The organism is Sphingobium sp. CCH11-B1 (assembly GCF_001556865.1).
In the GTDB taxonomy this organism is placed as follows: Bacteria; Pseudomonadota; Alphaproteobacteria; order Sphingomonadales; family Sphingomonadaceae; genus Sphingobium.
The window spans coordinates 1-57,671 of record NZ_LSJY01000070.1 but is presented as its reverse complement, the minus strand read 5'-3'; the positions used below and the strand labels follow the sequence as shown (position 1 = coordinate 57,671).

The 57,671-nt window shown below is 64.0% G+C and carries 43 protein-coding genes, 1 tRNA gene and 1 pseudogene (1 of these 45 running past the window's edge); 15 read left to right on the top strand and 30 right to left on the bottom strand.

Annotated elements, in window-relative coordinates:
- The 5 genes from ntrC to hflX form a co-directional block, all read left to right on the top strand.
- Positions 1-1,437: the 3' portion of a nitrogen regulation protein NR(I) gene (ntrC, locus tag AX724_RS07490; RefSeq protein WP_066764963.1), read on the top strand. Its footprint begins 15 nt before the window's first position; the window shows 1,437 of its 1,452 coding nt (coding positions 16-1,452); its start codon lies off the left edge, out of view; it ends in the stop codon at positions 1,435-1,437.
- 105 nt (positions 1,438-1,542) lie between these two features.
- Positions 1,543-3,798, top strand: a complete 2,256-nt coding sequence (locus AX724_RS07485) for a sensor histidine kinase (RefSeq protein WP_066764962.1) — start codon at positions 1,543-1,545, stop codon at positions 3,796-3,798.
- On the top strand, positions 3,788-5,158 hold the full coding sequence (gene ntrX / locus AX724_RS07480; protein ID WP_066764961.1) for a nitrogen assimilation response regulator NtrX: 1,371 nt from the start codon (positions 3,788-3,790) through the stop codon (positions 5,156-5,158). Before AX724_RS07485 ends, ntrX begins: the two co-directional genes overlap by 11 nt.
- Positions 5,159-5,291: 133 nt before the next feature.
- The gene (gene hfq, locus AX724_RS07475; protein WP_331711433.1) at positions 5,292-5,786 is read left to right on the top strand and encodes an RNA chaperone Hfq; all 495 of its coding nucleotides are present in this window, start codon (positions 5,292-5,294) and stop codon (positions 5,784-5,786) included.
- A 63-nt stretch (positions 5,787-5,849) separates the two neighbouring features.
- Positions 5,850-7,217 carry a GTPase HflX gene (gene hflX / locus AX724_RS07470; protein ID WP_066764955.1) on the top strand — a complete coding sequence of 456 codons (1,368 nt, stop codon included), beginning with the start codon at positions 5,850-5,852 and terminating at the stop codon, positions 7,215-7,217.
- Positions 7,218-7,284: 67 nt separating this feature from the next.
- Here hflX and AX724_RS07465 read toward each other — a convergent pair whose 3' ends face one another.
- The 12 genes from AX724_RS07465 to AX724_RS07410 form a co-directional block, all read right to left on the bottom strand.
- Positions 7,285-7,827 (bottom strand): tetratricopeptide repeat protein, encoded by a 543-nt coding sequence (locus tag AX724_RS07465; RefSeq protein ID WP_066764953.1) that lies wholly within the window; start codon positions 7,825-7,827, stop codon positions 7,285-7,287.
- A gap of 110 nt (positions 7,828-7,937) precedes the next feature.
- Positions 7,938-8,717 carry a nucleoside triphosphate pyrophosphohydrolase gene (gene mazG, locus AX724_RS07460; RefSeq protein ID WP_066764951.1) on the bottom strand — a complete coding sequence of 260 codons (780 nt, stop codon included), beginning with the start codon at positions 8,715-8,717 and terminating at the stop codon, positions 7,938-7,940.
- A 142-nt stretch (positions 8,718-8,859) separates the two neighbouring features.
- Positions 8,860-10,176: an MFS transporter gene (locus AX724_RS07455; protein ID WP_066764949.1), complete on the bottom strand. Its 1,317-nt coding sequence runs from the start codon at positions 10,174-10,176 to the stop codon at positions 8,860-8,862.
- A complete protein-coding gene (locus tag AX724_RS07450) occupies positions 10,173-10,790 on the bottom strand; it encodes a retropepsin-like aspartic protease family protein (RefSeq protein ID WP_066764946.1) in 618 nt (205 codons plus the stop codon). The genes AX724_RS07455 and AX724_RS07450 overlap by 4 nt, the downstream gene beginning before the upstream one ends.
- A gap of 8 nt (positions 10,791-10,798) precedes the next feature.
- Positions 10,799-11,590 carry an MBL fold metallo-hydrolase gene (locus AX724_RS07445; RefSeq protein WP_066764942.1) on the bottom strand — a complete coding sequence of 264 codons (792 nt, stop codon included), beginning with the start codon at positions 11,588-11,590 and terminating at the stop codon, positions 10,799-10,801.
- A complete protein-coding gene (locus tag AX724_RS07440; RefSeq protein WP_231736556.1) occupies positions 11,587-12,387 on the bottom strand; it encodes a TatD family hydrolase in 801 nt (266 codons plus the stop codon). Before AX724_RS07440 ends, AX724_RS07445 begins: the two co-directional genes overlap by 4 nt.
- Positions 12,380-13,948 (bottom strand): methionine--tRNA ligase, encoded by a 1,569-nt coding sequence (metG, locus tag AX724_RS07435; RefSeq protein ID WP_066764941.1) that lies wholly within the window; start codon positions 13,946-13,948, stop codon positions 12,380-12,382. The genes AX724_RS07440 and metG overlap by 8 nt, the downstream gene beginning before the upstream one ends.
- A 94-nt stretch (positions 13,949-14,042) precedes the next feature.
- Positions 14,043-15,011, bottom strand: coding sequence for an AAA family ATPase (locus AX724_RS07430; protein ID WP_066764940.1), 969 nt, complete (start codon positions 15,009-15,011; stop codon positions 14,043-14,045).
- Positions 15,008-15,634, bottom strand: coding sequence for a dTMP kinase (tmk, locus tag AX724_RS07425; RefSeq protein ID WP_066764939.1), 627 nt, complete (start codon positions 15,632-15,634; stop codon positions 15,008-15,010). Before tmk ends, AX724_RS07430 begins: the two co-directional genes overlap by 4 nt.
- The gene (locus AX724_RS07420; protein ID WP_066765022.1) at positions 15,631-16,794 is read right to left on the bottom strand and encodes a D-alanyl-D-alanine carboxypeptidase family protein; all 1,164 of its coding nucleotides are present in this window, start codon (positions 16,792-16,794) and stop codon (positions 15,631-15,633) included. The genes tmk and AX724_RS07420 overlap by 4 nt, the downstream gene beginning before the upstream one ends.
- 47 nt (positions 16,795-16,841) lie before the next feature.
- Positions 16,842-17,834, bottom strand: a complete 993-nt coding sequence (locus tag AX724_RS07415) for an RlpA-like double-psi beta-barrel domain-containing protein (protein WP_066764938.1) — start codon at positions 17,832-17,834, stop codon at positions 16,842-16,844.
- The gene (locus AX724_RS07410) at positions 17,818-18,867 is read right to left on the bottom strand and encodes a lytic murein transglycosylase (protein ID WP_066764936.1); all 1,050 of its coding nucleotides are present in this window, start codon (positions 18,865-18,867) and stop codon (positions 17,818-17,820) included. Before AX724_RS07410 ends, AX724_RS07415 begins: the two co-directional genes overlap by 17 nt.
- A gap of 146 nt (positions 18,868-19,013) precedes the next feature.
- Between AX724_RS07410 and AX724_RS07405 the strand changes: the two genes are divergently transcribed.
- The 4 genes and pseudogenes from AX724_RS07405 to AX724_RS24395 all read left to right on the top strand — a co-directional run bounded on the left by AX724_RS07405 (position 19,014) and on the right by AX724_RS24395 (position 23,254).
- Positions 19,014-19,103: transfer RNA gene (locus tag AX724_RS07405), tRNA-Ser, on the top strand.
- A gap of 394 nt (positions 19,104-19,497) precedes the next feature.
- A complete protein-coding gene (locus tag AX724_RS07400) occupies positions 19,498-21,786 on the top strand; it encodes a TonB-dependent receptor plug domain-containing protein (RefSeq protein WP_082733431.1) in 2,289 nt (762 codons plus the stop codon).
- Positions 21,786-22,409: pseudogene (locus AX724_RS24915) on the top strand (alkaline phosphatase D family protein); the annotation flags it as partial. The gene AX724_RS07400 and the pseudogene AX724_RS24915, both read left to right, overlap by 1 nt.
- A gap of 62 nt (positions 22,410-22,471) precedes the next feature.
- A complete protein-coding gene (locus tag AX724_RS24395; protein WP_269454126.1) occupies positions 22,472-23,254 on the top strand; it encodes an alkaline phosphatase D family protein in 783 nt (260 codons plus the stop codon).
- Here AX724_RS24395 and AX724_RS07385 read toward each other — a convergent pair.
- Positions 23,218-24,468: an MFS transporter gene (locus AX724_RS07385; protein ID WP_269454125.1), complete on the bottom strand. Its 1,251-nt coding sequence runs from the start codon at positions 24,466-24,468 to the stop codon at positions 23,218-23,220. The genes AX724_RS24395 and AX724_RS07385 overlap by 37 nt on opposite strands.
- A 22-nt stretch (positions 24,469-24,490) precedes the next feature.
- Between AX724_RS07385 and AX724_RS07380 the strand changes: the two genes are divergently transcribed.
- Positions 24,491-25,477 (top strand): LysR family transcriptional regulator, encoded by a 987-nt coding sequence (locus tag AX724_RS07380; RefSeq protein WP_066764925.1) that lies wholly within the window; start codon positions 24,491-24,493, stop codon positions 25,475-25,477.
- Positions 25,478-25,672: 195 nt separating this feature from the next.
- Complete coding sequence (locus tag AX724_RS07375) at positions 25,673-26,971, top strand: MFS transporter (protein ID WP_197421504.1); 1,299 nt, start codon at positions 25,673-25,675, stop codon at positions 26,969-26,971.
- Between the two features lie 20 nt (positions 26,972-26,991).
- Here AX724_RS07375 and AX724_RS07370 read toward each other — a convergent pair whose 3' ends face one another.
- The 5 genes from AX724_RS07370 to secA all read right to left on the bottom strand — a co-directional run bounded on the left by AX724_RS07370 (position 26,992) and on the right by secA (position 35,847).
- Complete coding sequence (locus AX724_RS07370) at positions 26,992-28,698, bottom strand: alkaline phosphatase D family protein (protein WP_066764921.1); 1,707 nt, start codon at positions 28,696-28,698, stop codon at positions 26,992-26,994.
- Complete coding sequence (locus AX724_RS07365; RefSeq protein ID WP_066764919.1) at positions 28,698-30,917, bottom strand: TonB-dependent receptor; 2,220 nt, start codon at positions 30,915-30,917, stop codon at positions 28,698-28,700. Before AX724_RS07365 ends, AX724_RS07370 begins: the two co-directional genes overlap by 1 nt.
- Before the next feature lie 223 nt (positions 30,918-31,140).
- Entirely contained in the window at positions 31,141-32,376 is a 1,236-nt protein-coding gene (locus tag AX724_RS07360; protein WP_066764916.1) for a hypothetical protein, read from the bottom strand.
- A gap of 241 nt (positions 32,377-32,617) precedes the next feature.
- Complete coding sequence (locus AX724_RS23970; RefSeq protein WP_066764915.1) at positions 32,618-32,974, bottom strand: PilZ domain-containing protein; 357 nt, start codon at positions 32,972-32,974, stop codon at positions 32,618-32,620.
- 137 nt (positions 32,975-33,111) lie between these two features.
- Positions 33,112-35,847, bottom strand: a complete 2,736-nt coding sequence (secA, locus tag AX724_RS07350; protein WP_066764912.1) for a preprotein translocase subunit SecA — start codon at positions 35,845-35,847, stop codon at positions 33,112-33,114.
- 199 nt (positions 35,848-36,046) lie between these two features.
- Between secA and argJ the strand changes: the two genes are divergently transcribed.
- Together argJ and AX724_RS07340 are read left to right on the top strand one after the other, a co-directional pair.
- The gene (gene argJ / locus AX724_RS07345; protein WP_066765017.1) at positions 36,047-37,273 is read left to right on the top strand and encodes a bifunctional glutamate N-acetyltransferase/amino-acid acetyltransferase ArgJ; all 1,227 of its coding nucleotides are present in this window, start codon (positions 36,047-36,049) and stop codon (positions 37,271-37,273) included.
- Between the two features lie 35 nt (positions 37,274-37,308).
- Positions 37,309-38,070 (top strand): inositol monophosphatase family protein, encoded by a 762-nt coding sequence (locus AX724_RS07340; RefSeq protein ID WP_066765019.1) that lies wholly within the window; start codon positions 37,309-37,311, stop codon positions 38,068-38,070.
- Positions 38,071-38,168: 98 nt separating this feature from the next.
- Here the strand turns inward: AX724_RS07340 and trxA are convergent, their stop codons facing one another.
- The 9 genes from trxA to AX724_RS07295 form a co-directional block, all read right to left on the bottom strand.
- Positions 38,169-38,489: a thioredoxin gene (gene trxA, locus AX724_RS07335; RefSeq protein ID WP_066764910.1), complete on the bottom strand. Its 321-nt coding sequence runs from the start codon at positions 38,487-38,489 to the stop codon at positions 38,169-38,171.
- A 28-nt stretch (positions 38,490-38,517) separates the two neighbouring features.
- Positions 38,518-41,958, bottom strand: coding sequence for a double-strand break repair helicase AddA (gene addA / locus AX724_RS07330; protein WP_066764908.1), 3,441 nt, complete (start codon positions 41,956-41,958; stop codon positions 38,518-38,520).
- A complete protein-coding gene (gene addB, locus AX724_RS07325; protein WP_066764906.1) occupies positions 41,939-44,911 on the bottom strand; it encodes a double-strand break repair protein AddB in 2,973 nt (990 codons plus the stop codon). The genes addA and addB overlap by 20 nt, the downstream gene beginning before the upstream one ends.
- Positions 44,904-45,614, bottom strand: coding sequence for a nucleotidyltransferase family protein (locus tag AX724_RS07320; protein WP_066764904.1), 711 nt, complete (start codon positions 45,612-45,614; stop codon positions 44,904-44,906). Before AX724_RS07320 ends, addB begins: the two co-directional genes overlap by 8 nt.
- A complete protein-coding gene (locus tag AX724_RS07315) occupies positions 45,611-46,597 on the bottom strand; it encodes an aminoglycoside phosphotransferase family protein (protein WP_066764901.1) in 987 nt (328 codons plus the stop codon). The genes AX724_RS07320 and AX724_RS07315 overlap by 4 nt, the downstream gene beginning before the upstream one ends.
- The gene (gene tsaE, locus AX724_RS07310) at positions 46,594-47,037 is read right to left on the bottom strand and encodes a tRNA (adenosine(37)-N6)-threonylcarbamoyltransferase complex ATPase subunit type 1 TsaE (RefSeq protein ID WP_443018669.1); all 444 of its coding nucleotides are present in this window, start codon (positions 47,035-47,037) and stop codon (positions 46,594-46,596) included. Before tsaE ends, AX724_RS07315 begins: the two co-directional genes overlap by 4 nt.
- A 7-nt stretch (positions 47,038-47,044) precedes the next feature.
- Entirely contained in the window at positions 47,045-49,393 is a 2,349-nt protein-coding gene (locus AX724_RS07305) for a PAS domain-containing sensor histidine kinase (protein WP_066764890.1), read from the bottom strand.
- Between the two features lie 148 nt (positions 49,394-49,541).
- Complete coding sequence (ahcY, locus tag AX724_RS07300; RefSeq protein WP_066764887.1) at positions 49,542-50,960, bottom strand: adenosylhomocysteinase; 1,419 nt, start codon at positions 50,958-50,960, stop codon at positions 49,542-49,544.
- A gap of 131 nt (positions 50,961-51,091) precedes the next feature.
- Positions 51,092-51,652, bottom strand: coding sequence for a YqgE/AlgH family protein (locus tag AX724_RS07295; RefSeq protein ID WP_066764884.1), 561 nt, complete (start codon positions 51,650-51,652; stop codon positions 51,092-51,094).
- 145 nt (positions 51,653-51,797) lie between these two features.
- Between AX724_RS07295 and AX724_RS07290 the strand changes: the two genes are divergently transcribed.
- Positions 51,798-52,280 carry a peroxiredoxin gene (locus AX724_RS07290; protein WP_066764881.1) on the top strand — a complete coding sequence of 161 codons (483 nt, stop codon included), beginning with the start codon at positions 51,798-51,800 and terminating at the stop codon, positions 52,278-52,280.
- A gap of 91 nt (positions 52,281-52,371) precedes the next feature.
- The gene (locus AX724_RS07285) at positions 52,372-53,826 is read left to right on the top strand and encodes an AMP nucleosidase (RefSeq protein ID WP_066764871.1); all 1,455 of its coding nucleotides are present in this window, start codon (positions 52,372-52,374) and stop codon (positions 53,824-53,826) included.
- A 12-nt stretch (positions 53,827-53,838) separates the two neighbouring features.
- Here the strand turns inward: AX724_RS07285 and AX724_RS07280 are convergent, their stop codons facing one another.
- Genes AX724_RS07280 through AX724_RS07270 form a run of 3 tightly spaced genes read right to left on the bottom strand, consistent with a single transcriptional unit; the run spans position 53,839 to position 57,647 of the window.
- Positions 53,839-54,987, bottom strand: coding sequence for a GGDEF domain-containing protein (locus AX724_RS07280; protein WP_066764869.1), 1,149 nt, complete (start codon positions 54,985-54,987; stop codon positions 53,839-53,841).
- Between the two features lie 30 nt (positions 54,988-55,017).
- The gene (locus tag AX724_RS07275; RefSeq protein ID WP_066764866.1) at positions 55,018-56,832 is read right to left on the bottom strand and encodes a M2 family metallopeptidase; all 1,815 of its coding nucleotides are present in this window, start codon (positions 56,830-56,832) and stop codon (positions 55,018-55,020) included.
- 53 nt (positions 56,833-56,885) lie between these two features.
- On the bottom strand, positions 56,886-57,647 hold the full coding sequence (locus tag AX724_RS07270) for an alpha/beta fold hydrolase (protein ID WP_066765015.1): 762 nt from the start codon (positions 57,645-57,647) through the stop codon (positions 56,886-56,888).
- Positions 57,648-57,671: the final 24 nt, after the last annotated feature.

The following is a 57,671-nucleotide window of genomic DNA, read 5'->3' as shown; positions in this document are numbered from 1 at the left end:
TCCGTCTTGGTCGTCGATGACGATCCGGCCATTTGCGTGGTGGTGGGGGAGGCGCTCCGGCGGCAGGGGCACAAGGTCAAGACTGCGGCATCCATTCGCGAACGCGCCGCCCTGATGGACAGCTTCACGCCGGATGTCCTCATCACCGACGTCATGCTGCCGGACGGCGATGGACTGGAAGGGGTCGCCGACATTCTGGTGGCGCGCCCTGGCATGAACGTGATCGTCCTTTCGGCCCAGAACACGCTGAACACCGCGATCCGCGCTACCGAGAAAGGCGCGTTCGAATATCTGCCCAAGCCATTTGACCTCAACGAACTGACCCGGGCGGTTTCCGATGCCTTGGGCACCCGCGACGGTTCGGAGGGAAATCCAGACGACGCGGTCCTACCCAATGACGGGATGCCGCTGGTCGGCCGCTCGCCGGCGATGCAGGAAGTGTACCGCACGATCGCCCGTGTCCTGTCGAACGACCTTTCCATACTGGTTCTGGGCGAATCCGGCACTGGCAAGGAACTGGTGGCCGAAGCGATCCACAGCCTTGGCCAGCGGCGCACCAAGCCGTTCGTGGCCATCAACATGGCTGCCATTCCCCGCGAACTGATCGAAGCAGAACTCTTTGGTTATGAAAAAGGGGCTTTCACGGGCGCCAGCGCGCGTACCGCCGGCAAATTCGAACAGGCGCAAGGCGGAACGCTGTTCCTGGACGAGATCGGCGATATGCCGATGGAGGCACAGACTCGCCTGCTGCGCGTGCTTCAGTCCGGCGAAGTCACCACCGTGGGTGGATCGAAGCCGGTCAGGGTCAACGTCCGTATCATTGCCGCCACCAACAAGGATCTGCCGCAACTGATCGAGGAGGGGCGGTTCCGGCAGGACCTCTATTACCGCCTCAATGTGGTGCCCATCGACCTGCCGCCGTTGCGCGAGCGGCGCGAGGACGTGGTCCTTCTTGCCCGTCATTTCCTGGAGCGCGCGGCGCAGGATGGCTTGCCGCGCAAGGCGCTCGCCGAGGATGCGGCGCAGCTTCTGATGACCTGGCACTGGCCCGGCAACGTACGCGAGTTGCAGAACATCATGCAGCGGCTGGCCGTACTGACGCGCGAAAACATGATCACAGCGGAGATGCTGCGCTCCATGTTGCCGCTTGGGGCGGTAGCCCAGGATCAGGGAGCACCGGCGGATCAGCTCGCCCATGTCGTTCGGGACTGGACCAAGCGGCAACTCGGCATCGGTTTGCGCAGTCCGCAGCGGGCGCTCCACGACGACCTGTTGCGTGTGGTGGAGCCTGTGTTGCTGCAGGAAGTGCTCGCCAGCGTGGATGGCAACCAGATCCGAGCCGCTGGCCTGTTGGGCATCAACCGCAATACCCTGCGCAAGAAGCTGACGGACTATGGCCTCGACCCGCTACGGCTGCGGGTGCATGACGGGTCATAACGCGTAGCCGATCAAGACGAATCGACTGCCAGGATCGATCAACGACATGCAAGTCTATCAAATACTGTGTTTCCGCGGGCACGGGGTTGTTGTAACAAAGCCACGATGAACGGCGCGACAACAGTGTCCCGGCGGATGTCGGCATGGCGGCGGCGCATGCCGCTTCTGCTGCGTAGCCCGCGATTGGCGGCGGTGGTGGAAGCTGTAACGCTGGCCCTGTTCCTGGGCATGGCGGGCCTGACCTATCATCTCCTGTCGGGCAGCGGCCAGTCCTACTCATTGCTGACCCCGCCCATCGTCGCGCTGCTGCTGGTCGCCAATCTCGTGCCGGCCATCGCCCTCCTCGTGCTGCTGGGACGGCGCGTGGCCAAGCGACGCGCGGCCCAATCGGCGATCGGCAGCGACGGGCAGTTGCACGTCCGCCTCGTCGCGATCTTCTCCATCGTCGCCAGTGTGCCGATGCTGCTGGTCGTGATCTTCGCGTCGCTGCTGTTCCAATATGGCGTGCAGTTCTGGTTCTCCGACAGCGCGCGCGGCATGCTTCAAAATGCGGGCGACCTGGCGCGCGGCTATTATGAGCAGAACCTGCGGGAGGTCAGCGACGAAACCGTCACCATGGCGGACGACCTGCGCGACTATCTGCGCGAGTCTCCGGTATCCAGCCCGCGCTTTGCCGAAGGCTATATCTATCAGGTCGTCACGCGAAAGCTGAATCGTTCCGCCATCATCGAAGTGGGCAAGGACGGGATCGCCCGCACCGCCGCAACCGTCGACCCGGAAAATCGCCCGGCAGCCGAAATGCTCTGGCCCGAGGCGGTGGAGCGGCTGGCGCAGGGCGAGAATATCGTCGTCCGCATGCGGCCCAACCAGGTCGAGGCGGTGACGCTGCTCTATCCCCGGTCCAAGGTCTATCTTTACGCCACGCGCAATGCGGTCACGACCTCCTTTTCCAACGTCGAACGCGCGCAGAAGGTCATAGCGGACTATGACCAATTCGCGGCGCAGTCACGCGCGTTGCAGTTGCGCTTCAACATCGCGCTGTTCATCGGATCGCTCCTGCTGGTGGGCATTGCCGTCTATATCGCGCTGGCTGTCGCCGACTGGATGGTCCGGCCGGTGAACGAGCTGGTGACGGCGGCGCGGCGGATCACGGCTGGCGACCTGTCGGCCCGCGTGACGAGCCCACAGGCGCGCGACGAGATCGGCACGCTCGCGTCCGCCTTCAACCGTATGACGCAAAGGCTTGAGGCGCAGACCGGCGCCCTGGTCGCCGCCAACAGCCAGCTGGACGAGCGCCGTGCCTTTATCGAGGCGATCCTGAGCGGCGTCAGCGCCGGCGTTCTGTCCGTCGATCTCCAGGGCGTCATCCTCCTCCTCAACCGCTCCGCCGCGGCCATTCTCGTCGAGGAGGGGGACGATCCGGTTGGCCGCCCGCTCGTCGATGTGTCGCCGGAACTGGCGGATTTCATCGGATCGGAAGACGCGGCCGGCATCGTCCAGGTGCGCGCACATGGCGACCTGCGCACGCTGGCGGTCAAGCTGACCCAGGACGCGTCCAGGCACATCCTGACGTTCGACGACATTACGCAGCAGCTGTCCGATCAGCGGCGCGCGGCCTGGTCGGATGTCGCGCGCCGCATCGCGCATGAAATCAAAAACCCCCTGACGCCCATTCAGCTCGCAGCCGAGCGGTTGCAGCGTCGCTATGCGGGCGAGATCAGCAGCGACGTCGGCACCTTCACGCGGCTGACTGGCACGATCGTGCGTCAGGTTGGCGATCTGCGGCGCATCGTGGACGAATTTTCGTCCTTCGCACGCATGCCCAAGCCCGTGTTCAGGCGAGAGGCGATCGGCGACATCGCGCGTCATGCCCTGTTCCTGCATGAAGTCGCGCATCCGGATATCCGGTTCGAATATCATGCCGAAACGTCTGATCTGGAGATGGTCTGCGACAGGCGTCAGCTTGGCCAGGCCCTGACGAACATCGTGAAGAATGCGGTCGAAGCCATTGAACAGAAAGACCAACGGGACGATGGAGAGCCGCGTGGCCACGTCCGCATGACAATGGCGCAGGACGCGAGCGACGTCATCATCACCGTAGTGGACGACGGCATCGGCCTTCCGCCCGAGCGGGAACGGATACTGGAACCCTATATGACGACCCGGTCGAAGGGGACAGGCCTTGGCCTCGCCATCGTCAAGAAGATCGTCGAGGAGCATCAGGGGGAGATACGCTTCGACGACGCCCAGGGAGGGGGGGCATGCGTGACCCTGCGCTTTGCCGCAGCCGCGCTGGAAAAATTGGAAGAAGAGCAGGTGATCGCCCTGCCCAAAGGAAAAGTGACAGCCAATGGCGCTTGATATTCTGATTGTAGACGACGAAGAGGATATTCGCGATCTGGTCGCGGGTGTGCTGGAGGATGAGGGCTTCTCAACCCGCACCGCCGCGAACAGCGACAGCGCGATTGAGGCGATCGACAGTCGTCGACCCTCGCTCATCCTTCTGGACGTCTGGTTGCAGGGCTCCCGGCTCGACGGGCTTGAACTGCTTGACGAGATCAAGCGGCGCGATCCGACAGTTCCGGTGCTGATGATCTCCGGCCACGGCAATATCGACACGGCCGTCGCCGCGATCCGTAAAGGCGCGGCCGATTTCATCGAAAAGCCGTTCGAGGCCGATCGCCTGCTCCATCTTGTCGCGCGCGCCACGGAAACCGAGCGGCTGCGGCGGGAAAATCAGGTGCTGCGCGCGCGCTTCGGTCAGGATGACGAACTCACCGGCACCTCAGCATCGATCAATGGCGTCCGGGCGACCATCAAGAAGGTGGCCGGCACCGGTAGCCGCGTCCTCATTTCCGGCCCCGCCGGTGTGGGCAAGGAGGTGGCAGCGCGCATGCTCCACAGCTGGAGCGGCCGCGCCGACGCGCCTTTCATCATCGTCGCCGCCGCCCGCATGGACCCCGACCGGGTCGAGGAGGAATTGTTCGGGGTGGAAGATCCCAGTGGTCTGGTACGTCCGGGCTTTCTGGAACAGGCGCATGGCGGCACCCTTTACCTCGACGAGATCGCCGACATGCCCCTGACGACGCAGGGCAAGATATTGCGCGTCCTTACCGACCAGAGCTTTACCCGGGTCGGCGGCCAGCGACAGGTCAAGGTGGACGTGCGCGTCATATCCTCCACCGCGCTCAATCTGGCGACGGAGATCGAGGAGCGCCGTTTCCGGGAGGATCTTTTTTACCGGCTCAATGTCGTACCGCTGGCGATTCCGCCTCTGTCCGAACGGCGCGACGATATTCCGCCACTGGTCGAACATTATCTCGCGCGTTTCGCCGCCGACCGGCGCGTGCCGCCGCCGGAAATCGCCAGCGACGCCATGGCCGCGCTTCAGGCCAATGAATGGCCGGGCAATGTCCGCCAGCTTCGCAACGTGATCGAGCGCACGATGATCCTGGCGCCGGGCGACCGCATCGGCCGGATCGAACTGGACATGCTGCCGTCGGAACTCACCAGCGGCGGGGCCGGCGAGGGCGTCGGTCAGTCCGCGATCATGGGGGCGCCGCTGCGCGAGGCGCGCGAGAGTTTCGAGCGCGAATATCTGCGCATCCAGATACGCCGTTTTTCCGGCAACATTTCCCGCACCGCGACGTTCATCGGCATGGAGCGGTCGGCGCTCCACCGCAAGCTCAAGCTGCTGGGCATTACTGAAGGCAAGGATTGACCGGATCGCCCCATGCCCATGGACGTTTCTTCGCAAGTGCGGTAGAAGTTGCCCTGCTCCCGACGCGCGGGGGCGGGCAAGACACTCTGCTTAAGAGTGCAAGTGCGGGTAACGTCCCGCCAACAATAAAGGACTGGCGACGACCATGGCCGAAAAGATGAACAACCTTCAGGATATTTTCCTCAACAGCCTGCGCAAGAGCAAGACCCCGGTCACCATGTTCCTGGTGAAGGGCGTGAAGCTGCAGGGCATCATCACCTGGTTCGACAATTTTTCCGTTCTGCTGCGTCGCGATGGACAGTCGCAGCTGGTGTACAAGCATGCCATATCCACGGTGATGCCAGCCCAGTCGATGGACCTCACCGATCTGCGCAAGAGCAGCGACGGCAACGGAAAATCGAAACTGCTGCAGGAAATCTTCCTCTCCGCCGTCCGCAAGTCCGGCAGCCCGGTGACGATGTTCCTGGTGAACGGCGTCATGCTTCAGGGCGAGATTGCGGCCTTCGACCTGTTCTGCATGCTGCTGGAACGCGACGGCATGGTGCAGCTCGTCTACAAGCACGCCATATCGACGGTTCAGCCGCTCCACTCGCTCGACCTCAGCGGTGAGAACGAGCAGGACGACTAAATTGGGTTGCGCGCCGGGCCGTTGACAGGTGGACCGGCGCGCGTCTGGATGCTTTAAGCCTGCATGGCCATATTCAACCGCGACTCTGACGATGAAGTGGCGCGCGGCGCGCGTGCTATCGTCGTCCACGCCGAAACCCACAATGGCGCCAACGGTCATGACCGCCGCGACAGCGATGCCCGGCTGGAAGAGGCGCGCGGCCTCGCGCTCGCGATCGGCATCGACGTGCGGGCGGCGCAGGCGTTCCGCGTGCGCGACCGCAAGCCCGCGACCCTTTTCGGCAGCGGACAGGTGGACCAGATCGCGACACTGGCCCGGCAGGAGGAAGCCGAACTCATCATCGTCGACAACAGCCTGTCACCGGTGCAGCAGAGCAATCTGGAAAAGGCGACCGAAGCCAAGGTCATCGATCGCACCGGGCTGATCCTGGAAATCTTCGGCGAACGCGCGGCTACCAACGAAGGCCGATTGCAGGTGGAACTGGCGCACCTGGATTATCAGGCCGGCCGTCTCGTGCGAAGCTGGACTCACCTTGAGCGGCAACGCGGTGGCTTCGGCTTTCTTGGCGGTCCGGGCGAAACCCAGATCGAAGCGGACCGGCGGATGATCCGCGACCGCATGGCGAAGATTCGCCGTGAACTGGATCAGGTGACGCGTACGCGCGGCCTGCACCGCGCCCGGCGGCAGCGCGCGCCTTGGCCGGTTATCGCGCTGGTGGGCTATACCAATGCCGGGAAATCCACGCTTTTCAATCGGCTAACCGGTGCTGACGTCATGGCGGAGGATTTGCTCTTCGCCACGCTCGATCCCACGATGCGACAGATCGCGCTGCCCGGCCTTGATAAGGCAATCCTGTCAGACACCGTCGGCTTCGTGTCCGATCTGCCGACCCAGTTGATCGCCGCCTTCCGCGCTACGCTGGAGGAAGTGCTCTCGGCCGACCTCATCGTCCATGTCCGCGACATCGCGCACCCGGATACGGAGGCGCAACGCGACGATGTGCTTGACGTCCTGGGCGAACTGGGCGTTGCCGGCGAAGTGGTGCTGGATCGCGGGGAGGGGGAGCCCGAACCGCCGCCCATCATCGAGGCGTGGAACAAGCTCGACCTGTTGGATGCCGAAGTGGCGGCGCTGGTCCGTGAACAGGCGGGGCGGCGTGAGGATGTCGTCATCCTGTCGGCGTTGACGGGCGAGGGGATCGACCTGTTGCAACGGACGATCAGCGACCGCATGACGCGCGGGGCCAAGGTTTACGGCTTACGCATCCCCGTGTCGGACGGGGCGACCTTGGCTTGGTTGCACGAACATGGCGAAGTGCTCTTCAGCCACATCGAAGGTGAGGAAAATCGCGTGGACGTTCGCCTGTCGGATGCCGCCTTCGCCCGTTATGCAAAGCGCAGCCGGGATCAGATCTCCTCAGACGAAGCCTGAGGCGCGGCATCGGTCGTCGCGCGCGCCATGTAGCGATCCGATCCGAATAGATCGGCTTCAAAAGGCTTCAGATCAACGCTTTTTCGACAACCGAAACCGCTTGGTCCAATGAACTGGCGCGGTCGCAACTGCTGCTGCAACGGCTGCGCTGATAGCGTAGCTTGTCTAGAATATCCTGTGCGGCGTCCCGATTGCCCAACCGTATTTCGGCTAGCGCGAGCCCGGACATCGCGCCGGGATAGCCGTTGCGCCCGCGATAGAGGCTTTGTTCAAAATAGCGACGCGCAGCCGTCGGATCGCCGAGACCCAGCTTGGCCACACCCTTGAGGAAGCGTGCCTGACGGCTTTCCGTCTTGCCGACAACATTCGACAGCAGATTGTCCGCTTTCACATAGTCACCGGCCACAATCAGTTTCCTGGCGAGGCTCATATCATGATTGAGGGCCTCGCCGGGCACCGCATAATTGTCGGGTCCATAACCATTCACGGGCGTCGACACAGGAAAGCTGGACAAGCCGATATGTATCCCGGTTATGCCGGTGCCATTTTGCTGGGCCTGAGCGGGAACGGCGATAGCGGAGCAGAGGAGAAAAAGAGCAGTAAGACGCATCGCATACTCCTTCCTTTGTTCAAGAAATACAAAACTATGCCTCTTCCCTCGGCATGTCAAATACCAGTTTCAAGTCAGAACTGATCATGGGCCATGTCGATAGGACGGCATTAGAAGGATTTTTCCTGTTGCTTGGCTCGCTGCCAAAGCGCTTCCTTGTCATTGAGCGGCAGAGCGGAAAAGTCCGCGCCCGCCATGCCTTCCATGGCGCGGAACCGGCGGTCGAACTTGGCATTGGCGCGGCGCAGTGCCGCTTCCGGATCAACCTTGAGGTGGCGCGCCAGGTTGACCATGGCGAAGAGCAGATCGCCGATTTCCTCCTCGCGTTCGTCCTGTGTCGCGGCGGTCTGCACTTCGTCCAGTTCTTCCAGCACCTTAGCAATCACGCCCTGAATGTCCGGCCAATCGAACCCGGTGCGAGCCGCCCGCTTTTGCAGCTTTTCGGCGCGGAGCAGGGCGGGCAGGGCCGCAGCGACGCCGGCAAGAGCGCTTGGATCGGGCTCCTTTTCCGCTCGCTCGGCTGCCTTGATGACTTCCCATTGGGCGTGGCCGTCCTCCCGCCGGGTGCGATCGCCAAAGACATGCGGGTGGCGACGGATCATCTTGGCGGTGATGCCGTCAATCACGTCCTGCAATGCGAATTGGCCCGATTGTTCGGCCATGCGGCTATGGAACACGACTTGAAGCAGCAGGTCGCCAAGTTCGTCCTGAAGGGCCGGCATGTCCTTGCGTTGGATTGCGTCAGCCACCTCATAGGCTTCCTCGATCGTGTACGGCGCGATGGACGCGAAATCCTGTTCGATGTCCCACGGACATCCTGTGTCCGGATCGCGCAGACGCGCCATGACGTCGGCAAGCGGCATGATGTCGGCGGGACTGGCTTTGGTCATGGCGGAAGTCTCGGGATGAGGGGGTGAGAAGGAGAACGACAGGCTACAGAGATATAAGTTCGATAATATATATTATGTTAAATCGTGATCCGTGCTTATTGCGACCTGGGTGTCTATTTCGCTGTCGAACTGCCTGTGTCACTCAGTCTTCCTGGATCAGGCTGTGCTGTCGCGTGTCGCGCATCCGCACATAGACGATCAGCGAAATCGCAATCATCACCGTCACATAGACATAGAAAGCTTGTTCCATCCCGGCCTGCTTGAACCACAGCGCCACGAACTCCGCCGTGCCGCCGAACAGCGTGTTCGCCAAGGCATAAGGTAGCGCCACGCCCAGCGCGCGAATATGCGCTGGAAACAGCTCGGCTTTCACGACCGCGTTTATGGATGTGTAGCCGGTCACGATTACCAGGCCCGCCATCACCAGCAATCCGGCGCTTAACGGATCGCGCACGGTCTCCAGCACCGCAAAGATCGGATAAGTGCAGAGTACGCCAAGCGTGCCGAAGCCGATCATCAGTGGCTTTCGCCCGATCCTGTCCGAGAGCGCACCCGCGACGGGTTGCAACAGCATGAACATGAACAGCGTGATCGCGTTGATCTGCGACGCTGTTTCCCGGCTCAACCCGCTCGTGTTCACCAGGAACTTCTGCATGTAGATGCTGTAGGCGTAGAAGGCGATCGTGCCGCCCGCCGTCAACAGCATGACCGTGATGGTCTCGCGTGGGTGCTTCGTCACCAACTCGACGAAGCCGGATTTGGGCGCTCCGGCTGCCTTTGCAACCGTAAAGCTCTGGGTTTCTGCGAGGCCGCGACGCAGCCAGAAGACGATGACCGCCAATGCGCCACCAATGAAAAAGGGTATCCGCCAGCCCCACGCGTCAAGCTGCGCGGCGCTGAGCGTCGCCTGCAACAGCAGCAGGACGCAAATCGCGACCAATTGTCCGGCGATGAGGGTCACATATTGGAAGCTGGAGAAGAAACCGCGCCGGTCCCGCCCGGCCATTTCAGAGAGATAGGTCGCGCTCGCCCCATATTCGCCGCCGATGGACAGCCCCTGCATCAGTCGTGCCAGCACCAACAGCAGCGGCGCGGCCATACCGATGGTTTCATATCCCGGCGTCACGCCGATCAGCAGCGATCCCGCGCACATCAACGCCACCGACAGGGTCAGGCCGCTCTTGCGCCCGTGCCGGTCGGCATAGACGCCCATCGCCCACGCGCCGATCGGCCGCATGAGGAACCCAACCGCGAAGATGCCAGCCGCGCTCAGCAATTGCGCGGTGCGATCCTCGCTGGGGAAGAAATGCGGCGCGAAATAGAGGGTGAAGGCGGCATAGGCGTACCAGTCATACCATTCGACCAGATTGCCGGTGGACCCGCCGATAATGGCTTTCAGCCGCTCCCTTTGCGTCGGTCGACCCTGCGTTGGCGCCCCCTGCTCCGTGGCAGCATTCATGGCGTCAGCACCATTGCGCCGTCCTGCACACCCCAGCTTTTGAGGCGCGACAACATGTTCATGCCGATGACGTTCACCTCGCCAAAGGCAGGCGACACCACGACCGGTAGGTCGCTAACCGAAATCGGGCCAACCGACAGCCGGGCGATGTTCGACCGACGGGCTTCGACCTTGCCGTTGGCGGTGTTCATGATCACACCGGGTGCGGCAACGTCATAGTTGAGGCCGGCGGCCCGCGCCGTGCTGTCGGACAGGGCGGTGAAGGTCGCGCCGCTGTCGATCAGGAAGCGCGCTGGCGATCCGTTGATCGTGCCTTCCACCCAATAATGGCCGTCCGCCGCGACCGGTATGCGCAGCGACGTCCCTTGTGTGCTGGATTGTGGCAAGGGCGCAGGCGCTTCATCCGGCGTGGCGATTTCCTGATCGGCCCATCGCCCGGTGAGATAGCCCTGCCCCTGCGCCAGTTTGAACAGGCCCAGCAGCCCTGCGAAGATCGCGACCCACAGCAGCGCCATGCGCAGAAGGCCGCCCATCGGTAATTGTCGACCGATCAACGCCGATCCCACCAGGACGATCGCCAGCAGATACCAAAGGATCGACGCCGACTGCTCCATCTTTCGCCTCAGCCCCCCTGTTCGACCGCCGGCAACGTCACCGTCATCCCGTCATAGCCCGGTTCCACGCCGGAAGGGAGGCCTCGCCGCAGCCGATGATAATCCATGCTCTGGTCCATGTGGGTCAGGATGGCGCGCATGGGTCGCGCGGCGGCAATGCCGTCCAGCGTCATGGCAAGATGCGCGTGGGTCGGGTGCGGCCGTTCGCGAAGGGCATCCACCACCCAGATGTCCAGTCCATCGTAAAGGGCCAGCATGCCAGGCGTGATCTCATGGAAATCCGTGGCATAGCCGATGGATCGGCCAGCATGTTCGAAGCGGAAGCCGGTGGAATATACCTCGCCATGGGGTTGATCGACGCAGCCTATGTCGATGTCGCCGATGCGCAGCCTGTCGGACAGCGCATGGCCGTCGACCGTCGATGGATAGCCATTCCTGCCATGGAAGACGTAACCAAAGCGCTGCTGCAGAAGCGCCAGCGTTTCCGCGCGCGCATAGCCTGGCACCGGGGCGCCGCGGTGATGATAGATCTGCCGCACATCGTCCAGCCCGTGGCAATGGTCCGCATGATCGTGGGTCCACAGGATGGCGTCGATATCAATGACATCGGCGGCCAACAACTGCATGCGCATGTCTGGCGACGTGTCGACCAGGATGCGGGTGGTCGGACTTTCGACCAATATGGAAACGCGCGTGCGCCGGTTCTTCGGCTCCGTGGGGTCGCAATCGCCCCAATCATTGCCGATGCGCGGCACCCCCGACGATGTGCCGCAGCCCAGGATGGTGAGCGTCAGGCTCATGCCGCCTTGGCAAACAGGGTGCGGAAATTGGCCGAAGTGGCGGCTCCGAGCGTTTCGACGCTTTCGCCGCGCAGACCAGCGAGGAAGGCCGCCGTATCAGCGACATAGGCAGGCTCGCACGGTTTGCCCCTATGCGGCACCGGCGCGAGGAAGGGCGAATCCGTTTCGATCAGCAGCCGGTCGAGCGGCAGCCGCTTGGCCGTGTCCTGCAAATCCTTGGCGCTTTTGAAGGTCACGATGCCGGAAATGCTGATGTAGAAGCCAAGCTCCATCGCTGCGTCGGCGAAGGCGCCGCTGGCGGTGAAACAATGGATCACCCCGCTATAGGCCCCCTTCCCCATCTCATCGCGCAGGATACGCAACGTATCCTCCTCCGCATCGCGGGTATGGACGATCAGCGGCAGCCCGGTTTCGCGGCATGCGACGATATGGGCGCGAAAGCTCGTCTGCTGCCGTTCGCGGTCGCTATGGTCGTAATAATAATCGAGCCCCGTCTCGCCAATGCCCACTACCCGTGGATGCGCCGCCCGCTCGACCAGCTTGGCCGTATCGACGTGGGGATGCTCGTCCGCCTCATGCGGATGGATGCCGACGGTCGCCCATACATCCGGCTCCCTGACCGCCGTCTCCAGCACTGCGTCCCATTCGCTCTCCCGGGTCGCGATGTTCAGCATCGTGCCCACGCCGCGCGCCCGCGCCCGTTCAAGCACATTGGCTTGATCCTCAATCAACCCCTTGTAATTCAAGTGGCAATGGCTGTCGATCAGGCTGGGAGCGGGGAACATGGTGTCAGGCATCCTCCGCCGGCAATTCCAGGCGCGGGAACAGCGGCTTTGACGGCTCGACCGTAAAGCCGCTTTCCGCCAGTTCCGAATACCAGTGACCGCCTATCCCTGCAGGACTGCGGCGGTTGTCAGGCACACCCATATGGTCCAGCAGCGCGGTGGCGCTCGCCGGGATCACCGGCAGGATCGCAACCGCCAGTTGCGCGATGGCGATGTAGAGCGTCGCAAGCACGGTCTCCATTCGCTCAGGGTCGGTCTTGCGCAGCGTCCATGGCGCTTGCGCGTCGATATATTGGTTGCAGGCGAAACAGGCGCGCAGCCAATGTTCGATCGCGCCGGACAACGCCAGCTCGTCAATGGCGGCCGGCATGTCCGTGCGTACCACGCGATCGATGAAGGCGAACAATTCCGCGTCTGCCGCATCATGGCCGCGAACGGCGGGAAGCCGCCCCGCCAGGTTCTTGGCGATGAAACTGAGCGTCCTCTGCGCCAGATTGCCGAACGCGTTGCCCAGGTCGCTGTTCGATCGCTGGACGATCGCTTCGGCGCTGTAGCTCCCGTCATTGCCGAAGGTGACTTCCGAAAGCAGGAAATAGCGCAGCTGATCCACGCCGAATTTTTCGGCCAGTTCCATCGGGTCCGCGACATTGCCCAGCGACTTGGACATCTTCTCGCCCCGATTGAGCAGGAAGCCGTGGCCGAACACCCGCTGCGGCAGAGGCAGCTTCGCGCTCATCAGGAAAGCCGGCCAGTAAACCGCATGAAATCGCACGATATCCTTGCCGATGATATGAGTGATATCGCCGCCTTCCGACCAATAACGCGCCATCCGCTCCCGGTCGTCGGGATAGCCGCAGCCGGTAAGGTAATTGGTGAGCGCGTCGACCCACACATACATGACATGGCCTTCGGAGCCCGGCACCTTGACGCCCCAATCGAAGCTGGTGCGCGAGACGCTAAGGTCGGATAGCCCGCCCTCCACGAAGCGCATCACCTCATTGCGGCGGCTTTCCGGCTGAATGAACCGGGGATGATCGCGATACAGTGCCAGCAGCCGGTCCTGATAGGCCGACAGGCGGAAGAACCAGCTTTCCTCGACGGTCCATTCGACCGGCGTACCCTGAGGAGAGAGTTTGGCACCCCCTTCCCCTTCGACGATCTCCTTCTCGTCGTAAAATGCCTCGTCACGAACCGAATACCAGCCTTCGTAACGGCCAAGATACAGGTCGCCGCTGGCCTCCATCGCCTTCCAGATGGCCTGGCTTGCCCGATGATGATCGGGTTCGCTAGTGCGGATGAAACGATCGAAACTGATGTTCAGTCCATCGTTCATCGCCCTGAAATAGGACGCCATTTCATCCGCCAGAGCCTGAGGCTCCATGTCCCGGCCACGCGCCGTCTGCGCCATTTTGAGGCCATGTTCGTCAGTGCCTGTCTGGAAGAAGACGTCGCGGCCCATCATTCGCTGGAATCGGGCGATCGCGTCGGTGGCGATCACTTCATAGGCATGGCCAATATGCGGGCGGCCGTTGGGATAGGATATGGCGGTCGTGATGGTGAATGGCTTCGACATGCCGCCTCCCTAAAGCGATTTCCGCCCGGATGGAACATGCGACGACTTCGAAATTGCGCAAAAGGCATGGTGCGCCGCCAGCGCGGGCGCTCCGTCAGTCAGGGCTGGCGAGCGCCGCAACATGCCCCGCGAGTTCGAAGACGACGGCGGACGGCTCCAGCGACAGGATTACCGCGCCGCCCGCCAGATGCCGCGCTTTTTCCCAATGGTCCAGCGCCTTCCCCAAGGCAGGCCCGGTGCGGCCGCGTGCCGCCTGGGCGATGAAGGCGGGCACCCGCTCCAAAAATGCCTCATAACGCGGCTTTGCGGATTTGAGCGCCAACGACTTGGCCAGAGCCAGGCGGCGGCGATTGTCCGGATCGCCCTCCGCGGAGAGCGTCGCCAATATATCCTCGATTTCCGTGAGATTGAGTCCGGCATAGCGCAAGGCCTGACCGGGGGATCCTTGCCCCGCACGAACCAGCGCGTCGATCTCTCGCGGCGACAGGCTGTCATCTGTCCGTTTGAGGATGACGCGCATCGCACCTTCGTCCAGCGCATCGAACCGCAGGGTGCGGCAGCGCGACCGGATGGTGGGGAGCAACCTTCCAGGCGCGTGGCTGACCAGCAGGAACAGCATGTCGGCGGGCGGCTCCTCCAGCGTCTTGAGCAGCGCGTTGGCCGCGCCACGCTCCAGATCGTCGGCGCTGTCGATGACGACGATCCGCCGCGAAGAGAGGGACGGCGCGGACTGGATCAGCCGCTGCAGCCCGCGCACCTGATCCACGCTGATGTTGCGCGCGGTGACGCCGTCCTTTTCCAGTGGGGCGAGTTCCGCATAATCAGGATGGGCGGACGCCTCGATCAGCTTTCGGATGGGGTGATTGTCTGGCGCGCCCAGCCCCTCTCCGCCAACCGCTGGCCCCGCCGCATCGGCCAGCAACCGCATCGCAAGCGCGCGCGCAAACAGGCCTTTGCCCACGCCCCTGGGACCGGCAAGTATCCAGCCATGATGCATGCGGCCGCTGCTTGCCGCCGCCATCATCGATCGGGCCTGCGCGTCATGGCCCAGGACCGTCGTCATGGCAGCAGATCCGCCAGCATCGACATCAGGCGCGCGGTAACCTCCGCAGCAGGGCCGGCAGCGTCGACCGTGCGGAAACGCTCCGGCTCCTGCGCGGCGAAGCGGGTGAAGGCATCCGCCACGGCGCGGTGGAATTCGCTTGCCCGTCCGCCGATACGGTCGCTGATGTCGCCGTCGCGCGCCTTCGCCCGATCAGCGGCTTCTTCTTCCGGCAGCGTCAGAAAGAATGTGCGGTCGGGCAGGAACCCGTCACTGCCGATCCGGTGCAGCGCCAATATGTCGGCGTCGGTCAGCGCGCCCTGCCCCTGATAGGCGCGGCTCGAATCGAGGAACCGATCAGACAATACCCATGCACCCCGCTCCAGCGCCGGGCGAATCGTCCTTTCGATATGATCGGCCCGCGCCGCCGCGAACAGCAACGCTTCGGCGCGCGGGCTCCATCGATCCGCCCCGCCGGTCAGCAACAGGGTGCGGATTGCCTCCCCCCCTTCGCTGCCGCCCGGCTCGCGTGTCTCGACCACGTCCAATCCTGCGTCGCGCAAAGCGGTGGCGAGCGCGCGCAACTGGGTCGACTTGCCAGCGCCCTCGCCGCCTTCCAGCGTGATGAACCGCCCTCGGCTCACCCGAACAGAGACTTCATGCCGTTCCACAGCCGCCCGAACAAACCGGCTTCGCCGACATCCTCACCCGCCACCAGCGGCATCACCTGAGGCGGCGTGTCGGGCGTCTGGACGATCAGTTGGGCGATTTGCTGCCCCTTGGCGATCGGCGCCTTGATCGGGCCGGTATAGACCACCTTCACCTGCACATTGGCGGACGCCGTGCGCGGCAGGGTGACCGCCAGGTTCTGCGGCGCGACGAGCGGCACGCTGGTCGCGCTGCCCATCTGCACCTCCGCCGTCTCGACCGTCTGTCCCTTCTTGAACAGCGGCTGCGCCTTCCACGCCTTGAAGCCCCAGTCCATGAAGCGCACCGATTCCGAGATGCGGCCGTTGAAACTGGTCAGTCCCGCGACGACCATCACCAGGCGGCGGCCATCCTGTTCGGCAGAGCCGGTGAAGCCATAGCCCGCCTCTTCCGTGTGGCCGGTCTTAAGGCCGTCCGCGCCAGCGATCTTGCCAAGAATCGGATTGCGGTTCGCTTGGTTGATGTCCGCTCCGCCCATGGTCTTCCCCCAGGTGAAGGAGGTGGTGGCGTAGAAGCGTTTATAGAGATCCGGCGTCTCTTCGATGGTCGCCTGCGCCAGCTTCGCCAGATCCTCGGCCGTCACATAGGTAACGCCTTCGTCTGGCCAGCCATTGCTGGTGCCGAAATGGCTGTTCTTCAGGCCCAGGCGCTTGGCTTCCTCGTTCATCAGCGCGACGAATGCCTGTTCGGTCCCGGCAATACCCTCCGCCAGAACGACGCAGGCATCGTTGCCGGACAGGGTCACGATACCGTGCAGCAGATTTTCAACCGAAACCTGCTCGCCGGCCGACAGGAACATGGTCGATCCTGCCTGGGGGCCATGCCACTGCTTCCATGTTTCCGGGCGCACGGTGAATTTCGTGTCCAGCTTCAGCTCGCCCTTCTGGATCAGGCGGAAAGCGACATGCGCCGTCATCATCTTTGCCATGGAAGCCGGGGGCATCCGCGTCTCGCCGCCCTTGTCATAGAGCACCGCGCCCGACGACAGATCCTTCATATAGGCGATGGGCGCTTCGCTGGTGTAGGGCGGCGCGGCGGCGATCAGCGGCTGCGCCAGCAACCCAGCGGCAAGGAGGAGGGCAACGCTCTTCTTCATCGGATAAGGGCCTTCAATAAATGGAATCATGTGCGGACGCGCCGTGACTATCGCGCGTCATTACTGACGATCCGGCCATTCTCAAACCCCTTCGCTGCCGCTGCCTTTATGGCCGCCTGCGCGGCCTGAAGCGTGGGATAGGGGCCGAGCCGAACACGCCACATCGTGCCCGCCTGTTCGACGCGCGCCCCTGCGCTCTTCGCCACCTGCTGCGCACGCGCTTGTGAAGAAAAAGCGCCGATCTGTACGTCGTAGCGCCCCTGCGCAGCGTTGGCAGGCGGGCTCGGCATCGCCGCCGCCTCCTTCGCGGCGGGCGGTTTGCGGGTCGGGCTGGTTAAAGCCGGGGCGACCGTGGCGGGCGGAGGCGCCGGTCGGTCGAAATCCGCTCCGGGACGCGAGGGCGCGACCTCCGTGCTTGCCGGCGCTGTCGCGGCTTTCCTGCCTAGCGCGCCCTGCTTGGATCGGGGCGAGATATTTGCCGCTGATTGCTGCGGCAGCTTGCCCCGCAATGCCTTCAGCAAGGGCGCGGGGGTTTCCAGCCGTTCGGCCGCTCGCCCGCCACCACGAAGCACCGCCTTTTCCTGCTCGGGCGGATTGACGCGACGGACGCGCACGGCGGCGTCGTCTCCCACGATGCCCAACTGTTCCCTTGCGCCGCTGGACAGGGCGATGATGCGATCATTACGCATCGGCCCACGATCGTTGACCCGCACCAGGATAGTGCGACCGCTGTCCAGCGCCGTCACCTCGACATAGCTGGGCAGCGGAAGCGTCTTGTGGGAGGCTGTGACGGCAGTCGGCACAAAGGACTCGTCTGTCGCCGTCTTGCCATCCGGGCCGCCGCTCTGCTGCGACGCGGCGTAGCCGACCTCGTCATAATAAGCGGGATCAGCCGGGGTGTAGGTCACGCCTTCGACGGTGAAGGGCGCGCCGAGAACCGCCGCTCCGTCCGGTCCCGCCTGCGCCTCCGCCCAGCCCCCGGACAGGCCCAAAGCCAGCATCATGGCGGCCAGCGCCACCCCCTTATTGTTTGACCGCATCCGCCAGCAACCCCACCGACAAGGCATAGAAATTGGAACAATTATAATCGAGTATCGCGCGATAATTGCTGGTCAGCAGATAGGCGGTCCTGCCCGGCCCGTCCGGCTCCAGCAGCGTCGCCAGGACATCATCGGCCGCCCATGCGCCCGAAGCGGGCGCGATGCCCAGCCGTCGCCATTCCGCCATGGTCAGCCACCGGCTGTGCCGGTTGAACACGCGCGGGCAGCGGGCCGGCGTCGTCCGGGCGGCGAGCGCCGTGCGGTCCAGCCCGGATGGGACGATCACCGCCACACCCCATGGCTGCCCCCGCCGCCACCCCGACTGCACGAAATAATTGGCGATGGAGGCGAGCGCGTCAGCCTCGCTGGTCCAGATGTCCGCCTTGCCGTCGCCATCACCGTCCTTGGCGACGCGCAGGTAGACGCTGGGCAGGAACTGGGGATAGCCGGTCGCGCCCGCCCAGCTGCCCACCAGCCGGCTACGCGGCACGCCGTTGTCCAGCATTTTGAGGGTAGCGAGCAGTTCCGGTTCGAACAGCGCCCGCCTGCGTCCTTCCCAGGATAATGTCGCCAGCGACCGGATCAGGTCGAAATCGCCAGTGTACGACCCGTAATTGGTCTCATGGCCATAGATGGCGACCATGATCTCTTCCGGAACGCCGGTTTCCGCCTCGATCCGCCCGAGCCGCGCACGGTTCGCCTGATAGACGCTGCGCCCGCGACCAATGCGCGCCGCATCGACATGGGTCCGCCGATAGGGTTCGAAATTGGGGATGGGGGAATAGGCGCCGCCGCCCGGCTGGCTCTGGTCCAGCTGGATGACGCGCGGATTAGGGGTCAGCGTCGGGAACACGCCGTTCAGCGTGGCATCGCTGATCCCCATTGCCCGTGCCTTGGGTCGCAATGTTTCGAGATAGGTCTGGAAAGCCGCGTCGTCCTGCGCATCGGCACGCTGGGCCGGCGCTATACCGGCGAAGATCGCGGTGAGGGCCAGCAGGGCGGATGGCAGGATGTAGCGCAGAGAATCTCCCATGCCCCTTTGTTGCACAGCCCATGCCGCAGGTGAATCCCCTATCGCCGTCATCGCTCCTCCGAGGCGATGAACCGATGGCCTGTGTCGGCGCGCCGGCATTTATCGCTTGGCATCGGCGCGCGGCACGCTAGGAAGCGTCGGTCAAAGGACAGGTGGCCGAGTGGTTTAAGGCAGCGGTCTTGAAAACCGCCGTGGGTTTACGCTCACCGTGGGTTCGAATCCCACCCTGTCCGCCACTTGCCGCTGTATCCTACTCGTGAGCCGCAGCTTCTTCGCCAGTATAGCGCATCCTGCAGCGATGGCTCGAGCTGTACCCGATCCACGGCTTCAGCCGCTGCTGATCTCGACACCGTTTTGGCGATCATGTCGATTGGCAACAGGACGACGGTGTCGGATGCGCCGATGGAGGTCGCCTTGCCCAATTGGATTGGCAATGCAGTTGCCGATCGACATAAGCACCCGAGCAACCGTCAGGAAATGGACCGGAGCTGAATCGGCATCGATTTTCCGCTCATGTGATTATTTCACTTTGATGACGTTGCTGTTGATCAATCCGCAACACATGTGCCGATGCGATCACTAACCGGCGCGGTGACATATCATTAAGGCTGTCCCTGGAAAGGGGCTCCCATGCACAGAACTGGTTTGCTGACGAGCGCGCTGCTCTTTACGAGTGCCGTGCAAGCACAAGAAATTGGGGTCGATGAGCCGAACAGCGACATCGTCGTAACCGGGACGCGATCGGCCGGACGTGCCGTGCTTGCATCGTCTGCACCCATCGATGTGGTCTCCGGAGAGATGCTCGGTGCATCTGGCTACGCCGACCTTGGTCGGGCGCTCAATTTCCTCGAACCTTCGGTCAACTTCGCGCGCGCGGCGACGACCGCCACGGCGGCCAACACGAAGCCGATTACCTTGCGTGGCCTCGCGCCCGATCAGACCTTGGTGCTGGTCAACGGCAAGCGCTGGCATGCCAACGCCGTCCTCAACGTCAACAACAGCATCGGTCGTGGATCGGCGGCGGTCGACCTCGACAGTATCCCCGCAAATGCGATCGAGCGGATCGAAGTGCTCCGCGACGGTGCCGCAGCGCAATATGGGTCGGACGCGATTGCTGGCGTCGTCAATATCATCCTGAAGTCCAACGCCTCCGGCGGCACCGCCGATCTCAAGGCCGGGATCACGGAAGAAGGCGACGGCGAGAATGTCACGCTCGGCGCAAGCCATGGTTTCGCGATCGGCGACGGCGGCCATGTGACGCTTAGCGCGATGGCCCGCGCCGAGCAGCCTACCAACCGCGCGTTCATTGACCAACGCTTTGGACGGGTGACCTACAGGATCGGCGATCCCAGGTCGCGAATCGCGAGCGCCGCATTTGACGCTGAACTGCCCGCCGGCGCGTTCAACCTCTATTCTTTTGGCACGCTGACCCGCAAGATTTCCAACAACGGCGCGGGCTTTCGCGTACCCGGCTTCTCGCCGCTGTACCCGAACGGCTTCCTGCCCATTATCGAGCCGCATATCTGGGACATTGGTGCCACCGTCGGCGCGACCGGCGACCTTGCCGGGATCAAGGTCGATCTGAGCCAGAGCTACGGATATAACAAGGCCGACTTCGACGTGTTTGACACGGCCAATGTCTCGCTCGGCCTCAACAGTCCGACACGGTTCGATTCAGGCGGCGTCGCCTATCATCAATATGTGACCGACCTTACCCTTTCGCATTCGCTGGACGGCGTCCTAGCTGGCGGCAACATCGCGGCGGGTGGCCAATATCGTCACGAGCGCTACAGCATCCGCGATGGCGAGCCCGCCGCCTATTTCGGGCTCGGCGCCGATGGCTTCGCCGGCTTCAATCCGCGCAATCCGACCAGCGCCGGGCGCGACGCCTATGCCGCCTTTCTCGACATCGAACGGCGTCCAGTTCGCCATCTGCTCCTTGGTGGCGCAGCGCGCTACGACCATTATGACGATTTCGGCGGCCGGGTGACCTGGCGCGCGACGGCGCGCTACGATCTCCTGCGCGGGCTGGCGGTGCGCGGCACGATCGGCACGGGCTTCAAGGCGCCGTCACTGCAGCAGCAATATTTCAGCGCCGTCGCCGGCGCACTGAGCGCGGGCAAGCTCGTCACCGTGGGAACGCTTCCCGTGTCCGATCCGGTTGCCCGGGCGCTGGGCGCTGTCCCGCTCAAGGCCGAGCGATCGCGTAACATCACCGGGGGCGTCGTGATCGGTCCATTCGGCGGCTTTTCCTTCACCGCCGACTACTTCCACATCCGTATCCGGGACCGGATTGCGCTGAGCGAGCAGCTCGGTGGCGCCGCAGTCGCAGCGATCCTCGCCAATGCCGGCATCACCAGCTTCCAGCAGGTCCGCTTCTTCACCAACGCGATCGACACGACGACCGATGGCGTGGAAGTAACGGCGCGCTGGCAGGGCAGCATCGCCCCCGACTCGCGGCTCGCCGTTTCGGCCGGCTATGGCCGTTTCATCACCGATCTCGATCGGCTTGGCGCGAACCCCGCCATTCCTGGCCTGCCGCTGCTCGCGAACAAATCCATCCTCTTCATCACCAAGGCCCAGCCCAAGGACAAGATCACGGCACAGGCGTCCCTGACACATGGCTGGTTCGATGCCGGCCTCAATGTCGCGGCGTTCGGCACCTATACCTCAGCACCATTGTCGGCGACGCAGACCTTCGACGGCAAGACCACGGTCGACGTATCGGCCGGTTACGAGGTCGTGCCCGGCGTGCGGCTGGGCGCGGGGGTCCTCAACCTCTTCGACGCCAGACCCGACCAGATCGCCGATCAGGTCAATGTCATCGCAGCAACCGGCGGCAGCTTTCCCACCGGAGAGGAGACGCCCATCGGGCTGAACGGTCGATCCTATTACATGCGTCTGTCGGCACGTTTCTGATGATCGAGCGCCGCACGCTTCTGCGTAGCGCGGCCGCGGCCGCGGCGATGCGCTTCATAACGGCGGGCGCCAATGCGCGTCCCGTCGCGCGTCCCCGATTTTCAGGTGACCCCTTTGCGCTGGGCGTTGCGTCGGGCGAACCGTCGCACGACGGCTTCGTGCTCTGGACGCGGGTAATGGGAACGGAGGAGGACAGCGCGCCGGCTTTCGAGATCGCACTCGACGACAATTTCCGCCGGATCGTTCGCGCCGGCAGGATCGCGGCGCCGATCGCTCGTGGCGGTGCGGTCCATCTGGAGGTACAGGGCCTTCCCGCCGGGCGGCCCTATTTCTACCGTTTCCATCTTGGCGGAACGACAAGCCGGGTCGGCCGGACCATGACGATCGACCCGCATATACGGCAATTGCGGCTGGCGCTTACCTCCTGCCAGCATTGGGAGCAGGGCTGGTTCAGCGCATATGCCGATATGCCGGCGCAGAATGTCGATATCGTGCTTCAGGTCGGCGATTATATCTATGAGAAGTCGTTCGGGGCAGGGCCGGACGTGCGCAGCTTCGGCGCGCCGGAACCTGTATCCTTGGCCGACTACCGCGCCCGATACGCGCTCTATCGCACCGACGCCCTTCTCGCCGACGCGCATGCAAACATGCCATTCCTCGTGACCTGGGACGATCATGAGGTCCCGTGCGATTCCTCCGTCGCCGGGCGGCCGCCTACCAAGCCTATTTCGAGCATATGCCGCTGCGCCCGAGCGTGTTCCGCGCGGACGGCGAGGTTCGCCTCTATCGCCGGTTGCAATGGGGCGACCTCGCCTCGATGCATGTGCTGGACAGCCGGCAATATCGGACGCCGCACCCCTGCGCGACTTCTACGGAACGCGCGGGGCAGGTCGTCGATGCATGCCCGGCCGCGACCGATCCTGCCGCCACAATGCTTGGCTTCGCGCAGGAACGATGGCTGGCGGCGGGACTGCGCGATGACAAGGCGAAATGGAACCTGATCGCACAGCAGACCCTGTTCTCGCGCCTATTCCTGCCCCAGGGCCGCGAGGCGCGCTATTCCGACATCTGGGACGGCTATGGCGCCACGCGCGATCGGATGCTGTCCGCGGTAGCCAAAGCGTCCGTCCGCAATCCGGTCATCCTGGGGGGCGATGTCCATTCCTTCTGGCTGAACGATGTGAAGCAGGTTTTCGACCGCGAGCAATCCCCCGTTGTCGCGACAGAGATCGTCACCTCCTGCCTCGCCTCGCGAAATGGCCCCGCAACGCTATTCGGACCAGCAAAGGGGCTGAACCCGCATGTCCGCTTTCTCGATAACGCCCATGCCGGCTACACGCTGCTCGAAATAACGCCCGACAGGCTGGCGATCGACATGCGCTCGGTGAACGATCTCACGGATCCTGCCAGCCGCTGCACCAGCCTGGGGCGCTATGTTGTCGAGGATGGTCGGCCCGGGATCGCGTAGCTCCGGCGCTGGGCGAGGTTCGCGAAAGCGGCAGACAAGGCGCTCAAGGTGAAGATGACCGGCAGAAGCCACATCAGCACGCCGCCGAGCGCGTTCCTGTCGCCTGTGGCGTCGGTCAGCAGACCGACAAGGGCGGGGCCGGCGGCAAGGCCGACAAGATTGACGACTGCGATCGCGAGCCCGTGTCGACGACCACGCAGATGCGCGGGCGTCATTTCCTGCAGGGCGGCGGGCCCCGACGACAGTGCGATCGCGGCGAATAGCATCGCCGGCGCCAGCAGGACGACGGCTATTGCGAGCGATGACGAAAATAGCAGGGGCGCAATCAGTGCGACAGCAAAGTTCGCCATGGCAAACCAGACGAGGCTTCCGAGCCGGACCTTCAGCCATCTGCGCGCGGCCGCCCGGATTGCGGTGCTGCCCCCGACGCCGCCGAGCAGAATCGCACCGCCCATGAGCCAGGCCGCATGCGAGGGCGCAAGATGGTGCGAGCGGACGAGCCATATCGCACCCCAGGCCACCAATGCGTGAACGCCCATCGCGGCCAGTGCCAGGGCGAGGTTGGTGCCGACGATCGTCCACCAATTTGCCGGTGCCCGACCATTGACCACTTGCCGCTCACGCCTCAACGGTTCGGGCCAAAGAGCAAGCGCTGCGGCCGTGGCAAGACTGCTGCCGCCAACGAGCGCCGAAAGGCCGAGTGACGAACGGTCGCTCATCAGGAAGCCGCCAAGCAGCAATGTGAGAGCGACGCCGATGAACGGAGCGAGGGCGAAAACTGCGGCCGCCCGGCCAATGCGGTCGGGCCGGGCGACATCGCCAAGCGCCGAATAACAGGCAGGCACCAGCGCGGCATGGCCGATGCCGATCGCCACACGGTTGAGCAGGACCATTTCGGTCGTAGCAGGGAAAGCGCTTGCAATGGTGGCGAGGCTGGCGAGCCCCATGCCGCAACCCGCCAGCCTCAATCTGTCGGAGCGATCCGCCAACCATCCGGCCGGCATGGCCAGCAGCGCATAAGGCAGGGCGAAGCAGCCATTGACGAGAATCGCGATAGCCCCATCGGTCAGCCCCAGCCGTAGTTGCAGTATTTCAGCCGAGATCATGGGCAGTTGCCGTTGGCCAAAGGCAAGCGCATAGATCACGAACAGCAAGGCCAGCAGACCTGGTCGTTCGTCGCAAGGCCGAGGATCTGGCTTCGTCGCGATTCCCATCATCCGACAATGTCTCAAACTTGTGACATTCTTCGTCTATGTTCAGCGGATGTTGCGACGCAGCCCTCCCCTTGTGGCCATCGAGATTTTCGTAGCTGCGGCGCATGCGAGGAGCTTTCGCGCCGCAGCAAGATCGACCGCGCTCAGCCCCTCGGCCGTCAGCCGGAGGATCTCGTCGCTCGAGACTTTCCTCGGAATCATCCTGTTCGACAGGTCCGGTCCAGTCCCCACCCTCACTGCCGCTGGCGCCCATTACCTTGCGCTGATCGAGCCCGCGATGGAGGCGATCCGCCGTGCGACGACGATGGCGTCGGAAAATAGCCTGTCGAAGTTGAAGATCGCAACGTCGCACAGTCTGGCCACCAACTGGCTGATGCCACGCCTCAAGGATCTTAGGCGCGCCGAAGGGATAGAAGTCGACATATTGCCGACGCGGCATTTCGACGCGCTTCGGTCGGGGGAAGCGCATCTCGGCATCTGGGGCGGCTTGGCCGTTCCTGATGACATGGTTTCAGAGACGATCGCGCATGTCGAAGTCATTCCGGTCGCGGCGCCGACACTGCTGAAGGCTGCGACCCTGGATGGTTTCGGCAGGGATATCGCGTCCCACACCCTGTTGTCCGTGAGTTCACCCGCATCGCTATGGGAGCGCTGGTTCGCAGGATCGGGCACGCCCTCGAACGCGCTGGACATAAGGGAATTCGCGACCCTTCAGCTGACCTACGAGGCAGCAGCGTCGGGTCTTGGCATTGCCCTGGCGATACCCATGGTTGCCGAGCCCTATCTTCGATCGGGGCGCCTTGTGCCTTGTCAGGCGAAGGCCCGCGACCTGGGCGAATGCTATCGCCTATATCGCCCCAGGAGGCGCGCAAGTTCCACCGGCACCGAAGATCGGTTTGCGGCCTGGCTCCGGCGGGCCGCTTCGGCATCGCTGGAACAGTTTCGCACTTTTACGATGGCAGGCGAGCCAGCCGCGGGTCTCAAATCCGGTGACGAGCGGCCTGGGTAACTTGTCTCAGGGCGCTGCCGTCAACGGCAGCCACGCTTGGTCGACGCCCATTAACAACGTCGCCAACGTCGCATGTGAGCCGCCCGCGTAAGTGGCCGCTCAGGTTTGAAGATATGCAGTTATCCGACTCGCCGCGCCGTCACGATACTGACTTGAAAGCGCCCTAGCGAAATTCGCTCCTTGGGGAATTTTCCGGTGTCCAGGCACTCCGCCACCGTCACCTTGCCGCGCTTATTTGCCTTCAGTTCCGCCATCCTTGTTTTTCAGCTCGTCGAGCTGACAGGCAGGGTCTTCCTGCCGCCATGGCTTGCCGGGCAACAGGGCATGCCACTTGTCCATGTGGCCGCCCTGATCGTCTGCACAAGGCTGATCGATGCCATCGCCGATCCGCTGATCGGACTGGCCAGCGATCATGTGATGACGCCGTTCGGGCGTCGCCGCCCCTGGATGATCGGCGCCGTGCCGTTCATCATGGGTGGATGCTGGCTGTTGCTGCTGGCGCCGCCGCACAGTGCCCCCATGGCGCTAGCATTGGGAGCCGCGCTGCTGTTCCTTGGCCACACCATTCTGGCCACGCCTCATGGCGGATGGTCGATGGAAATTGGCAAGTCCCCCGCCGACCGGACACGCGTGATGGGCGTTAAAATGTGGATGTTCGCGGCCGGCACTATCGCTGTCCTGCTGTTGCCGACCGTGGCGCAAAACCTATTCGGCGACGGCATTGCCGGTCAGGTCCGTTTTCTGGGCATCACGACCTTGCTCGCCACCCCGGCTGTCGTTCTGCTGGCGATCATGAGCCTGCCCGAACCGACAGCGCAGCCATCGCAACGGATTGATTGGCGCGCGATATGGGCGGCGATCCGGTGCCGCCCGCTTCTGCCTCTCGTAGGCCTGTACGCCCTGCTCGGCACGGCCGATGCGGCGGAAGCGTCGGTTGCGCTGTTCTTCTTCGACGATGTACTGGGTCTGCGCGACTGGACCGGCCTGATGCTTTTGTTGCCGGCACTGGCGGGGATCGCCATGATACCGGCCTGGACATATCTCGGCATGCGCCATGCACGCGGGTACATTCTGCAACTCATTTTCGCGCTTCGGCTGTTGTCGCTAGTCTCTCTACTGCTGCCGCACGGCCAAATTTTGCCGGCGCTGCTTCTACTGTCGCTGCGCAGCATTGCCTGGGGCGGCGACTATCTGCTGCTGCGGTCGTTTCTGGCCGATATCGTCGGAGACGGCGTGGCCCGGCACGGGCGCGGACTGGCTGCCAGCCATTATGCGATGATCAACAGCGTCAACAAGATGGCCGGCGGCGCAGGAGCCATGATCGCGCTAAGCGCGATTTCCCTGGCAGGCTTTGTGCCCGCGCTGCCCAATGCGAGCGATGGTCATGATGCCCTGCGGCTCGCTTACGCCCTGCCGTCCTGCATCGCCGGGCTTGCCGGTATCCTGCTTGTGCGACGGCATTGGGCCTTGTTTGAACAAGCGCGCGCGACCTGAGCCGCGCGCACCCGACATGATTATCCCAGCGTCCAGCCGCCTGGTTTCCCATCCTGCATTACGGCTCTCGCGGTCATGGCTATGTCGGTCGTCGCCTCGGTCGATCGCGGTTTCGTTACGCGTACGAACCGGCCTTCCACGCTGTTCCGGCGCAGCGTCAACGATACGTAGCCGACAGCGCGATGATCGCACCACAGCACGTCTTGATTGTCCCGGGCAAAGGCTTCGCCGACCGGCCCGTCGGGCAGCATCAGTTCGCCGATCGACGGGCCGGTAATGGTGGAAGCCGACAGTTCCAGCCCCAGCCTGCGTCCGTCGCGGTGTGGCTCGTTGACCCAGGCCATGTGACTGTCGCCCGACAGAACCAGCATGTTCGCGCCGCTCTGCTCGACAATATCATAAAGCCGCGCGCGTTCCGCCGGATAGCCGTCCCACGCGTCGAGATTGAGCATCGGCAGCCCATAGCGCGTCATGGCAAAGAAGGATGCGAGTGCGGCAGGCCCCTTCCCCAACTGCGTTAGGTCAGGATAGACGTAGCTGGAAAGAATGGTCGGCGATCCCAACAGGAACCATGGGCGCTTGGCCGCGACATGCGCCTGCAACTCGCGGCCGATCCACGCCAGTTGCTTATCGCCCACCATGCGCCGGTCTGGGTCGGCGATCTTATTGCGGAAACCGGCAATGTCCGGCTCCAGCCGATAGCCATCGGGCAATGCCGTGCGGTCGAGCGTTGCCAGCAAAGCCTTGTCCACGACCACTGTCGGGCGGGCGGGATCCCGCGCATCCATTACCTGATATTCCAGATCCTCCTTCAGCGTCAGTTGCCGGTCGCGCGCTTGCAACCGGGTCTCCGGCAGCACCAGCGTAGCAAGGTCGCCGAGCACGAAGCTGCGCTCGATGCCATATGGCGAACCCGGCGCAGGATCACGGATCGGCATCCATTCCAAATAGGCCCGCACGGCCGCCGCCTTGCGCACCTCCCAGTCGCCGTTGATCGCTGGATCATGATGCTGGGCGCCATGCATCCAGTCATCATTGGCCATTTCATGATCGTCCCACATGCAGATCCAGGGCGCGCGCGCATGGGCAGCCTGCAATGCGGGATCGCGACGCCATTGCGCATAGCGGGCGCGATAGTCGGCCAGTGTGACGGTGTCGTGCGCCGGTTCGATCGCCCGGATGTCATGCACGCCAGGAAAGGCATTGGCGCCATATTCGTAGATATAGTCGCCCACGAACAGCACGAGGTCGAGATCGGCCTGCTCCGCGATGGCGTGATAGCCATGAAACTCGCCAAACATGTACATGCCGCAACAGGCCAACGCGATGTCGAGCCGATCAGTCCGGCCGGTTGGCAAGGTGCGAGTCCGTCCTATGGGAGAGCGTTGGCCATCGACCTCGAACCGATAATAGTAGCTGGTGCCCGGCTCCAGCCCGGTAGCCACGATCTTGACGCAGTGATCACGCTCTGCCGTCGCCTCGAACCGTCCGGAGGCGACGATGGACCTGCACGCCGCATCACTGGCGACCTGCCACCGCCCGCCGACAGGGCCATCGCCCGCGCCCGTCACGCGCGTCCAGATTAGCAGGCTGTCGGCGGCAGGATCGCCACTTGCGACCCCGTGCCGAAACAACCGCTCCTCCTGCGCCTGTGCTCTGCCGGCGGCGACAAGAAGACTTCCCGCTGCCGAGCCGGCCAATATCGTCCTGCGGCTGTATCCGCTCATCAAAAGCGCATCCCGGCAGATACGCCCCAGGTGCGCGGCGGACCGCTCAGCTGCGTCTTGGTCGTCGCTGAAGCGCCACCGAGGCCGAAGGCATAATATTCGTCGGTCAGGTTGCGCACGAACGCGGCCACCGTCCAGCGCTTGTCGATCTCCACGCCGATGCGGGCGTTGACCAGCGTGTAGTCGCCGATCGACTGATAGTTATCCAGTTCCGTGTAATATTTGCCGACGAAGCGCGCGTCGACCTGCGGCGTGACCATCACTCGATCTGACAGGGCGATATCGTAGCTGATGGACCCGTTCAGCGTCATGTTCGGCGCCTGCGGCAGGTTGTTGCCCAGACGACGGGCAGCCTCCGTGGCGCTGGCGGATTCGATTTCCAATATCTTCGTCGACAGGAAGGCTGCGCCGACATTGATCGTCATCGGTTCCACCGGATGCGCGATGATCGACACTTCGCCTCCGTAAGAACGCGCCTTGCCCACATTGGTACGCACGCTGGTGAAGGCGCCCGACGTACCGTAGGATTTCGACGTGCTCGCCTGAATGTTCGAGAAGTCGTAGTAAAAGCCGGCAACCTCGATCTGCACCGGCCCGCCGCGCGGCAGGAACTTGACCCCGCCTTCATAGGACCAGACGGTTTCGGGCTTGAATGCCAAGGCTTCTGGAGCGGACCAGATGGTGGTTCCATCGAAGCCACCAGCACGGAACCCCCGCCCGAACGATCCGTAAAGGCGGGCATTGTCGGCCAGTTCATACGTAACGGTGGCGCGACCCGAGGGACTGGATTTGGTCATCCGGTTGTCGAAATTGACGTCGAGTCCCGGAAAGACGAGTTTGCCGATCGACAATCCATAAGGGTTGAGATCGTCGGTATAGCCGCGGAACGTCGCTTTCTCGCGCGTCATCCGCACACCGAGGTCGATGCGCAGGCGCGGCGCAACCTTGATGCCGACATCCGCGAACCCGGCCAGGCTTTCGCGGTTCTGGATATAATTGGCTTCAAAGACAGTACGGAAGGTGTCAGACCCATCGAGCGTGCTGAACAGGTCGATCTTGTCGCGGAAATAGGCCGCGCCAACCGTCCAGTTGAAATTGCCGCTGTCCTTGTTCTGAAGCCGCGCCTCGATCGAGCCCTGCTTCAATTTGTCGCGATAGAGGATATCGTAAGTGCGCTGAGGCGTGCCGTCGTCCCAGTCATAGTCGTTCTTCATCCATTCATAGCCACCCAACACGGTAAGCACCGCATGCTCGCCGATGTCCTGGTTGAGCGTCAGCGACGCCCCCCAGTTCTTGCGGGCGCGACGGCTGTCGATATTGCCGTAGAAGCTGTAGCGCGGTGTGCCGCCATTGGTTGGCTCGGCCAGCGGCTGGCCGCCCTTCTCCTGGAAGGCGTGCAGGTTCAGCAAGAGTTCGGTGCCCGTGCCTTCGCCTATGGAAAGCAGCGTACGGCCGCCATAGAAGGTGGAACGGCCAACCTTGTCGCTATAACCCGGATCGGTGATCGGCGGGATCGCTGCATTGGGCGTGGTGCCCGCATATCTGCCGGCGCCCAGACGGGTCTGATAGCCGTCGGTGTGGTCGTAGAGGCCCGACACACGCAACGCGACATGATCGGCCAACGGCACATTCACGGCCGCTTCCAGGCGACGGCTGTCAAAACTGGAATATGTCGTTTCCGCACGCCCTTCGAATTGATCGCTGGGCTTGGTGGAGATGACATTGACCGCGCCCGCCGTGGTGTTGCGGCCATATAGCGTGCCCTGCGGTCCCTTGAGGATCTCGACCCGCTGAACGTCGAACATCTGGCCGCCGATCAGCGCGGATGAACCCTGGTAGATGCCGTCAAAATGAACGGCGGCAGACGGGTTGCCGTTGGGGCGGAAATCGTCGTAGCCGATGCCGCGAATGGTGAAATTCTGCACCGTGCGACCACCGACGAGCGTATTAGACACAATGACGCCGGGCGTATGCTGGGCGAGATCGAGAAAGTCCTTCACGCCGTCCTTGCGCAGTTGCTCGCCGCTCAATGTCAGCACCGCCGAAGGCACTTCCAGCAGCGTTTGCTTGCGCTTCTGTGCCGTGACGATGATCTGATCGCCGTCGTCGCTATCGGCCGGAACATCTTGTGCCAACGCCACGCCAGGCAGACTGGTCAGGAGCAACGCCGCGCCACACAGGAACGACGTCCTCAGATTGAAATAACGGTAGTTCGACACAGAAATGCTCCCCGAATTAAAGGCTCCTGCACCCAAGCCTTTTTGGCCGCGGGATACAGCTTCGATCACCGCATAACATCGGTTCGATATTGCGGGCCTCTAGGGAGCAAGTAGGTCAGTTCGGTTACACGAACAAAATTTGAGGAATAGCGCAGCTGAGGCTTATTGCGTCTGAATGTCTTATTGCGAAGAATAACGATGGTTTGAAAGCACGTTGGGCGAATCAGGCGCCATGCAAGGCAGCGGCCGCGAACAAAATTTCTGACGCCGAATCTGTGGAATTCGAACCCGACGCCTCGTTGAGAATCGCCTGCCCCTTGATCCAAAGAGCGAAGCCTGTGGCCGTGTCTCGTGACAGCCGGACAGAAGGTGCCCATATGCTCTGACTTGCCCGATAGATCCCAGCCCCTTCGATCACACGCAGTTGCAGAACAAACTCACGCATTGCGGGATCGGTCGCCGCTACAAGACAGGTTTGTCCCAAGGTGCGGCTATAGTTGACGTAGAAGCCGGCGGGGCGATCATCACCCTTCCCTTGCATCGTTTCGCCCAGTTCCCGTGACCAGTCAGCGGAATATCCATCATCCCGGTCACGGCTAACGTCGAGATAGTCAGGCAATGCATGCATCAGCGCCCTCCAGATGGCCTGTCGGCGAAAGGCGGCAAAGTCTCCAAAATGATAAATGATCTGCGATGGGGGCTGATTTACACTAGCAGCAAGTTGCTTCAGACTTAGGCCTGTCGCCCCCATGCGCATGATCTGATCGACCGCCGCCTCCATCAGCATTTCCATTTTCGCTGGCGGTGCCACGGCGAAATCGGCAGCATTGGCAAATGCGCGCTCTTCGACCAAGCTTGCCGCCGCGCCGCGCGTGGTCGTAGGGTCGTGCCGGCCAGCGCAGCCCGACAGAAGCCCATCCACCGTCTCGCGCAGCAACAGATCATAGTCCAGGCGTCCCTTTAGAGCGCTGGCATAGGCCTCCTCCATCGTCAGGTAGCCGCCGAGCACGCCGCCAAGCCCGGCATAGCGGCTGCCCTCCAGCACGCCGGTCCAAAACGATGCCCGCATGGCACGCCACTGTGCGACCAAACCTTCAATTCCTGGCAAATGTCGGGATTTGAAAACCGCCTCCGTCCAGAAACGGGCGCTATTTACTAGGGTGCGTTGCCGCACATAGTGCAAAAGGCATTCAGACAGCAGCGCGTCCGTCAACGTGAGGCCCTGCAGTCCGCAAGCCAGTTCTGCATGATATTGCTGATCGCGCTCAAGCATCGCCTTCGCGGTCTCGCGCAGCAGTCCATCCTTGCCCCCGAACAATTGGAAAACAACGGACGTGCTCTTGCCGACAGATTGAGAAAGCACCCGCAGCGAAAGCCCCTCAATTCCGTCCGCCGCGATGGCGGCGACGGTCGCCGCGATTAGGTCGTCGCGGAGGTCAGTTGAAAAAGTTCGCTTCATTGGCGCTCACGGCAGCTATCGCGACCGTCCTAGAGAATGGCAGTTTAGTACGAAAGCCCGAAAACAGACCTTTCTGATGTCGCCAAAATGTAAAGTGGAATCCGGTAGGTCAGCGTCCGACGTAACCTGTCGTTCGCGCCTCAGCCTTGGAACGGCGTGAGTTGGTCGCAACTCGCCGTCACTATCGTAGCGCTATAGCGTAGGTATAGTGCTCATCTTCATCGGGCGTGGCCCGCCACCTTCAGGCGTAGCGGTCGGTGCCGACGCGTTGCAGGGTGATGGTGGGTCGGTCGTCCTTCACCATCCCCGATTCCGCGATGATCGCCAGCGGATCGACGGCGCGGCTCAGAAGGAGGCCGCAACGGTCCGGCCCCTCCCATATCACCGTGCCGCACACTTCCAGCCCCTGCGCGATCAGCGTCACGCGCTGTCCGACGGCAGGCAGCCAAGCTCCGATGATCAGCGCGCCGTAGACGGAGATGTTGCGGATCGTGACCGGCTGGCTGACGCCTTCCCACAAGAGGGATGCATCGACGTCCGCGCCGTAGCGCGGCTCGCGCTGCTGCCGGACGCGCGCCTGATAGGAGACATGATCCAAGATTATCCTCCTGGCCATCCCCCCAACTATGTCCGCAGGATCGCGCAGAGAAGTTACGCAAAAGCCAATGAAACTGGTTAACGCTTCCGCATTGAACGCGTGGGGAACCGCGGTTGGCGGCTCCCATTTTCCATGCTTCAGGCCAGAGCGCCGTGGCAGTGCTTGTACTTCTGGCCTGATCCGCAAGGGCATGGGGCGTTGCGGCTGATGTCGAGATTGGCAAATTCGCCCGCCGGCGCGGCATTCAACGGACCCCTGGGTATCGTGGTCGTGATGCCGGCGGTCTGCCCCGCGTCGATATCCGCGCTGTTATCCTCGCCGGAGAAGGGGTCGATGTGCGTGGTGATGAAGTCTGGCAGGACCGGAAGGCCGTAATCTTCCAGCGGCGGCTGTTCCATGCGGAACTGGACGCGTGCGATGGATCCGGTCACGTCCTCGCGGATATTTTCCAGCATCCGTTCGAACAGGGCAAAGGCTTCCTGCTTATATTCGTTGATCGGCGTCTTCTGCGCATAGGCGCGCAGATGCACGACCTGGCGCAGCGCATCCAGCGTCGCCAGATGCTCCTTCCAATGGTGATCCAGGCTCTGGAGCAGGATCGATTTCTCGATCATGTGCCAATCGTTGGCGTCGATCTCCTTGATCTTCTCCGCCACGGCCTCGTCAGCCAAGGCGCTCAGCCGCTCCTCGATCATTTCAGGATCGACCTGATCCTCCGCCAGCCAAGCGTCGAAGTCCGGTTCCAGGCCGAGCACTTCGGCCGTGCGCGCCTTCAGCCGCTCTATGTCCCACTGTTCGGGATAGGTGCCGGGCGGGCAGGATGCGCCGACCAGATCGTTCACGGTTTCGCGCCGCATGTCGGTGACGACATCGTCCACCGTGTCGGCGTCCATGATGTCGCTGCGCTGCTCGTAAATGACCTTGCGCTGATCATTCATCACGTCGTCATATTCGACGACCTGCTTGCGAATGTCGTAGTTGCGCGCCTCGACCTTCTTCTGCGCGGTCTCGATCGCCTTGCTCAGCCATTTGGAGGGAGGCAGAGCCTCGCCATCCTCCAGGTTGGAGCGGATCATCTTCGCGAACATCGTGTCCGGCCCGAAGATGCGCATCAGGTCGTCGTCAAGGCTGAGATAAAAGCGCGACAGGCCAGGATCGCCCTGACGCCCGGAACGGCCGCGCAACTGGTTGTCGATGCGGCGGCTCTCATGCCGCTCGGTCGCCAGCACGAACAGGCCGCCGGCGGCCAGCACTTCCTGACGTTCCGCTTCGATCTCGGCCTCGATCCGGGCGATGGCGGCGTCCCGTTCCGGTCCTTCCGGCGTGTCGCGCAGTTCGTCCTCGACCCGCATCTCCAGGTTGCCGCCCAGCTTGATGTCGGTGCCGCGCCCGGCCATGTTGGTGGCAATCGTCACCGCGCCCTTGCGGCCGGCCTGTGCCACGATATGCGCTTCCATCTCATGGAAGCGGGCGTTGAGCACGGCATGCTTCACGCCTTCCTGATTCAGGAATTCGGACAGCATTTCCGATTTCTCGATCGACACCGTGCCCACGAGGACGGGCTGGCCCTTTTCCTGATGGTCCTTGATCGTGCGGGCAATGCCGCGGAACTTGTCTTCCAGATTCTTGTAGAACGTATCTTCCTCGTCCACGCGCTGCACCGGCCTGTTGGTCGGGATGGTGACGACGTTCATCTTGTAGATTTCGTAGAATTCCGTCGCTTCCGTCGCGGCCGTGCCGGTCATGCCGCCCAGCTTGGGATACATGCGGAAATAATTCTGGAAGGTGATGGACGCGAGCGTCTGGTTCTCCGGCTCGATCTGGACCCCTTCCTTGGCCTCGACCGCCTGGTGCAGGCCGTCCGACCAGCGGCGCCCATCCATCATGCGGCCGGTAAATTCGTCGATGATGACGACCTTGCCGTCCTTCACGATATAGTCGATGTCGCGGCGGAACATCACATTGGCGCGCAGCGCCTGGTTCACATGATGGACCACCTGCGTGTTTTCGAAATCGTAGAGATTGTCGCCCTGCAGCAGGCCGGCCTGTTCCAGCAGCCGTTCGATCTTTTCGGTGCCGTCTTCCGTCAACGTGACGCTGCGCTGCTTCTCGTCCTTTTCATAATCGCTTTCGCTGATCTGCTTCACGATGGCGTCGACCGCGACGTAAAGCTCCGACTTGTCGTCGGTCGGCCCGGAAATGATGAGCGGGGTGCGCGCCTCGTCGATCAGGATCGAGTCCACCTCATCGACGATGGCGTAGTTGAAAGGACGCTGGACCATCGAGGCGCGGTCATATTTCATATTGTCGCGCAGATAGTCGAAGCCAAGTTCGTTATTCGTCGCGTAGGTGATGTCGGCGGCATAGGCCTCGCGCCGCTGGTCCTCCGACAGGTTCGGAACGATCACGCCGGTGGTGAGACCCAGGAAACGATAGACCTGTCCCATCCATTCACAGTCGCGGCTGGCGAGATAGTCGTTCACGGTGACGACATGGACGCCCTTGCCTTCCAGCGCGTTCAGATAGGTGGCGAGCGTCGCCACCAGCGTCTTGCCCTCGCCCGTGCGCATTTCCGCGATTTCGCCGCGGTGGAGCACGATGCCGCCCACCATCTGCACGTCGAAGTGCCGCATGCCCAGCACGCGGACCGACGCCTCGCGCACCGTGGCGAAGGCTTCGGGCAGGAGGTCGTCCAGCGTCTCGCCTGCGGCAAGCCGTTCCCGGAACCGCGCGGTCTGCGCCACCAGATCCTCGTCGCTCATCGCCTGGATTGCCGGTTCGAAGGACGCGATCCTATCGACCGTCTTGCCCAGCGACTTCACATAACGTTCGTTGGACGATCCGAAGATGGACTTGGCGAGTGCGCCGAACATGCAATTTCCTGACAAATGGGGAACGCCCCGCCCCCTTGAGAGAGGCCGCGCGCAGATATGCGCCGCGATTTAGGCACGGCACATCCTTTAGTCAATCTGACTGCGGCCGAGCGGGTGAAGAGCTGCCCCTCCCTGTCGCCATGGAAACGGCGCCTTCAACCGCATTGACGTAAAGGGCCATTTGCATCATCCCGCCGCCATGACCGATCGCTCGCCTCTTGCCCCCGCTGCCTTCCCTGCCCTGCCCGACATTGCAGGCGTCACGCTGCGCGTCGCCCGCGCCGGATACAAGGCCTGGCAGCGCTGCGACCTGACCTATGTCGAACTGGCGGAAGGCTCCGCCGTCGCCGGCGTCACGACGCAGAGCAAATGCCCGTCCCCCGAGGTGGAATGGTGCCGTGATGCGATACCGCTCGGTGCGGCCCGCGCGCTGGTGGTGAACGCAGGCAACGCCAATGCCTTTACCGGCCATCGCGGCCGCGCGGCGGTCGAAGCGATCGCGGCAAAGGTCGCCAATCATCTGTCCTGCCAGCCTTCGGACATATTCGTTTCGTCCACCGGCGTGATCGGCGTGCCGCTTCCCATCGACAAGGCGGAGGCTGGTCTCGAAGCCGCGTTCGCCGCCGCGCCCTGCGGGTGGGAGGATGCCGCAACCACCATCGGCACGACCGACACCTATCCCAAGGGCGCGCATGCATCCGCCCTGATCGGAGAGCGGCGCGTGAACCTTGTCGGCATTATCAAGGGGTCGGGGATGATCGCGCCCGACATGGCGACGATGCTGGGCTATATCTTCACTGACGCGGCCATCGATCCCGCCCTGCTGCAACAGATGCTGTCGGCTGCGAACCGGCGCACCTTCTCCTGCATCACGGTGGACAGCGACACGTCGACCAGCGACACGGTGCTCGCCTTCGCCACCGGGAAGGCGGGCAACGCCACGCTCGCGTCGATGGACGATCCGGGTGCTGATGCCTTTGCCGCCGCGCTGTCGGACCTCTGCCGCCAGCTTGCGCATCTGGTCGTGCGTGACGGCGAAGGTGCGACCAAGTTCGTGGAAATAACCGTGGAAGGCGCGGTGAGCGATGAAAGCGCGCATCGTATAGGCCTTTCCATCGCCAATTCGCCGCTGGTGAAGACCGCCATCGCGGGCGAGGACGCCAATTGGGGCCGCGTCGTCATGGCGATCGGCAAGGCAGGCGAACCCGCCGACCGCGACAAGCTGTCGATCCGCTTCGGCGCGACTCAGGTGGCGACCGGCGGTCTTGCCGTAGAGGGTTATGACGAAGCGCCGGTCGCCGCCCATCTCAAAGGGCAGGACATCGTGATCGGCGTCGACTTGGGGCTGGGCGAAGGGCGGGCCACGATCTGGACCTGCGATCTGACGCACGGCTATATCTCGATCAATGCGGATTATCGAAGTTGACGATCGCTGCGCTTCACGCCCCTGTCGCGGCGCTGATGCGGGATGTCGGCCGCGACATCGTGATGCCCCGCTTCCGCAACCTCGCCCAGGATGAAATCAGCGAGAAGGCGGCGGACGATTTCGTCACCATCGCCGACAAGGAAAGCGAGATCCGGCTGGCGGAGGGGCTGTCCGCCATCCTGCCTGATGCGGGGATCATCGGTGAGGAGGCATGCGCCGCCGATCCGGCCATCCTGGACCGCGCGGGTATCGGGCTCAATTGGATTATCGACCCGATAGACGGCACCGGCAATTTCGCCAGCGGCAATCCGCCCTTCGGCATCATGGTCGCGCTGGCGGATGGCGGCGTGACGCTGGCTGGTTGGATATTGGACCCGCTGGCCGGACGGCTGTGCTATGCATACAGGAACGGCGGCAGCCATATCGACGGCGACAGGGTGACGGCGCGGGAGAGCGGCGCGGACCTGCCGGTGGCGGCGCTCGCCGTCTATTTCATGAGCGCGGAGGAGCGGCAGGACATCCAGCGCCGCGCTTCGGGCAACTTCGCTCTGGTCGACATTCCCCGCTGCGCCGCCGAGCAATATCCGCGGCTGGTGCTGGGCCAGAATGACGTGTCGGTCTTCGCGCGCACCTTGCCGTGGGACCATGCCGCCGGCACCCTGTTCCTCAACGAAGCGGGCGGACGATGCCAGCGGCTGGACGGCAGCCCCTATCTGGTCGGCGACCAGCGGCGTGGACTGCTCGGCGCGTCCTCGCCCCGGCTGTGGGACAGGGCGGCCGACACGCTGTTCCGCTGAGATAAGGCGACAACGAAGTGGACAGCCAAACGGCCGCCCCGAACCCGAGGCGGCCGTTCGCTTTTACCTGTCTATTTCGCTGTCTCTTTAGCCGTCGCTTAAAGGACGCTTTCGATCCAGCCCTTGAGCGCGCTCTTGGGGGCGGCGCCGACCTTGGTCGCCGCGGCCTCGCCGTTTTTGAACAGGATCATCGTCGGGATGCCGCGCACGCCATACTGACCCGGCGCTTCCGGATTTTCGTCGATGTTGATCTTGGCGATGGTGACCTTGTCCGCCAGTTCCTCGCTGATTTCCTCCAGGGCCGGTCCGATCATCTTACAGGGACCGCACCATTCGGCCCAGAAGTCGACAAGCACGGGCTTGTCCGAATCGATCACATCTTCCTTGAAACTGACGTCGGTGACTGCCTTGGTGGCCATGGTCGGATCTCCTTTGTTGGAAGCGTATCTAGGTCGGCTGCGCGCCCGGCTCAACGGGCGGTAGCGGCAAATTCTCCTGCGTGGGCCCATAGCCCGGCTTGTGCGCGGCCAGCAGCGCGGCCGGCAACCGTACAAGCCGCGGCGCACCGGTATAGAGCAGCCCCGCCTCTATGGTCCTGTCGGGGAAGATGACGGCGAGCGCGGCCGCATAGGCCGCCATCTGCCGGACATGCGCCAGCGGCACATCCTCCGGGCCGAGCGGCGCGATCCGTCCCGTCTTGAAATCCACGATCTGCACCTTGTCCGGCCCGATGCAAAGCCGATCGACCGTGCCCGCGATCACCGCCTGGCCGACCACTGCGGCGATTGGTGCTTCCGCAAGCGCGCCGGGGCTGAATATCTCCGCGAAATCCGGCTCCTCGATCACGCGGATCGCCTGTTTGGCGAGGTCTGCGCGCATCGCCGCCTCTCCCACCCCTTGCTGCGCCAGCCAGCGTTCGGCCGCCGCAAGCCGGGCAGATGGCTTCAGGTCGGGCAGCCGCTCGAACAGCGCGTGGAGCAACCGCCCTCGCTCGGCCGCATCGCGCATCGCCGCGGTAGGCGGCGGATTGGGCACGTCGTCCTCCACCTGGGCCGAAGGCGCGAGCGGCCTTGGCGGCCGCGCCTCGACAGGCGCGGGCGCGCGCAGCCAATCGGGCGAGAGGATGGGCGCCACGGCGTCCATGGCTTCGGCCTCGGCCTTGCGCGGGGGCAGGACTTCCGAACCCTTCCAGCGCCGTACGCCGCCCCATAGAGGGTCGGCGTCCCAATCCGCACCCAGATCGACCATGGCGCGGTCCACCGCCGCGTACCAGCTTTCGGGCTTGACCTCGCCCTTCGCCCGCGGCCCCAGCGATCCCGCGACCACCAGCTTCTCCTCCGCCCGCGTCAGCGCGACGTAGAGCAGCCGCCAATGCTCCTCCCGTTCCTCCTGCGCCACTGCCTCGGCCACCTCGCCGATCGGTCCCTGCCGTTCCCCCTTGCGGGGCGGCAGTACCGGCAGGCGGTTCCATTGCAGCATGTCGGCGCGATTGCCCGCGTCGGGATCGATGGCGGCATCGGCCAATATGACAATCGGCGCTTGCAAACCCTTCGCGCCGTGCACGGTCAGCAGGCGCAGCATGTCGCCCGCTGCTGCCGCATCGCGCACGATCTCCACCTCGCCCCGGTCGAACCAGTCGATGAACCGCTGGAGCGAGGGATGGTCGTCGGTCTCGAACGCCAGCGCGGCGTTCAGCAATTCCTCGATCGGATCGGCGGCTTCGGTGCCCAGCCGTTCGATGAGGCGGCGGCGGCCTTCCATCGGGCCGGATAGGATCGCCTCCAGATAACGGTACGGCGTGGTGAAGTCCGCGGCGGCCAGCAAGCCGCGCAGCGGTGCCAATGCGTTCGCGTCCAGCGTCTGCGTCAGGTGCCGCCACAGCCCCACCTTGCGGCCGATCAGCCGCTCCATCAGTTGCTCCTGCGTCCAACCGATCAACGGTGAAACCAGCAGCGCGGCAAGGTTCAGCTCGTCCTCCGGCTGCACCGCGAAGCGCAGCGCCGCCAGCAGGTCGCGCACCGCCAGCGGGGCATTCAGCCGCAGACGGTCAATGCCCGCGACGGCGACATTCTCCTCATAGAGGCGCGCCACGATCAGCCGGGCGAGTTCGCTGCGCCGGCGGACCAGGATCATGATATCCCCGGCCCGCACCGGCCGCCCCCGGCTTTGCAACATCAGCCCGCCGTCGATCCATTGCCGGATCTGGCGGGCGATGCGGGTGGCGAGTGCCCGTTCCTGATCGTCGGCCCAATCCTCTTCGCCTTCGGCATCCTCGGTCAGGTTCGCGACGACCGGCTTCCACAGCATCACCTCGCCCGGATGGCGATTGGCGCTGATGTGGCGCACCTCTCCGTCAGTCAGGCCCAGCCGCTCCGCCCGCAGCGCGCCGATGGTGCGATCCACGACATCCAGCACCGCCGGCGTCGACCGGAAGCTGCGATCCAGCGAAAGGCTGTAGAAATCATGGCCCGCTTGCTTGGCGTGGCGGGCGAATATCTGCTGCGCCGCGCTGAACGCCTGCGGGCTGGTGCCCTGGAAGCCGAAGATCGCCTGCTTGAAATCCCCGACCGTGAAGATGGTGCGCAGCTTGTCGCCCTTGGCCCCCTCGCCAGAGAAGAACTCGGCGCAAATCGCCCCGACAATGGTCCATTGCCGGACATTGGTGTCCTGCGCCTCGTCCACCAAAATATGGTCGATCTGCTGGTCCAGCTTGTAGCGGATCCAGTCTGCGATCCCGTCCTGTTGCAACAGACTGGCGGCGCGTGCGATCAGGTCGTCGAAATCGACCGCCCCCGCCATCCGCTTGGCCGTTCCGTAAGCCCGCGCATAGGCGCGTCCGGCATGCAATGCCTTGGCCAGCAACGCCGCATAATCGGCGCGCAGCTTCATCGCGATCAGCGCGCCGCACGTTTCGTGCAGCCGCGCCGCCATTTCGCCATAACCGTCAAGCGGCGGCACCCATCCCCTGGCATCGATGATATCGCCGTCCGCCTTGGCCCAGGCGCGATGCAGGTCGGCAAGGGCGGCCGCCCTGCCCTGCGGGTTGAGTGCGCGCCAGGCGGCGATCCGGTCGCATCGCTCCAGCCCGCGCCCCTTGCCCCATTCGGCATTGGCGCGCACGATCCAGTCGAGCGCGCGCATGTCGAAGACATCGTCGCAGCACTGGTCGGCGAGCCACTGGTCGATGTCGCCTTCTGGCAGGCCCAGTTCGCGCGCCACCCAGGGGTCGATGTCGTCCGGCAGATCGTCAAGCGCCGCCTCCGCCGCCGCGCAGCGCAGCAGGAACTGTTCCGCGCCGCCTTCGCCAAGGCGCAGGCTGAGCGCTTGCAGCGCGCCGATCAGCGCTTCGTCGCCCTGCTCCTGCGCCTGCACCGCAAGATCAGCGAGCGTCTCACGCGCAAGGCTCGCCTGCTCGCGCTGGTCGAGCGGACGGAAGCCGGGCGTCAAATCCGCCTCCAGCGGGAAGGCAGTCAGCAATTGCTGGCAGAAACCGTGGATCGTCTGGATGCGCAGGCCGCCGCCGGTCGATTCCAGCACCTCGGCGAACAGGCGGCGCGCCCTGTCCCGCGCTTCCGGGCCCGACTCCTCGCCCAACGCCTCCAGATCGTTGAACAGCCCGGCGTCGTCCATCTGCACCCAGGCGGCCAGGCGATCGTGGATACGGTCGGCCATCTCCGCCGCGCCTGCCTTGGTGAAGGTGAGGCACAGGATATTTTCCGGCCGCACGCCCTGAAGCAGCAAGCGGAAAACGCGCGCGGTCAGCACATGAGTCTTGCCCGTGCCCGCCGATGCCGACAACCAGACATGGGCATGGGGCGCGGCGGCGCGCGCTTGATCGCCGAGCAGCCTTTGGAGCGGAGTAGGCTTCCTAGCCATCGCCGCGCCCATACCATTCCTCCAGCCGCATCAACTGGTCATAATCGCCATAATTGGCGACTTCCGGGTTGATTTCGGCGCGGAAGGGAGCGGAGCCGAGCAGATAGTCGCGTGCAACACCCTCAAAATGTTCGTGGGCGTGCGCAGTGAAGCTGTCGGTTACGATCTTGTCCCGCTTGCCCAGCGGATCGACCGGCCGTTCGCGATAGCCGAACTGGTCGCCCTTCTTGGCGAGCGACCAATATTCGAAGTCGCCCGCCTCGACCTGCTGCCCCAATCCCTCGAACCCGCCCATCTCCGCGATCACGCCCAGCAGGCCGAGTTGCAGGGAGAAGCCCGCCTTCACCTGCCGCGCGCTGGGCGGCTTGCCGGTCTTGTAGTCGATGATGCCGATGCGTCCGTCCGCCAGCCTGTCGATCCGGTCCGCCTTGCCCATCAGCGTCACGCCGGCAACGTCCGCCCGGCCTTCCTTTTCCACCGCCAGGATGACCCGTCCTTCCGCCTTGTCGCGCACGACTTCGGCAGCGATCCAGCGAATTGCCTCAATCAGCCGGGGTTGCCACAATGCTTTCAGCAGCGGATGAACCTGCGGCTGATCGAACATGGCGCGGGCACGCGTTTCCAGGTCGGCGGGGTCGAACGCTCCCGCTTCCGCCCAATGTTGCAGGATTTCGTGCACCGCTGTCCCGCGCCACGCGGGACCCGCATCGGCATCGACGGGATCGAGCCTGGACAGGCGCAGGACTCGTCGGGCGTAGAAAGCGAAGGGATCGGCCTTCAGCCGGTCCACGTCCGTCACCGGTATCAGCTTCGGCCGCGCGGCCGCCGGCGGAGACGGCGCGGGACGCTTCACCGGCAGATAGGCCGGCGGCGTGTCGATGGCGCGCGCCAACACAGCGTAGCGATCCGCCGATTTCCATTGCGGCCCGGCCATGGCCTTCAGCCGCAGCCAGAAGCGGGACGCGACGGCCGGTCCACTGCTCCCGCGCCGCGCTCGGGTGATGAGTACATGCGGCGCGCCAAGCGCGCTGGCGAAGTCGTGCGCGGCAAGGCCGATGCGCGCTTCCAGGCCCGGCAGGCCCAGTTCCCGCCGGATACGGGGCGCCAACCATGGGTCGGGAGCCGGCAGTCCGGGCCAGCTTCCCTCGTTGAGGCCGCCCAATATCATGAGGTCGGCCTGCACCAGTTGCGCCTCGATCAGGCCCAATATGGCGATGCGCGGATGACCGCCCTGCGGCGGACGAACCGCGACACGGCCCAGCAGATGGTCCAGCATGGCGGGCAGAGCGCGGGGGTCGGCATGGCGCGGCCCCTCCGGCGCGGCAGCCTCCAACTCGGTGAACAGGGCGCCGGCGGCATGCCCCTGATGCCCGGCCCACACCGCGTCGCCCGACAGCGCGCCTGCCTGTTCGCGCAGGGCGGCGATCTGCGCGCCAAGGCCGATGGCATCGGCAAAGGCGCGTTCCAGCGGCTCCAGCTTCAAGCGGGCGTCCTGCCACCATGCGCGCGTCTCATCGCGCAAGAGCCGCTGCCGGTCATCGGCGCGCGGTTGAAGCAGCAGATCGATACCGATCAGACCAGCCTGCGGACGCGGCCCGCGCAGAAGCAGGTCGAGCCCCCTCACCCCTTCCAGCCAGGCAAGACGTCCCTCACCCCGCATCACCAGTGGATGCTTGAGCAGCGCCAGCAGCGGCACTGGGGCAAACCGTTCCGCCACCGCTTCCGCCATGGTCAGCAGCAGCGTGCCGGGCGGCAGGCGGGACAGGGGCTGGCCCGCGGAATCGTCGGCTTCGATGCCCCAGCGGCGAAGATGCGCCGATACCCTCGTCGCAAGCTGCCTGTCCGGCGTCACGAGCGCAGCGGTCCGCTCCGGCGTCTCCAGCGCCTCGCGCAGGGCGATGGCGATAGCCTGCGCCTCCTCACCGGGCGTGGCGACTTCCAGCGCCTCCACGCCCGCAAGCGACCGTTCGGCTGTCTTGAGGTCGCGCCACCGGCTGGTGAGCCGCGGCGGCAGCATGGCATTGGAGATGTTGCGCGCCCGGACCGCCCGGGCGTCATGCTCACTGCCCCAGCGCCATTGCGCGACATCGTCCCGAGTCGCGCTCATGGCGTCGAGCAGGCGTTTCAACGCATATTGCGGATGGCTCGCATGACCGGGAGCCGCACGCCCGGTCAGGGGATCGGGCGGAAAAGGTCCGATGGCGTCCCACGCATCGGCATCCATATGCTGGTCGAGCCCGGCGAACACGACCATGCCGCCGGGCATGGTTCCGATCCGTCGCAGCAGCCGGGCGATCGCCGGCGCGGTCGTGGATATGCCCGCAGCTACCACCGTTCCACCGGGCGGATGCATGGCCCAGCGGGCTGTCAACCGATCGAACAGGCGATTGCGCCGCTCGGCAAGATCGATGCATCCTGTCCGGGCCAGTTCGACAGGCCAGCGGGCGATGACGATGTCGAACAGGCGAAGCGAAGCCTGCCAGTGGCCGGACAGTTCCTCCGACAGGGTCAGGCCGTCGCGCAAGGCGGCAGGCGCGACTTCTTCCACCTGCATCTGGTCCAGCACCGCGCCCAGCGCCTGCGCCAGCAGCAGTGCCTGTCCGGCGTCCGTGCCGGGCTTCATGTCCTGCACCATGCGCGCCAGGATCATCTGCCGCCGCATCGGTGCGATGGCGGGCGGCACCGGCTCTTCCTCACCGAGCGGATCGAGCGCGCCACCGACTTGTTCGCCAAGGTCCGGATCGCCGATCGCCACCAGACGGGGCAGCAGCAATCCGCCGCCCGACTGCCGGACGAACGCATCGCTGATCGCCCGGACCGCGCGGCTGTTTGGCAGCAACAGCATGGCCTGCGCCAGCGCGATGGGCTGGCCGCGGTGCTGCGCCAGCAATCCGGCCACCAGCGCGTCGGCAAAGGCGCGATGCGCCGGGATGGTAAACAGCGCGGGCTGCGCCTTGTCACCCATGGGCCAGCATCGACTCCACGACCGGAATAGCCTGCGGCGTGCCCACGTCGAACCACAGGCCCTGGTGCGACACGCCGAACAGCCGGCCCCGGTCGATCGCCCGATTCCAGAAAATGTTGGTCGAAAACACATCCGACGGAGGGTCGGCGATCAGCGTTGGCGCCATGATCTGAACGCCGGTAAAGACGAACGGGGCGACATGCGCTGTCTTGCGGCGGCTAAGCCGGCCGCTCGCATCCATGTGGAAGTCCCCCGGCCCCTTGTGACAGGTGGCGCGGGACAGAGGCACCAGCAGCAGGAGTGCATCCATCCGCTCCGGATCCCAGATGCGCTGCATCATCCCCAGCGTTTCCTGCGGTCCGTCAATCCACAGATTGTCGCTGTTGGCGCACAGGAAGGGCTTGTCGCCCAGCAGCGGCTTCGCCTTCACAAGGCCTCCCCCGGTTTCCAGCAGCTTGCCCCGTTCGTCCGATAGGATGAATTCCATCCCGCATCGCCGCGCCTTCAGATGCGCCTCGACCGTGTCAGCGAGATAATGGACGTTGACGATCACCCTGCGGATGCCGCCTGCCTCCAGCCGGTCGAGCGCATGGTCCATCAACGGCTTTCCCGCGACCTTCACCAGTGGCTTGGGTCGGGTTGCGGTGAGCGGGCGCATCCGCTTGCCAAGGCCGGCGGCCATCAGCATCGCCGTCTCGATCATGCGGGCGCGAACTCCGCCAGCGCATGATGTCGCTTGTCAGCCGGGATATTGGCCGCGAACCAGTCCGCCACCGGCGCCAGCGCGGGATGGGCGAGGTCGCGCTCCAACAGCCCCCACATGCGCGGCAGGTAGGACAGGTAGCGCGGCTTTCCATCCCGCTTCCACAGCCGGGTGAAGATGCCGATGATCTTCGCGTTGCGCTGCGCTCCAAGCACTGCATAAGCGGCGTCGAAATCGTCCGGCGGTGAGGCGAGAGCCCTGTAATGGGCCAGCATTGCCGCCTCCACATCCACTGGCACGTCGCGCCGGGCATCCTGAAGCAAGGAGACCAGATCATAGGCCGGGTGGCCCGCCAACGCGTCCTGAAAATCCAGCAGGCCAAGCCCATGCGACGCCGCCCGATCGATCAGCATGATGTTTTCGGCATGATAATCGCGCAGCACGGTGACTGTCGGGCTGGCGGATGCTTCCACCAGCGGCAGGACGGAGTCCCACGCGCGGACATAGGCCTCTTCGTCGACGTTCAGCCCGATGGCCGGGCAATACCATTCGGTCAGCAGTCCGGTTTCCCGTTGATATACGGCGCGGTCATAAGGCGGCAGGTCCGCGGCAGGCAGACGGTGCAGGTCGGCCAGCAGCCTTACGGCGCGGTCATAGACCGCCAGTTCGTCCGAAGGATCCGCCTCCAGATGCTCCTTGATCCGCAAGTCGCCAAAATCCTCGATCAGGACGAGGCCCTGCTCAAGGTCGCGCGCCAATATGCGCGGCGCGGCGAAGCCATCGGCGTTCAGATGCTCAGCGATGGAAATGAACGGGCGCGGGTCCTCTTGCGGGGGCGGCGCGTCCATCAGCACCGCCCGCCGTCCGGCATCCAAAACCCGGAAATAGCGGCGGAAAGATGCGTCGCCGGCAAGGGGCACGACGGCCGCATTGCCCCAGCCTGCATCGGCGAGGAAGGCTGGCGCGGCGGCGGGCGGGATCATATCTGTGACCATCGCGCCGTCCAAGCCTCCGGCACGTCCGCTGTCAAGCGTCGCGCGGTTTCATCCACTATCTCGAGGGTCAGCCGCAGCGCATGCGGCCATAGCGCATCACCCAGCCGGTCCGGCCATTCGATGATCAACAGGCTGTCCATCAGATAGTCACCCAGCGCCAGTTGCTCGACCTCATCCGGCCCATCCAGCCGATAGAGATCGACATGCGTCACGGGCAGGCGCACTTCCGGCACGTCATAGGGCTGGACCAGGGCGAAGCTGGGACTGGGGGCCTCGCTCTTCAGCCCCAACGCCTCCAGCAGGCCGCGCGCCAGCGTCGTCTTGCCAGTGCCCAGTCCGCCTTCCAGCGCGATGACGTCACCGATCTGGACCTGCGTCGCGATCCGGCGGCCGAGGTCGAGCATGTCCGCTTCGCCGGTCAGGATCATCGGCGCATCAGCCACGCGGCAGCTCGATCGTGACCATGGTGCCCTGCCCCGGTTCCGACAACAGCGTCAGCGTGCCGCCATGGGCCTCGGCAAGCTGACGCGCGAGCGGCAGGCCGATGCCCGCTCGGCCGCCGTTGCGCGCCTGGTCCGCGCGCTCCACCGGGTCGAAAGCGGCCTTTTGCTGCGCCGGCGTCATGCCCGGACCATCGTCCGAGACGATCAGGCGGGCTTTTTCCGCTGTTCCGTCCCCATGGACCAGGATGCGCGCCCCCTGTCCGCAATAGCGCAGGGCATTTTCCAGAAGATGATCGATGGCCTGGCCGATCCGGCGTGCGTCGCCCTTCACCCTGCCCAGATCGTCCTGCAGCGTCACCGCGACGTCGATCCCCTTGGCGGCCGCCTGATTCCGTGCGCGCTCCACGCAATCGCGCGCGACATCGGCCAGGTCGACCGGTGCGTGCTCGATCGGCAATCCGCCCACCTCGCCCTGCGTCAGGTCAAGCACATTGTCGATCAACATGGAAAGGCGCGCCGTGCTTTGCAGGATACCGTCGACATAGCCCGTGGCGGCTTCGCTGAGTTCCCCCGCATAGCCGGCGCTCATCATCTCGGCGAAACCCGAAATGGTGGTCAGCGGCGTGCGCAGTTCATAGCTCATATTGGTGACGAAAGCGGTCTTCACTTTGTCCGCCTGCTCCAGCGCCTCGTTGCGGTCCCGCAATATCTGCTCCACCCGGCGGCTGTCGGTCACGTCCAGCATGGTGAAGAGCGCGTTTCCGTCCGGCAGCGGCATGGCGGCGAATTCGAAAATGCGCCCGTCGGCAAAACCGACCCGGCCGGTCCGTTGCTTCCGCTCGACGGTAGCGGCGCGCACCAGTTCGCGGACCAGGTTGGACTGTTGCGGCTTGGCGAGTTGTGCCTGCACCGCTCGCATCAGATCGTCGATGCGGGGGTGGGTGGCGAGCAGGTCTTCCGTCGCGCCCCATACCGCGCGGAATCGGCTGTTCCACATCTGGAGCCTGCCATCCGCCGAAAAGACGCCGATCGATTCGAACAGATTGTCGAAAGTCGCGGTCCGCACCCGCAGCAGCGTGTCGCGCGCGCTCGACAACTGCACCTGCTCGGTGCGATCCTCGAAGATAAGCAGAAGGCCACCGTCCGGCAAAGGCTGGGCATAGACGCGCAGGTGCGTCCCATCCTGCAGCAGCCAGTTCTCCTCCTGCGGTTCGGGCGAAAGGAACCAGTTGCGCCGCTCCCCGCGCCAGGCCGGAAAGTCGCGGTGTTCCGGCAACCGGCGGGCGTCACGCATCTGGTCGAGCACCCGCTCGAACAGGGGAGCGTCGGCCAAAGCGTCCTGCCGCAGCCCGAACAGGCTGATGAAGGGTTGGTTCCAGAAACGCAGCGTACGATCCGCGCCGAAGCGCGCAACGCCGGCGGAGAGGCGGTCCAGCAGGTCGCGCTGCGCCGCTTCCAGCCGCCGATGCTCGACCCGTGCCTGTTCCAGTTCGTGCTGATCGACGGCGTAGCCGGCGATTCCCGCCGGTCCCAGCGGCACGTCCACCACCCGCATGGTCCGCCGTTCGCCGTCGATCGTGGCCGGGACCATGCGTTCTACCGGCGCGTCCTGGGCCACCGCGTCGGCCGCAGCGGCTTGCGGACTGACGCCGCCTGCGACCTCAACCAGTTCGATGCCATTAGCGATCACCTCTGCCGCATTCTCGGCATCGACGGCGCGCACATAGGCGCTGTTGACGAGGCTTAGGCGAAGGTCGGGGGTGCGATGCCACATCGGAAAGGGCGCAGCCTCAAGCAGCCCTGCCAGCGCCTCCAGCGCCTCGCGCAACTGCTCGACCTGTTCCTTGAGAGACTGGATTTCCGACTGGCTGTCCGTTGCGTCGAAGATCCACAATACCACGCCGCCGCTTTCGGCGAGTCCCGGCGCGGCCGGAGCCCCGCGGACCAGCAGAAGGCGGGTCGATCCGGTTCCGCGCACGGCCAGAGCGAAACTCCTGCCCGCCCTTTGCGCGGCAGCAATCTCGCGCGACAGCGCGGCGGCATCGTCCGGTTCCAGCCCGCCATCCTCCGCCACCAGTTCGGAAACGAAGGCGGGCACGCGCGTCTTGCCCAGCCATTTTGCGAGCCGATCCGCCGCTTCAAGCCGGCCGTCAGGATGGATAATGATAGGCGCGGCCGGCGCGGACGCCAGCAACACGGCGAGCCGGTCGAACTTGCCCTGCGCCTGCGTTCCTTCGCGCCGCATCCGCTGGCCGCTCGCCAGCGCCCAGACGGCACCGCCCAGCCAGAGCGCGAGTACCACGCCCAGGATCAGCGCAGCGAGTGGAGACAGCGCCGTCATGCCCGCCTGCCTCCTTCGCCTCTGCCCTTCGCGTTCCCGGTTCTCATCCGCTCCGGCCTAAAGCAGATCGCCCCTATCGGGAAGAAGGGACGCAACAAAAAAGGGAGGCGTTTCCGCCTCCCTTCCAGTTCCATCACCCGTAGCGGGATCAGTAGCGATAATGGTCGGGCTTGAACGGCCCGTCCACCGGTACGCCGATATAGTCGGCCTGGCGCTGGCTGAGCTTGGTCAGCTTCACGCCCAGCTTTTCTAGGTGAAGCGCGGCGACCTTCTCGTCCAGATGCTTGGGCAGCACATAGACGTCGTTCTTGTACTGCTCGCTGCGGGTCCACAGTTCGATCTGCGCCAGCGTCTGGTTGGTGAAGCTGGCCGACATGACGAAGCTGGGATGCCCGGTCGCGTTGCCCAGGTTCACGAGGCGGCCCTTCGACAGGACGATGATCTTCTTGCCGTCGGGGAATTCGACTTCGTCGACCTGCGGTTTGATCTCGGTCCATTTGAAATTCTGGAGGCCGGCAATCTCGATCTCGCTGTCGAAATGGCCGATGTTCGACACGATCGCCATATTCTTCATGGCGCGCATATGATCGACAGTCAGGACGCCTTCGTTGCCGGTGGCGGTGACGAAGATGTCGGCGCGCGGCGCCGCTTCTTCCATCGTCACGACCTCATAGCCTTCCATCGCGGCCTGCAGCGCGCAGATCGGATCGACCTCGGTCACCAGCACGCGCGCGCCGCCGTTGCGCAGAGACGCCGCCGAACCCTTGCCTACATCGCCGAAGCCCGCGACGCAGGCGACCTTGCCGGCCAGCATGACGTCGGTGCCGCGACGGATGGCGTCGACCAGGGATTCCTTGCAGCCGTAGAGATTGTCGAATTTCGACTTGGTGACGCTGTCGTTCACGTTGATCGCCGGGAAGGGCAGCTTGCCCTTCTTCGACAGTTCATACAGGCGATGCACGCCGGTGGTGGTTTCTTCCGACACGCCCTTGATCGACTGGACGGTCTTGGTCAGGAAGCCGGGACGGTCTTTCAGCACGCGCTTCAGCACCGCGCAGAAGATTTCCTCTTCCTCGTTCGACGGGGTGAACAAGGGCTCGCCAGCCTCGACCCGCGCGCCCCACAGGGCAAACATGGTGGCGTCGCCGCCATCGTCCAGGATCAGGTTGCATACGCCGCTATCGTCATTGTGCCAGTCGAAGATGCGTTCGACATAGTCCCAATATTCCTGCAGCGTTTCGCCTTTCACAGCGAAGACCGGCACGCCGGACGCGGCGATGGCGGCGGCGGCATGGTCCTGCGTCGAGAAGATGTTGCAGGTGGCCCAGCGGACCTGCGCGCCGAGCGCCGTCAGCGTCTCGATCAGCACGGCGGTCTGGATGGTCATGTGCAGCGACCCCGTGATCCGAGCCCCTTTAAGCGGCTGGCTCGGACCGAACTCCTCGCGCAGCGCCATGAGGCCGGGCATCTCGGTCTCGGCGATCTCGATTTCCTTGCGGCCAAAGGCGGCCAGGCCGATGTCGGCAATCACATAATCCTGCGCCTGGGCGGCGGGTGCGGTGGCCACGTTCGTGTCTCCGTTAGCTTAGAATGGGTCCACCGGCGCGCGCGGGGCGCATGATGGGAATGGCCAGCGCCTTACCAATCGGACGCAGTGGTGACAACCCTATATAAAGATTTCTTTATGTCGAAGGCGGATCAGGCCGAGCCTGCACCGGAAACCAGATGGGAGGAATCGACGCCCGCCGCGGCGAAGGCGGCCGCCCATCGGCGCCGCGCAGGCATGTCGAACAGCAGGTCGGGATCGCCATTCGCCAGGAACCAGCTCTCGCCCGTCAATTCCTGTTCCAGTTGGCCCGCGCCCCAACCCGCATAGCCGAGCGCGATCAGATAACGGCTTGGCCCGCGCCCTTCCGCGATCGCCTTCAATATGTCGAGCGATCCGGACAGGCCCCATAGGCCGCCCACGTCGACCATGTCCTGCCCACCCCAGTCGAGCGAATGTAGAACGAACCCACGCCTGGGTTCCACCGGCCCGCCGCGCAGCACCGGGACATCCTCCACTCCGGCGGCATCGATATCGAAGCTCTCCAGAAGGTCACGGAACCGGACGCCCTCTATCTCTTCATCCACCGCAATGCCCAGGGCGCCATTCTCGTCATGCACGCACAGCGCCACGACGCCATGATCGAACCGCATGTCTTCCATGCCGGGAAGGGCGAGCAAGAACTGCCCGCCATAAAAGCGTGCCGCTGTCATATCCAGGAATATAGGTGGCTGCCGGGCGATGCCAAGCCGTGCCTGCCGTTCGCATGGGGCGGGCCGACTTATTGCAGCGCCTCGTCTTGACACAAGGCCGCTTTGCGCCGACCTCCCGCCCGTAATCAGGCCAGGAGACAAGCATATGACGATTTCCAAAGGCGATCGCCTCCCCACCACCAGCTTCGCGAAGATGACCGAGAACGGCCCCGAAGCCGTATCGTCGGAGGATTTCTTCGCCGGCAAGACCGTTGCTCTCTTCTCGGTGCCGGGCGCTTTCACGCCAACCTGCTCGGCCCGCCACCTGCCCGGCTTCATCGACAAGGCGGAAGAACTGAAAGCGAAAGGCGTGGATGAGATCGCGTGCACCGCGGTCAACGATCCCTTCGTGATGGGCGCATGGAGCAAGTCCGCTGGAGCGGAAGGCAAGGTGACGATGCTGGCCGACGGCAATGCCGATTTCGCCAAGGCGGTGGGCCTCACCATGGACGGCAGCAAGTTCGGGCTCGGCACCCGGGGTCAGCGCTTTTCGATGATCGTCAAGGACGGCGTGGTCGAGGAACTGAATGTCGAAGCGCCCGGCGACTTCAAGCTGTCCTCCGCTGAATATATGCTCAGCCAGCTCTAAGCTTCGGCCGCGCGCTGGCGGATCGTCCGCCGGCGCGCGGCATTCGCCCGAAGGTCTTTCTTCCGTCACTCAAAGGCGGTAACAGGGGGCGATGACACAAAGCATCGGCACAGCGACGGTCGCGCAACTCGACCGGATTTACCAGACTTCGATAGAAACCCTGCGGGACGCGATGCGCGCCTATGCGCGCGACGGCAGCATCCCGCCGCCCGAGGCGCGGGCCGACCGCCGCTTCTGCTACCCCGAACTGCGCATCACCCATCATGCCGACGGCGAAGCGCCGCCTCCTGGCCGGTCCTTCGCGCGCCTGTCAAAGCCCGGGCGCTACGTCACGACGATCACCCGGCCGGCCATGTTCGCAGACTATCTCGCCGAACAGATCGACCTTCTGGTCCGCGACTATGGGGTGGAGGTGGATGTCGGGCTCAGTGACCAGCAAATCCCCTTCCCCTACGTGCTCGACGGGCTGGACATCAGCGCGCTGGACGGGACGCCGCCGACCGAATTGGCGCGGCATTTCCCCGCCACCGAACTGGCAGAGATCGGAGATGAGATTGCAGACGGCCTGTTCGTGCCCGACGCCCATGGGGATAGGCCGCTTGCACTGTTCGACGGGCTTCGCACCGACTTCTCGCTTGCACGGCTGAAACATTATACCGGCACGCCCGCCGAGCATGTCCAGCGTTACATCCTCTTCACCAACTATCACCGCTATGTCGACGAATTCGTCGCCTGGGCCTGCTCGGAACTGCAGCGCGAAGGGAGCCGCTACACTGCCCTGTCCGGCGCGGGCGGTGTCTATGTCACCCCGGAAACGGCGGACCCGGCGCGGATGGTGGCGGACAGCGCGTGGCGCAGGCACCAGATGCCCGCCTATCACCTGATCGCGCCCGATCGCAGCGGCATTACGCTCGTCAACATCGGCGTCGGGCCTTCCAACGCCAAGACGATTTGCGATCATCTGGCGGTGGTTCGTCCTGAAGCCTGGCTGATGATCGGCCATTGCGGCGGCCTGCGCCCCAGCCAGCGGATCGGTGACTATGTCCTCGCCCACGCCTATCTGCGCGACGACCATGTCCTTGACGAGATGCTGCCGCCGGAAATACCCGTGCCAGCGATCGCGGAGGTGCAGGTAGCGATGGCCAGCGCCGCCGAGGCGATATTGGGCAGTGGCGACCCGGAAGATTTCAAGCGCCGGTTGCGCACCGGGACGGTGGTGACGACCGACGATCGCAACTGGGAATTGCGCTATTCCAGCTCCGCTCTGCGCTTCAGCCTGTCGCGCGCTGTAGGGATCGACATGGAGTCCGCCACGATTGCGGCGCAGGGCTATCGGTTCCGCGTCCCGTACGGCACGCTGCTTTGCGTGTCGGACAAGCCCATTCACGGTGAACTCAAGCTGCCGGGGCAAGCCAACCGCTTCTATGAAGAAGCGATTGCCGGGCATTTGCGGGTGGGCATCATGACATGCGAATTGTTGCGGCAGGAGGGCGCGAAGCTGCACAGCCGCAAGCTGCGCGCGTTCAACGAACCGCCGTTCCGCTGAGGCAGGCTGCGGTCAGGCAGCCTCGCGCCAGACAGCGACGCGATTCCGTCCGAGATTCTTTGCTTCGTATAGGGCGGCGTCGGCCCGGGCGACCATGTCCTCCAGACGGGCGTCGTCAGCCATCAGTTCAGCGACGCCAAAACTGGCGCGAAGCTGAGGGCTTGGGACCTGCTCGAGCGCAAGATGCGCTACCTCTGCCCGTACCCGCTCCATGACTTCGGCAGCGGCTTGGGCGTCTGTGTCCATCAACAACAGGCCGAACTCGTCCCCGCCCATGCGACCGACAATGTCCCCCCTGCGCAGCGCGCTGGTCAGAAGGCCGGCGAAGCTCTTGAGCGCCTGATCCCCGGCAATATGCCCGTGACCGTCATTGAGTGCCTTGAACCCGTCCAGGTCGCATACCACCAGCGCCAGCGGACGCTTGTGCCGCCGCGCCAGGGCGATGGCCTGATCGGCCGCATCGTCCAGGCCGCGCCGGTTCAGCACCTCGGTCAGCGGGTCGTGCCGCATCTGCCGGCGCAGTTGCTGCGCCAGGTCGCCGGCGACGACAAGAACCGCGGTCACGGCATTCGCCACATAGATTGTCGGCGCGAAGATGCTGAAGATCAGCCGATAAAGTTCCTTGCCGCTTTCCGGACCGCGTATCATCATCGCTGACGTGGCGAGAGCAAACTGGACCATGACAAAGGCTACCAATGCCGCGAAAAAGGCCAGTTCCGGCGGCGTGATCTTGCGGTTCCGGGGCCAGAGCGAAATGGCGCTGACCGCCAGCAGCAGGCCAACATAGACGGGAATGATGAAGCCCTGCATCAATTGGCTGCTCGCCGAGCCGATCGCCAGCGCCATGGCGAGGACCACGATCGCGCCTGGCAGGATGAAGGCCATCAGCCGCAGGGGACGGCCGGATCGTTGGCGAACGCCCACCGCCAGCAACGACCCGCTGACGATCAATCCGACGCCCGTCAGTATGTAGAGCGCCGGGCTCTTCATGAAGAAGGCGGCTGCATTGGCGATCCACTGCAACATGCCGACGGCGTAGGATGCAGTCCATGTCAGCACATATCTTTGCCGTCCGAAATGCTGCCAGGCGACCGTGAGAGCGATCGTCATGACCAGGGCGGTGCCAAAGAGGAGCGACAGAAGAATGGCGGCTGCGTTCATGCGCAGCCGCCTATCAATTTTTATACCGACTTACCAGCCGCAAGACTTGCCTTTATTCTGTTGAACTAACCACTTCTGGAGCGGAGCGAAATAATTGACGAGCGCTTTGCCGGACATTGTCCGGCTGCCGGTGAAGGCGGCGAGTGCGTCGGGCCAGGGCTTGGACGCACCCATCTCCAGCATGGCGTTCAGCTTCTGGCCTACGGCCTTGTCACCATAGAAGGAACAGCGGTGGAGCGGGCCCTTCCATCCTGCCTGCCGGCATGCAGCTTCATAGAATTGGAACTGCAGCACCCGCGCGAGGAAATACCGGGCGTAGGGCGTGTTGCCCGGGATATGATATTTCGCGCCCGCGTCGAACTTGCTCTCGTCCCGCGCGACCGGCGGGACGATCCCCTGATATTTGAGGCGCAGGTCGGTCCAGCCCTTTTCATACTGGCTTTCGGGAATCGATCCGTCGAACACGCCCCAGCGCCATTTGTCGATCAGCAGGCCGAAGGGCAGGAAGGCGACCTTGTCCATCGCCTGCCTTAGCAGCAGGCCCAGATCCTTGTCCGCGCCCGGCACCTTATCCGCGTCCAGCAGGCCGATCTTCACAAGATAGTCGGGCGTGATCGACAGCGCGATGAAGTCGCCTATGGCCTCATGAAAGCCGTCATTGGCGCCATCGAGGTAGAGCGGCTTCTGAATCTGATAGGCGCGCTGGTAATAATTATGGCCGAGTTCATGATGGATCGTCACGAAGTCGTCGCCGTTGACCTTGGTGCACATCTTGATGCGGATGTCATTCTTGTTGTCGATGTCCCAGGCGGACGCGTGGCACACCACGTCACGGTCGCGCGGCTTCACGATCTGCGACCGTTCCCAGAAGGTCGCGGGCAGCGGTTCGAAGCCCAGCGAACTGTAGAAGCCCTCACCGGCCTTCACCATCTTCACTGGGTCGTAATTCTTCGCCTTCAACAGATCGGTGACGTCATAGCCAAGGTCGCCCGCGCCGGCAGGAGCGACGATATCATAGATGTTGCCCCATTCCTGCGCCCACATATTGCCCAGCAGGTCCGCCCGGATCGGCCCGGTTTTGGGCTGCACCGCGTCGCCATATTTCTCGTTGAGCTTGGTGCGCGTGTAGCAGTGAAGTTCGTCATAGAGCGGCTTCACTTCGGCCCAGATCTTATCGGTCAGCCTGGCGAAATCATCGGCCGGCATGTCATATTTTGACCGCCACATCGCGCCCGTATCGGCAAATCCCAGTTCCTTGGACCCGGCATTCGCGATGCTCACCAGCTTGGTGTAATCCCGTCGCATCGGGGCGCCGACATTGTCGTGCCAGCTGACCCACATCTCCTTCAATTCCTCGGGATTGCGGTTGATCCCCATCTGCTCTTCGATGTCGCTGCCGTTGATCGGCTGGCCCTTCAGCGTGCCCTTCCCCTTGCCGTAAGCGGACTGGAGCTTGGTCGCGAGATCGTTCAGTTGTTCCGCCGCGCCCGGCGTGGTCGGCGCGGGCAGCGTCAGCGCCGTGCGCAACAGCGTCAGCCGCCGCTTGGTTTCCGGGGTCAATCCCGGCGCGGTCGCGAACTTCGCCGCTTCCAGCGCGTAATCCACCCGCTGCTTGGTATCGATGGCTCCGAAATAGGATGCGATGGCGTCCGTATCGTCGGTGATATAGGTTGCATTGATCCATGCCGCGCGGCTGCTGACGATCGACTGGTCGAACAGCGACTGCTCGGCCTTGCCGAGGAAGGCCTCCGCATCGGCAGCGGTCGGTGCGGTCGCCTGCTGCGCCATGACCGGCGACGCAATGAGAGCGGCCGCAAGCGCGGCCAACGATATAGCGATTTTCATGGGAGTCCCCTTCTAGACCTATGGCCGGAAGGTGACTTCGTCCCGTGATCCAGTCAAGCGGTCAGGAAATCGACCATCGCCTGGCCCAGTTCCTTGCGGGTGACGGCATTCATATGACTGCCGGGCACCTCCACATAGCGGCTGTCGGGCAGCACGTCGGCCAGTTCGCGCGCGTTGCCGTTGCTGTCGTCATCGGCCCCGCAAATCACGGCGGTCGGCTGATGAAAGGCGGCAATCACCTCCCGCGGCGTATCGACGAAGGTGTTTAGGATATTCAACAGCGCGACGGGATCGCCCTTCGTGGTCTTGAGGAATGCCTCCGTCATCCATTCCGAGGTTCCGCGCTCGAACGTCCCAAGATTGGTCAGGACGTTCCGATAATAGCCACCATTGTCGAGCGTCTGCACAAGACCGCGCAAACCCATGCCGGACAGGATGACCCGGCGCGGGATAGCGCCGCGTGCCAGCATCCGCACCGTGGTTCGCGCCCCCAGAGAATAGCCGCCCAGATCATAGTCGGTGAGGCCCATCTGCTCCACCACCGCCAGATTGTCATCGGTCAGGGCGTCGGGCGGATAAGCGGCGGGGTCGTGCGGCTTGGCACTTTCGCCATGGCCGCGAAGATCGGGCAGGATCAGGCGGAATCCTGCGTCCACCAGCTTTGCTGCATGGCCGTAGCGAATCCAGTTGGTCCAGGCGTTGGAAAAATAGCCATGAATCAGCATCAAGTCCCGCCCCTGCCCAACGACATGCACGGCGATCGGCAGGCCGTCGAAGCCTTTGACTTCGTGGCGTTCGATCGGAAGGTCGGTCATGATGCTGGTCCTTTTCGGCGCGGG

Excerpts from the sequence above, each read along its gene's own strand:
- mazG (WP_066764951.1), bottom strand. The coding sequence starts at position 8,717 with ATGACCAAAGCCAGTCCCGCCGACATCATGCCGCTTGCCGACGTCATG.
- AX724_RS07465 (WP_066764953.1), bottom strand. The coding sequence starts at position 7,827 with ATGCGTCTTACTGCTCTTTTTCTCCTCTGCTCCGCTATCGCCGTTCCC.
- AX724_RS07280 (WP_066764869.1), bottom strand. The coding sequence starts at position 54,987 with ATGAACGCAGCCGCCATTCTTCTGTCGCTCCTCTTTGGCACCGCCCTG.
- metG (WP_066764941.1), bottom strand. The coding sequence starts at position 13,948 with ATGTCGAAGCCATTCACCATCACGACCGCCATATCCTATCCCAACGGC.
- AX724_RS07440 (WP_231736556.1), bottom strand. The coding sequence starts at position 12,387 with ATGCCTGACACCATGTTCCCCGCTCCCAGCCTGATCGACAGCCATTGC.
- AX724_RS07320 (WP_066764904.1), bottom strand. The coding sequence starts at position 45,614 with ATGATCGAGACGGCGATGCTGATGGCCGCCGGCCTTGGCAAGCGGATG.
- addA (WP_066764908.1), bottom strand. The coding sequence starts at position 41,958 with ATGGGCGCGGCGATGGCTAGGAAGCCTACTCCGCTCCAAAGGCTGCTC.
- AX724_RS07450 (WP_066764946.1), bottom strand. The coding sequence starts at position 10,790 with ATGGAGCAGTCGGCGTCGATCCTTTGGTATCTGCTGGCGATCGTCCTG.
- AX724_RS07455 (WP_066764949.1), bottom strand. The coding sequence starts at position 10,176 with ATGAATGCTGCCACGGAGCAGGGGGCGCCAACGCAGGGTCGACCGACG.
- AX724_RS07385 (WP_269454125.1), bottom strand. The coding sequence starts at position 24,468 with ATGGGAATCGCGACGAAGCCAGATCCTCGGCCTTGCGACGAACGACCA.
- ntrX (WP_066764961.1), top strand. The coding sequence starts at position 3,788 with ATGGCGCTTGATATTCTGATTGTAGACGACGAAGAGGATATTCGCGAT.
- AX724_RS07275 (WP_066764866.1), bottom strand. The coding sequence starts at position 56,832 with ATGAAAATCGCTATATCGTTGGCCGCGCTTGCGGCCGCTCTCATTGCG.
- AX724_RS07315 (WP_066764901.1), bottom strand. The coding sequence starts at position 46,597 with ATGATCCCGCCCGCCGCCGCGCCAGCCTTCCTCGCCGATGCAGGCTGG.
- hflX (WP_066764955.1), top strand. The coding sequence starts at position 5,850 with ATGGCCATATTCAACCGCGACTCTGACGATGAAGTGGCGCGCGGCGCG.
- AX724_RS07295 (WP_066764884.1), bottom strand. The coding sequence starts at position 51,652 with ATGACAGCGGCACGCTTTTATGGCGGGCAGTTCTTGCTCGCCCTTCCC.
- secA (WP_066764912.1), bottom strand. The coding sequence starts at position 35,847 with ATGTTCGGCGCACTCGCCAAGTCCATCTTCGGATCGTCCAACGAACGT.
- AX724_RS07400 (WP_082733431.1), top strand. The coding sequence starts at position 19,498 with ATGCACAGAACTGGTTTGCTGACGAGCGCGCTGCTCTTTACGAGTGCC.
- AX724_RS07485 (WP_066764962.1), top strand. The coding sequence starts at position 1,543 with ATGAACGGCGCGACAACAGTGTCCCGGCGGATGTCGGCATGGCGGCGG.
- tsaE (WP_443018669.1), bottom strand. The coding sequence starts at position 47,037 with ATGATCCTGACCGGCGAAGCGGACATGCTCGACCTCGGCCGCCGGATC.
- argJ (WP_066765017.1), top strand. The coding sequence starts at position 36,047 with ATGACCGATCGCTCGCCTCTTGCCCCCGCTGCCTTCCCTGCCCTGCCC.
- addB (WP_066764906.1), bottom strand. The coding sequence starts at position 44,911 with ATGGGTGACAAGGCGCAGCCCGCGCTGTTTACCATCCCGGCGCATCGC.
- AX724_RS07415 (WP_066764938.1), bottom strand. The coding sequence starts at position 17,834 with ATGCGGTCAAACAATAAGGGGGTGGCGCTGGCCGCCATGATGCTGGCT.
- trxA (WP_066764910.1), bottom strand. The coding sequence starts at position 38,489 with ATGGCCACCAAGGCAGTCACCGACGTCAGTTTCAAGGAAGATGTGATC.
- AX724_RS07430 (WP_066764940.1), bottom strand. The coding sequence starts at position 15,011 with ATGACGACGGTCCTGGGCCATGACGCGCAGGCCCGATCGATGATGGCG.
- AX724_RS07445 (WP_066764942.1), bottom strand. The coding sequence starts at position 11,590 with ATGAGCCTGACGCTCACCATCCTGGGCTGCGGCACATCGTCGGGGGTG.
- AX724_RS07340 (WP_066765019.1), top strand. The coding sequence starts at position 37,309 with ATGCGGGATGTCGGCCGCGACATCGTGATGCCCCGCTTCCGCAACCTC.
- AX724_RS07360 (WP_066764916.1), bottom strand. The coding sequence starts at position 32,376 with ATGAAGCGAACTTTTTCAACTGACCTCCGCGACGACCTAATCGCGGCG.
- AX724_RS07305 (WP_066764890.1), bottom strand. The coding sequence starts at position 49,393 with ATGACGGCGCTGTCTCCACTCGCTGCGCTGATCCTGGGCGTGGTACTC.
- AX724_RS07290 (WP_066764881.1), top strand. The coding sequence starts at position 51,798 with ATGACGATTTCCAAAGGCGATCGCCTCCCCACCACCAGCTTCGCGAAG.
- AX724_RS07420 (WP_066765022.1), bottom strand. The coding sequence starts at position 16,794 with ATGAAGAAGAGCGTTGCCCTCCTCCTTGCCGCTGGGTTGCTGGCGCAG.
- AX724_RS07410 (WP_066764936.1), bottom strand. The coding sequence starts at position 18,867 with ATGGGAGATTCTCTGCGCTACATCCTGCCATCCGCCCTGCTGGCCCTC.
- AX724_RS07285 (WP_066764871.1), top strand. The coding sequence starts at position 52,372 with ATGACACAAAGCATCGGCACAGCGACGGTCGCGCAACTCGACCGGATT.
- AX724_RS07270 (WP_066765015.1), bottom strand. The coding sequence starts at position 57,647 with ATGACCGACCTTCCGATCGAACGCCACGAAGTCAAAGGCTTCGACGGC.
- AX724_RS07370 (WP_066764921.1), bottom strand. The coding sequence starts at position 28,698 with ATGAGCGGATACAGCCGCAGGACGATATTGGCCGGCTCGGCAGCGGGA.